Origin of the sequence: Dactylosporangium sp. CS-047395 (assembly GCF_050942185.1) — a bacterium.
Classification (GTDB): Bacteria; Actinomycetota; Actinomycetes; order Mycobacteriales; family Micromonosporaceae; genus Dactylosporangium.
This window is the reverse complement of record NZ_CP192015.1, coordinates 1,708,459-1,766,129: the sequence shown is the minus strand read 5'-3', so window position 1 is coordinate 1,766,129 and position 57,671 is coordinate 1,708,459. Positions and strand designations below refer to the sequence as shown.

Sequence of the window (57,671 nt, the reverse complement as noted above, 5' to 3'; positions counted from 1 at the left end):
GACTCGCGGCGGGTCGGCAGGGTCGACGGGAAGACCTCGAGCGACTCGAGGATCTCCACCTCGGCGGCCGCGTTGTGCCGGGCCCGCTCCAGCAGCACGGGCAGCGAGCCGATGTTGTGCGTGCCGAAGACGACGTCCACCCAGGGCGCCTTCTTCACGATGTCGCCGCGGTCCTTCTGGGCCAGGCAGCCGCCGACGGCGATCTGCATGCCGGGGTGGGCGAGCTTGGTGGGGCGCAGGTGACCGAGGTTGCCGTAGAGCCGGTTGTCCGCGTTCTCCCGCACCGCGCACGTGTTGAACACGACGACGTCGGGATCGCCGTCGCCGGCGGCCGGCACGTAGCCGGCGTCCTCCAGCAGGCCGGAGATGCGCTCGGAGTCGTGCGCGTTCATCTGGCAGCCGTAGGTGATCACGCGGAAGGTACGGGTCTCAGTCATGGCATCGGAAATACTAACCCCCGACGTGCTCACCGGCCGTATCCACGAGGCCCGGCAGCTCCACGTCGGCCGCCTCGCCGGGCGGGAAGAGCGGGGTCACGGCGGCGTACCCGTCCAGCAGCCACCCGTCGTCGCTGCCCGGCTCGGCGACCTCGCCCACCTGCTCGAGGGACATCCGCACGAAGCCCTCGCCCTGCTCCCGCAGCGTCATCTGCACCATGCCGAACTCGGCCAGGTGGGCCCGGCGGATGCCGCGCAGCGCGCCGGCCTCCACGTCGGGCACGTTGACGTTCAGCGCGAACAAGCCGGTGAGCAGCGGCAACAGGTCGGCGGCGACCTCGGCCGCGGTGTCCCAGTTGGCCTCCAGCGCGTCCGGGGCGACGTCGAGCGAGACGGCCATCGCCGGGCAGCCGTTGGCCACCGCGGTGAGGGCCGCCCCGACGGTGCCGGAGTGCAGCACGGCGGCGCCGGTGTTGGGGCCCCGGTTCACGCCGGACAGCACGAGGTCGGGCGGCGGCCCGAAGGCACCGCGCGTGGCGAGCAGGACGATGAACGCGGGCGTGGCCGAAACCGCGAAAGCGGCGACGGTACCGTCGATGCCTCGCTCTTGCATTTGAATGCCCTCGCCGTCCTCGACCGCGAGCAGGGCGGCACTGGAGCCGGAGGACTCCTCGACCGGCGCGGCCACCACCACCTCGTGCCCGGCGCGGGCGGCCCACGCGGCGAGGGCGTGCAGACCGGGGCTGTCGATCCCGTCGTCGTTGGTCACGAGGATGCGCATGCCACACAGCATCGCCGGGTTGTTCGTTGTGATCAAACCTAGGGTCGTCCGGGAAACCTGTAAGGAACTGGTCAGGGACACGTGACGCAAAACGGGCGTCGTTATCGGCCCGTGACCCATGTGTCGCGGATCAAGGGCCTTTGCCCCGCTAACGTCATTCGCACCAGACAGCGCGACGAGCGTCGCTACCAGTGGGGCGGGACATGACGGCAGAGCCTTTGATCGTGCTCAGTGGCGTGAACAAGTGGTTCGGCGACCTGCACGTGTTGAAGGACGTCAACCTGTCGATCGGGCGCGGCGAGGTCGTCGTGGTCATCGGGCCCTCGGGTTCGGGCAAGTCGACGCTGTGCCGGGCGATCAACCGGCTGGAGCCGATCAACAACGGCGAGATCGTCTTCGACGGCACGAGCCTGCCGGCGGAGGGCAAGCCACTGGCCCGGCTGCGCAGCGAGGTCGGCATGGTCTTCCAGTCGTTCAACCTCTTCGCCCACAAGACGATCCTCGAGAACGTCATGCTCGGGCCGGTCAAGGTGCGCAAGGAGAAGACCGCGGTCGTGCGCGAGCGGGCGATGGGCCTGCTGCAGCGCGTCGGCATCGAGGCCCAGGCGAACAAGTACCCGGCCCAGCTCTCCGGCGGCCAGCAGCAGCGCGCGGCGATCGCCCGGGCCCTGGCCATGCAGCCCAAGGCGATGCTGTTCGACGAGCCGACGAGCGCGCTGGACCCCGAGATGGTCGGCGAGGTGCTCGACGTGATGACCACGCTGGCCCGCGACGGCATGACGATGGTCGTCGTCACCCATGAGATGGGTTTCGCCCGGCACGCGGCGAACCGGGTCGTGTTCATGGCCGATGGTCAGCTGGTCGAAGAGGCCACGCCGACCGAGTTCTTCGCCAACCCGCGCAGCGACCGCGCCAAGGACTTCCTGTCGAAGATCCTCACCCACTGACGTATTCGCACACCTCGGTACCACCGATGCGGCGCACCACCCCCGGTCGCGCCATGGCCGCCCGGCTCGCCCGGACGGCCGTTGAGGTTATGGAAGGAGCACACAAGAACATGCGAATCACGCGCATCGCGGCCTTCGCCGCCGTCGCCACGCTTTCGCTCGGCCTTGCCGCCTGCGGCAAGGAGGGCACGCCCACCCCGGAGACCCCGGCGGGCCAGTCCGGCGCCCCGCAGGCCCAGAGCGACGCCTGCACCTCGTCGGGCGCCTCGTTCACGCCGGCCACCGGCGTCGACATCGCGGGCAGCCCGACCTTCGCCCGGATCAAGTCGGCCGGCAAGGTCGTCATCGGCATCAAGTTCGACCAGCCGAACCTGGGCTACAAGGACGCCGCCGGCAAGCGCTGCGGCTTCGACATCGAGATCGCCCAGCTGATCGCCTCCAAGCTCGGCGTCGACCCGTCGAAGATCGAGTACAAGGAGGTCGCGTCCGCGAACCGCGAGACGTCGATCAAGGGTGGCGAGGTCGACTACTACGTCGGCACCTACTCGATCACCGACAAGCGCAAGGCCGACGTCTCCTTCGCCGGCCCGTACTTCATCGCCGCGCAGGACCTGCTGGTGCGCAAGGACGACACGTCCATCACCGGCTCGGACTCGCTCAAGGGCAAGACGGTCTGCTCCGCCACCGGCTCCACGCCGATCCAGCGGGTGCGCGACCAGAAGCTCACCGACAAGATCGTCGAGTTCAAGACGTACTCCGAGTGCGTGTCGCAGCTGATCGACAAGAAGGTCGACGCGGTCACCACCGACGACGCGATCCTCAAGGGCTACGCGGCGCAGAACCCGAGCATGCTCAAGGTCGTCGGCAAGCCGTTCACCGACCCGGCGACCGGCAAGCCGTACCCCGAGAAGTACGGCATCGGCCTCGCCCACGACGACAAGGCGCTGCGCGACTTCGTGAACGCCTCGCTGGAGGCGGCGGAGAAGGACGGCACCTGGCAGAAGATCTACGACGGCACGCTGGGCAAGTCCGGCTCGACCGCCACGATCCCGCCGCTCGAGAAGTACTGATCCTGACACCGGGACGCCGCCCCTGCCACGGGGCGGCGTCCCGCCCTCATTTCCCCCCGATGGGCAGCGGATGAACGAGTTTCTACACGTCCTCACCGACAACTGGGACGTCATCGGGTCCCACTTCCTGACCACGATCGAGCTGTTCCTGATCGCCGCGGTCGGTTCACTGGTCCTGGGCACCCTGCTGGCCGCGATGCGCGTCTCGCCGGTGCCCACCCTGCGCGGCTTCGGCACGGGCTACGTGCTGCTGCTGCGCAACTGCCCGCTGACGCTGGTCTTCGCGCTGCTGATCTTCGCGGTGCCGAAGCTCGACGTGACGCTGGACTACTTCCCCAGCGCCTGCATCGCGCTCATCGCCTACACGAGCGCCTTCGTCTGCGAGGCCCTGCGCTCCGGCATCAACACGGTGCCGGTGGGGCAGGCCGAGGCCGCCCGCGCCCTGGGCATGACGTTCGGCCAGGTGCTCTCGCTCGTCGTGCTGCCCCAGGCGTTCCGCACCGTGGTGCCGCCGATGATCAGCGTGCTCAACGCCATGCTGAAGAACACCACGATCGCGGCCGGCTTCTCGGTCGCCGAGGCCGGCGGCATCCTGTACTACCTGGCCGAGCGCGGCGAGAACCAGATCTACACGCTGCTGTGGGTCGCGATCGGCTTCCTGATCCTGGTGATCCCGCTGGTCGCCCTCCAGCGCACCCTCGAGCGCCGGTGGGGAATGGCCCGATGAGCAACGTCCTGTACGACCTGCCCGGCCCGAAGGCCAAGCTGCGCAACCGCGTCCTCAGCGTCGTCGGCGCCCTCGCGATCATCGGCCTGCTGACGTTCATCGTGCTGCGCTTCAACGAGACCGGCCAGTTCGACTCGCTCAAGTGGCAGCAGTTCGAGTACGCGTCGATCCAGCAGCAGCTGATCGACGGGTACATCACCACGCTGCAGGCGGCCGGGGCGGCGGCGGTGTTCGCGCTCGTGTGGGGCGCGCTGCTGGCCGCCGGACGGCTCAGCGACCACTGGTACTTCCGGGCCCCGGCCACCCTGATGGTCGAGCTGTTCCGGGCGATTCCGCTGCTGGTGCTCATCTTCTTCGCGTACTACGGCCCGATCCAGCTGGGCTACAAGGTCGGCCCGTTCTGGCCGCTGGTGATCGGCCTCACGCTGTACAACGGGGCCGTGCTCGCGGAGATCTTCCGGGCCGGCGTCCTGGCCGTGGCCAAGGGTCAGTCCGAGGCGGCGTACGCGCTGGGCATGCGCAAGACCCAGGTGATGATGTCGATCCTGCTGCCGCAGGCGGTCCGGGCCATGCTGCCGGCCATCGTCAGCCAGCTCGTGGTGCTGCTCAAGGACACCGCGCTGGGCTTCATCATCCAGCTGCCGGAGCTGCTGTACGCGGCCAAGCAGATCGGCGGCCGCCTGCCCTTCGGCCTGCCGTACGTCCAGGCGTACCTCGTCACCGCGGTCATCTACATCGGCACCTGCGGCCTGCTGTCGGCGTTCGCGTTCTATCTGCAGAAGCGGCTCATCGGCGGCAAGCGGCAGAAGACGACCGCGCGACCGGTACCGCTGACGCTGGACACCGGGGCCGCAGGACCGCATTAGGAGCGGATTGGCAAGGTTGCGCCCGATGCGTACGCTGCGCGAGTGGCGGACACTGGCTTCCGGTTGGGCATCGACTTCGGCACCTCGAACACGGTCGCGGTCCTGCGCTGGCCGGACGGGCGCACCAAGCCGCTCCTCTTCGACGGCTCGCCCCTGCTGCCGTCGGCGGTCTACGTCAACGCCGACGGCAGCATCCTGACCGGACGCGACGCCGTGCACTCCGCGCGGCTGCAGCCACACCGCTTCGAGCCCTACCCGAAGCGCCGCGTCGAGGAGGGCACCGTCTGGCTCGGCGAGCGTGAGGTGCCCGTCGCCGAGCTCGTCACCAGCGTCCTGCGCCGGGTCGCGGCCGAGGCCGAGCGGGTCGCCGGGGCCAAGCCGTCGGCCGTGATGATGACCCACCCCGCCACCTGGCCGCCGCAGCGCCGCCAGACGCTCACCCAGGCCGCCCTCGCCGCCGGGCTGGCCGCGCCGCTGCTGTCCTCCGAGCCGGTCGCCGCGGCCTCGTACTTCGTCGGCACCGTCGGCACCCACGTCCCCGTCGGCGGCATCGCGGTGGTCTACGACTTCGGCGCCGGCACGTTCGACGCCAGCGTGGTGCGCCGCAACCAGGGCGGCGGCTTCGACGTGCTGGCCAGCGAGGGCCTGCCGGACGCGGGCGGCCTCGACGTCGACGCGGCCGTGGTGGCCTACCTCGGGCGCAACTTCGCCGGCCGCGAGGGCGACCAGTGGCGGCGGCTCACCAACCCGGAGACCGAGGCCGACCGGCGCGCCGCGTGGCAGCTGTGGGAGGACGCCCGGCTGGCCAAGGAGATGCTCAGCCGCGCCGCGACCACGTACGTCCACGTGCCCCTCTTCGACGAGAGCGTCCCGATCGGCCGCGAGCAGCTCGAGGAGCTCGCCCGCCCGATCCTCAACCGCACGGTCACCGCCACCCAGATCGCGGTCAGCGCGGCCGCCCTCGGCGACCGGCCCGTGTCCGCGCTCTTCCTGGTCGGCGGGTCCAGCCGGATCCCGCTCGCGGCGACGCTGCTGCACCGCGCGTTCGGCCTGGCCCCGACCGCGATCGAGCAGCCCGAGCTGGTCGTCGCCGAGGGGGCGCTGCACCTGGCCCCGCCGACGGGGCGCGCCCCGGTCTCGGGCGCCGGGGGCGGTATCTCCTCCCCGATCTCGGGCGCCCCCACGTCGGGCGGCCGGGCCCCTGAACTCAGCGGTGACGTGGCGGCCGCGCCGGTGTCGGCCCAGCCGGTGTCGCCCGGGTTCAGCATGCCGTCGAACACCCCGCACATGCCGCCCGTCATGCAGACGAGCGCGATGCCCGTGGTGACCCCGCCGGTGCAACCGCCGCCGCGGCCGGTTTCGACGCCGCCCGTGCAGCCGCCGCGGCCGGTTTCGACGCCGCCGGCCGTGTATCACCAGCCGCCGGTGCCGCAGCAGCCCGTCACCGCGATCCCGGCGAGCCCGGCGCCGGCGTGGCAGGGGGGCTATCAGGCGGTACAACCGCCGAAAAAGCGCAGGGGAGGACAACTCGCGGCCGTCGGAGGCGGTGCGCTCGTCGTCCTGCTGCTCATCGGCGGGATCGTCTGGGCGGTCAACCGCGGCTCCGACCCGGTGGGCCCGGTCGGCCCGTCCAGCAGCGCGAACGCCGCGGCGGCGTCCCCGGCCTGCGGGCACAAGATCGCCTACCTCGGCATGTCCAGCGGCGACAACTCCGACGACGGCGTCATGATGCGCAACAGCGTCCGGCTGGCCATCGACGACTTCAACGCCGCGCACGCCGGCTGCAAGGTCGAGTTCAAGGAGTTCGACACCACCGGCACCGACGACGGCGCCAAGACCAAGGCCCAGCTGGCGGTGGACGACCCCGAGGTGATCGGCGTGGTCGGCCCGGTCTACGACAACGAGATCCTCGCCGCCGGCCCGATCCTCGAGGCCAACAAGCTGGCGATGATCACGCCGTTCGCGCCGGACGAGAAGCTCGCGCAGCGGGGCTGGGCCACGTTCCACCGCCTGATCGGCACCGACGGCGACCAGGTCCGCGCGGCTGCCGTCTTCATCAAGAACACGCTCAAGGCCAAGAAGACGGCGATCGTGTACGACGACTCCGACTTCGGCACGCTCGGCCGCACCGAGCTCACCACGGCCCTGGGCAGCGCGACGGGCGTGTCGGTGGCGATCCGCCAGACCGACACCGACTTCACCTCGGCGGTCAAGTCGATCACCGACTCGGGCGCCGACGCGGTCTACTTCGCCGGCCTCTCCGCCGACGGGATCAACTTCGTGAAGGCCCTGCGCGCGGCCAAGCCGGACCTGCCGATCGTGGGCTCGGACAAGCTGTTCACGCAGAGCTTCGTCACCAAGACCGAGGGCAAGGCGGAGGGCGTGACCATCACCTGCCCGTGCGTGCCGTCGAAGGACGCGGGGGCCGACTTCGCCTCGAAGTACCAGGGCACGTTCGGCCAGCAGGCCAGCTACTACGGGCCCGAGGCGTACGACGCGACCGGCGTCTTCCTGGCCGGCTTCCTGGCCGGCAAGGGCACCCGCGAGGACATGCTGACCTGGATGGCCACGTACAAGGGCAAGGGCGTGGCCACGAACCGCGAGATCAAGTTCGACGCGCGCGGCAACCTCGACACGGCGGACAAGGTCGTGTGGGCGTACAAGGTCAAGGGCCAGTACGTAGTTACCGACTCCGTGATCGCCCCGGCCTGACCGCCGGATGTCTGGGCTCCCCCACTGTCCTTCAGGACATCACACGGTAGACACCGGTGCCAGAAAGACCGTCCGCTGATTCAGCGCGCAATCTCGGTGACTCGGGACTCGCGCACGACGGTCACGCGGATCTGACCGGGGTAGGTCAGCTCCTCCTCGATCTGCTTGGCCACGTCCCGCGCCAGCACGGCGGCGCCGATGTCGTCGACGTCGTCGGGGCGCACCATGACCCGGATCTCGCGGCCGGCCTGCATCGCGAAGACCTTCTCCACGCCCGACTTGCCGGCCGCGATCTCCTCGATCCGCTCGAGCCGCTTGACGTACGCCTCCAGGCTCTCCCGCCGCGCGCCCGGCCGCCCGCCGGAGCAGGCGTCCGAGGCCTGGGTGAGCACGGCCTCGATGGTCTGCGGCAGCACCTCGTTGTGGTGCGCCTCGATCGCGTGGACGACCTCGTCGTGCTCGCCGTACTTGCGCGCCACGTCCGCCCCGATCAGCGCGTGGCTGCCCTCGACCTCGTGGGTGAGCGCCTTGCCGATGTCGTGCAGGAACGCCGCCCGCTTGATGATCGACGGGTCCAGCCGCAGCTCGGAGGCCATGATCCCGGCGATGTGGGCGGTCTCGACGAGGTGCTTGAGCACGTTCTGGCCGTACGAGGTGCGGTAGCGCAGCCGCCCCAGCAGCGTCATGAGCTCGGGGTGCAGGTCGGTGATGCCCACCTCGACCAGCGCGTCCTCGGCCGCGCGGTGGCAGAGCCGCTCCACCTCGTGCTTGGCCTGCTCGAAGACCTCTTCGATGCGGTGCGGGTGGATCCGCCCGTCGAGCACCAGCTTCTCGAGCGTGAGGCGGCCGATCTCGCGGCGTACCGGATCGAAGCACGACAGCAGCACGGCCTCCGGCGTGTCGTCGATGATCAGGTTCACCCCGGTCGTCGACTCGAACGCGCGGATGTTGCGCCCCTCGCGGCCGATGATCCGGCCCTTCATCTCGTCGCTGGGCAGGTGCAGGACGCTGACCACGCTCTCGGCCGTCTGCTCGCTGGCCACCCGCTGGATCGCGTCGACCACGATGTGCCGCGCGCGCTGCTCGGCCGTGTTCCGGGCGTCGTTCTCGATGTCCCGCACGAGCAGCGCCGCCTCGCGCTTGGCCTGCGCCTCGATCGTCTCGACGACCTCGACCCGCGCGGCGTCGGCGGTCAGCCCGGCGATCCGCTCCAGTTCCTGGCGGTGCCGCTCCTCGCCCTCGGCGAGCTCGGTGTCGCGCCGCGCGATCGAGCCCTCACGTTCCAAAAGATCCGCTTCGGTACCGCTGATGCGCCGGTCCCGCTCCGCCAGCCGCTCGGCCTCCTCGGCCAGCAGCCGCTCCCGCTCGTCGAGCCGGCGCTGCCGGCGCTCGGCGTCCTGCGACTGCTCCTTCGCGACCGCGGTGAGCTGGTTGACCTCGCGCTCTCCCGCCCGCCGCGCGGCCGCCCGGGCCTGCTCGGCGTCGGTCTCGGCCTGCCGGTGCGCGCGTTCGAGCAGCGAGTCGGCCTCGGCCCTGGCCGCGTCGAGGATCCGGCGGGCCTCCGAGCGAGCCGCGCTGGCCTCGGCCTTCGCGGCCGCCGCTTCGGTACGCGCGGCAGCCGCCGCCGCCCGCGCCTCATCCACGGCGGCGGTGGCGTCCTCGGCCGCGGTGCGCAGCGAGGCGAGCGAGTTCTCCTGCCGGTCCTTCTCGGCCAGGAACGCGGGATCATCGGTGGTCTGCGCCGTCACGGGGGCAGTGCCACCCAGCCGGCGCACCACCTTCAGCGCCACGATCAGGACGGCCACGACGACGACCACGAGCACCGCCAGCGCCACCGTCAGCGCGATCTGCACCCCGGTCACGCCGCCACCTGCCCGTGCCGGCCCGAGCCCGCCGTCCTGCTCACACCCACCGCCCCGTCACCTTGGGCGGTCCCGCCCCCGGTTGCCACCCTACTTGGGTCGGCGGCCCGGGTTCCGGGGCTTCCGTCGCCCTCGTCGGCGTTCATACCCGGGGCCGTGAGGCCGTCAGGGTTTGCGGGGTCGCAGAGGATGACACGGGCGCGCTCCGTCACGACGTCACCTCGCTCCGCTCGGCGCCGCGCACACGCGACGGCGGGTATGGGGGGAGGAGACGCCCGACCACTGCGCATCTAGGTACATCAATATCGAGGCCTAGAGGGCCCCGCTGCTGGGTCGCAACTAGCGCCGACACCTCCCGCAAGGCGTGGCGCTCATATCCGCTATAAAAGTCGCAAGTGATGCTGATCTGTGACGCGATCTATGTTGTGCGGTAAACCCGCGGTGGTTGGGCGGTCTCCATTTGGTAACGCCGAGGCTAGGTCGTGAAGGGCGCTTCGGTCAAGGACTGATGATCGGGCACCATACGGCACCTAAGTCCGTCAAGTACCCTCGCCAGCCGAAACACCCCACGGGCAACTTTTGCACGGATCTTTCCGGCATGTCGGTCGACAAGCGCCGAAAATCTCCACGCTGGGTAGCCATTGGGAAGCCGAACGCGTTTGCGACCACCTCGACGCCAGCGACCATCCAACCACAGCCCGTGTCGACGGCCAACCGCGCCATCGACATCCATCACCCTGCTCGCGTCGTCCGAATACACGCTGCAACGAAACCCCGACGGGCCCGCCAGGCCGCCAATCGACCCGTCAAGCCACTACCTACCCGCCCGCCAAGCCATCGGCTCGCAGGCCGATTGCGCACGCAGTCCAATCTCAGCCGCCCTCTGTCGCCGCCCGCCGCGGGTTGCTTCCTGCGCTACCCACCTCCGGCCGCTTCCTGGGCCACCCACCTCCGGCCGCTTCCTGCGCCACCCGCCTGGCCGCTTCCTGCGCCTCCCCACCGACGACGGCCGTCACAGACGTCCGACGTGTGGCGGCTCCCAAAGGTCGGGTCAATCCGGCGGCGTCGGGTTCGCGGGCGAGTTACTGAGCGTCAGGATCGGTAGCGGCATCGGCGAGCGCGTCGGCGTCGATGGAGTCGGCGAACTCGGCCGCGTCCGCACGCTCGGCGAGTGCCTCCTTGACGAGCCGGATCGCCAACCCGGGCGGGTACCCCTTGCGCCCCAGCATCCCGACCAACCGCCGAAACACCGCCTCGGGCGTGCCCCGGGTCTCGCTCCGCAGCCGCCGTACGACCAGCGCCTTCGCCGTCTCCTCCTCCATCTCCGGCGTCAGCTCCTCCAGCGCCTCCCCCATCTCGTCGGAGGACACTCCCTTACGCCGAAGCTCCCCGGCCAGCGCCCGCTTGGACAACCCCCGTCCCTGATGCCGGCTGCTGACCCAGGCCCGCGCGAACGCCGCGTCGTCGATGATCCCGACCTCGTCGTACCGATCGAGAATCTCCGCCGCGATCTCATCCTCGACCCCGCGCTTGCGCATGGCGGTGGCCAGCTCAGCCCGCGTCCGCGGCCGCACGGCCAACTGCCGCAGACAGATCTCCCGAGCCGCCTCCCGCGGGTCTACCGGCTTCGGCGGCGGAGCATCCCGCTTTCCGCCCCCAGACTCACGCCCACCACGCCCACCACGCCCACCACGCCGATCTCGTCGCCCTCGCGGCTCGGAGAATTTACCCTCCGCTTCGGACATTTCGGAAATGTCCGAAGCACCCGGCTCACCGGACAGGCGAGAAGCAGCATCATCACTCCACGGCAGGGCCCGCCCCGCCCGCTTCCGCACACCCCCGTCGGAGGGCGCCGCGGCAGCACCATCATCGCTCCACGGCAGAGCCCGCCCCGCCCGCTTCCGCACACCCCCGTCGGAGGGCGCCGCGGCAGCACCACCATCACTCCACGGCAACGACCGCCCCGCCCGCTTCCGGCCCCTCGCAACGGTCGCCGAGTCAGCCGAAGCGCGGGAATCAGCATCCGCCCAAGGCGAAGACTTCCGCCCTACCGAAGAGCGCCCATCCGCAGCCTCATAACCAGAATCGCCGGAACCCCCGGAGCCCGATGCCCCCCGGCGAGCAGCACCGCCACGACCCGAAGGCGCGGAGTCAGGCAACCGAGCCGGCGCCGACGAGGGATCAGCCCACGGATTCCCCGGCCCAGGCTCAAAAGCAGGACGAGCCGCAACCCCCGAAGCAGCCCCCTCAGCCCACGGATTCCCCGGCTCAAGGTCCCAGGCCGGCCGCTCCACCTCGTCAGAAGCCGAACCAAAAGCCGAAGCCGAAGCCGAAGCCGCCCAAGGATTCTCGCCCCCAGGATCGGCCCAGGGCGCCACCGCCGGCGAAGCAGCCTCAGACCGCCGCCGCCCAGCAGAAGACCCATCGCCCTCCGCCGCGAGCCAGGGATTCTCCTCGCCCCCGCCGGACATGAACTACCTCCACCAGTACCAAAAAAGCCCGCAAGAGACCCGGTGCCCACCCCGAGCGGCTTGGCCCGCTGAGGCCGGCACCGGGGGTCCCAAGCGACGCGCCGCGAGAAGCAGCGACGCGCGAACAAGCAGGAAGCGTCAGAAGTCGACCGGCGCCGTCTCCGGCCCGCCGGCCGCGTCGGTCGACTGGCCGACCCCGACGCCCAGCTTCTCCTTGATCTTCTTCTCGATCTCGGCGGCCACGTCGGGGTTGTCGCGCAGGAACTTGCGCGAGTTCTCCTTGCCCTGGCCGAGCTGGTCGCCGTCGTACGTGTACCAGGCGCCCGACTTGCGGATGATCGTCTGCTCGACACCGACGTCGATGAGGGAGCCCTCGCGGGAGATGCCCTTGCCGTACATGATGTCGAACTCGGCCTGCTTGAACGGCGAGGCCACCTTGTTCTTGACGACCTTGACGCGGGTGCGGTTGCCCACCACGTCGGTGCCGTCCTTGAGGCTCTCGATGCGCCGCACGTCGAGGCGGACCGAGGCGTAGAACTTCAGCGCGCGGCCACCGGTCGTGGTCTCCGGGCTGCCGAACATGACGCCGATCTTCTCGCGGAGCTGGTTGATGAAGATCGCCGTGGTGCCGGAGTTGTTGAGGGCACCGGTGATCTTCCGCAGCGCCTGGCTCATGAGGCGGGCCTGCAGGCCGACGTGGCTGTCGCCCATCTCGCCCTCGATCTCGGCCCGCGGCACCAGGGCGGCGACGGAGTCGATGACGATGATGTCGAGGGCGCCGGAGCGCACCAGCATGTCGACGATCTCGAGCGCCTGCTCACCGGTGTCCGGCTGGGAGACGAGCAGCGCGTCGGTGTCGACGCCGAGGGCCTTGGCGTAGTCGGGGTCGAGGGCGTGCTCGGCGTCGATGAACGCCGCGATGCCGCCCTGGGCCTGCGCGTTGGCGATGGCGTGCAGCGCGACGGTGGTCTTACCGCTGGACTCCGGGCCGTAGACCTCGATCACCCGGCCGCGGGGAAGGCCGCCGATGCCCAGCGCCACGTCGAGGGCGATGGAGCCGGTCGGGATCACGGCCATCGGCGCGATGACGCGCTCGCCCAGCCGCATCACGGAGCCCTTGCCGAACTGCTTGTCGATCTGCGAGAGGGCGAGTCCCAGCGCCTTCTCCCGGTCAGGTTGCACTGCCATGTCCGTCACCCCTGGGTTCGCGGTCTTCGTCGGCGTTCGCTTGGTCACGCTGACACGTTAAGCGCCGGGTATGACAAAAAATTCGAAGCGACGCCCAACGAGCGAGAACAGTACCCGTACATCTGTACGATCAGCACGCCGACACGCCGAAAAACCTCACCTCAAGCGGGCAGGAACACGCTCCGGATATGCCGCGACTACAGCGCGCCATACTTCGGCGGTGTCGAAGCGCCCGGCCAGGGCCTCCTCGATCGTCAAGCCGCCGAGCTGCGACAACACCTGGTCGTGAGCGATGCTGTGGGCATAAGCGGGCCCGAAGACCTCCTCGAGCCGCTGCCAGAAATCTGTCAAACGCACGAAAGCCAACCTAACGGAGTACACGGGCAAGCAAAGGGACCGCGGTCACTGCGGCGAGCAGCGCCAGCACGGGGTACCCGAAGAAATCAACGACCACCCCGGACAATGCGCCCGCCGAGGCGCCCGCGACCCCCATGACGACGTCGGAGAGCCCCTGGACGCCGGCCCGCTCCTCGACCGGCACCGATTCTGAGAGCAGCGTCGACCCGGCGACCATCGTGCCGTTCCAGCCGAGCCCGAGCAGCGCCAGCCCGATCGACAGCCGCCACGTGTCGTGCCCCGCCGTCCCGGCCAGCGCGCACGCCGCCAGCAGCACCACGATGCCCCCGGCGATCACCGGACGGCGCCCCAGACGGTCGGTGAGCAGGCCGACCACGGGTGCGAAGGCGTACATCCCGGTGATGTGGATGCTGATCACCAGCCCGACGACGCGCAGCAGGTCGCCGTGGTCGTGCACGTACTCCCCGATGTGCACCGGCGTCATCGACATCACGCCGACCATGACCACGTGCCCGACCGCGACGGCCGCGACCCCGGTGCGCGCACCCGGACTGGCCCGGATCGTGCGCGCGGCCTGCCGCCAGACGCCCTTCGCGCCCGGCCGCGCCCCGCCCGCGGTGAGCAGCGGGTCGGGTCGCAGCGCAATGAAGATCACGGTCGCGCCGACGACGAAGGCGAGCACGCTGAACAGGTACGGCCCGCCGTACTCCGGCACGCCCCACCGCCCCAGCAGCCGGTCGGTGTACGGGGCGAGGTTCGGCCCGGCGACCGCCCCGACCGTGGTGGCCCACACGACGATCGACAGGTGGCGGGCCCGCCGGTCGGGCGCGGCGAGGTCGACGGCGGCGTAGCGGGACTGCAGGTTCGCCGCGCTGGAGCCGCCGAAGAGCAGCGTGCCCAGGAACATCAGCGGCACCGATCCGAGCCGCGCGGCCAGCACGACCAGCAGCGCGCCGACCGCCCCGACGGTCAGGGCGAAGACCAGGCCCGGCCGCCGCCCGCCGGTGCGCATCAGGCGGGTCGCCGGGATCGCGATCACCGCGCCGCCCACGACCGCGCAGCTGCCGGCGATGCCCGCCGCCCACGGCCCGGCCAGGGAGGAGGCCAGCAGCGCCCCGACCGACACCCCGCTGGCCACGCCGAGGCCGCCGATGATCTGGGTGCCGACCAGCAGGCTCAGCGTGCGCCGCTGCAGCGCGGCGACGTCGAGCGCGGTCGGTTCCTCAGTGAGCAAGGACCGAGACTATCGCCTCCGCGGCCTGCTCGGCGTCCTCGCCGTCGGCCCGCACCAGCACCGTCGAGCCGGCCGTGGCATTGAGCGCCATCACCGCCAGCACGCTGCGGGCGTTCGCCTTCTTCTCCCCGAAAACCACCTCGACGGTACTGCGAAATCGCGCCGCCACCCGCACCAGCGCCCCGGCCGGCCGCGCGTGCAGGTCCTCCGGCAGCACGACGGAGCGCTCAGAGCTTGCGGACATCGCGGGCCTCCACGGCCGACTGGGTGACCGCGTCCAGCGTCGCCCCGGTCCCGGCCAGCACCGCCGCCGCCACGGCACCCTCCACGAACGGCGCGTCGACGAGCACGGCATCGTTGGCGACGCGGTCCTCGAGCACGGTACGCGCGGTGAGCACGGCGCTGCCCAGGTCCGTCAGCACGAGCACGCCCGCCCCGCGGTCGGCCCGGTCGATCGCCACCAGGATGCGGTCGTAGCTGGTGCCCAGCCCGCCGTCGTCGGTGCCCCCCGCCGCCTCGATCGGCACCTCCTCCCCCGCGACCTGCACGAGCATGTCCCGCAGGCCGTGGGCCAGCCGCTCGCTGTGCGACACCAACACGATCCCCACCAGTTGCGCCATACCAGGCATGCTATGTGCATGAAAAAGTTCATCAACGACCCGGCCGACGTCGTCCGGGAGGCGCTCGCCGGGCTCGCCGCCGCCCATCCCGAGCTGCGGGTGGACCTCGAGGAGCAGTACGTCGCGCGCGCGGACGCCCCCCGCCCGGGCAAGGTCGGCCTGCTCTCCGGCGGCGGCTCCGGGCACGAGCCGCTGCACGCCGGCTTCGTCGGCCCCGGCATGCTCGACGCCGCCTGCCCCGGCGAGATCTTCACCTCACCCGTGCCGGACCAGATCCTGGCCGCCACCAGGGCCGCGGACGCCGGCGCCGGGGTGGTCCACGTGGTGAAGAACTACACCGGCGACGTGATGAACTTCCAGATGGCCGCCGAGCTCGCCGACGAGGAGGGCCTGCGGGTCGAGACCGTGCTGGTCGACGACGACGTCGCGGTCGAGGACTCCACGTGGACCGCGGGACGCCGCGGCACCGGGGCCACCCTGCTGGTCGAGAAGATCGCCGGGGCACTCGCCGAGGAGGGCGCGGACCTCGCCGCCGTGGCCGCGATCGGCAGGACCGTCAACGAGCGGTCGGCCTCGTTCGCCGTCGCTCTTGCCGCCGGTACAACCCCTGCTTCTGGAAAGCCGGGATTCGACCTCGGGCCGGACGAGATCGAGGTCGGCGTCGGCATCCACGGCGAGCCGGGCCGCAGCCGCGAGCCGATGCGCCCCGCGCGGGAGCTGGCCGCCCTGATCGTCGACGCCGTGCTGAGCGCGAAACCGGTCGCCGGCGAGCCGTTGATCGTGCTGGTCAACGGCATGGGCGGCACACCCCAGATCGAGTTGTACGTCATGTTCGCCGAGATCTCCCGCCTGCTCGCCGAGGCCGGGGCGACCGTCGCGCGCTCCCTGGTCGGCAGCTACGTGACCAGCCTCGACATGGCCGGCCTGTCGCTCACCGTGTGCCGCGCCGACGACGAGCTGCTGCGGCTGTGGGACGCGCCCGTGCGCACGCCCGCGCTGCGCTGGGGGGTGTGACCGTGGACGAGGCGCTGGCCAGGGCCTGGATCGCCGCCGTGGCGGATTCCGTACGCGCGGAGGCGCAGCACCTGACGGATCTCGACACCGCCATCGGCGACGGCGACCACGGCGTCAACCTGCGCCGCGGCTTCGACGCGGTGACCGCCGCCCTGGACACCCTGCAGCCCGGCTCGGCCGGCGACGTGCTGGGCAAGACCGGCACCACGCTGCTGTCCAAGGTCGGCGGCGCGTCGGGCCCGCTCTACGGCACCGTCTTCCGCGCGCTGGGCAAGACCCTGCGCGAGGGCGGCACGTTCGCCGAGGGCCTGCAGGCGGCGCTGGACGGCGTGCGCCGGCTGGGCAAGGCGGAGGTCGGCGACAAGACCATGGTCGATGCCCTGGCCCCCGCGGTCGCGGCCTACGCCTCCGCCGAGAGCGCGCCGGAAGCGGCCCGAGCCGCTGCACAAGCAGCAAAAACAGGGGTGGCTTCGACGGTACCGTTGACCGCTCGCAAAGGCCGCGCGTCCTACCTGGGCGAACGCAGCGCCGGCCACCCCGACCCCGGCGCCACGTCAACCGCCCTCATCCTGGAGGCCCTCGCGCGCGTCACCGCCGAGGCTTCCTCATGACCTAGGGCTTCACAGCCCCAACGACCGGCCGATGATCTCCTTCATGATCTCGGTCGTGCCGCCGTAGATCGTCTGCACCCGGCTGTTGAGCCAGGCCTTGGCCACCGGGTACTCCATCATGAACCCGTACCCGCCGTGCAGCTGCACGCACCGGTCCGCCACCTTGTTCTGCAGCTCGGTCGTCCACCACTTGGCCTTGGCCGCGTCGGCGACGCTGAGCCGCCCCGCGTTCTGCTCCACGATGCAGTGGTTCAGGAACGTCCGCGCGATCGTCACCTCGGTGTCGAGCTCGGCGAGCAGGAACCGGTTGTGCTGGAACTTCCCGATGGGCCGGCCGAACGCCTCCCGGCTGCGGACGTACTCCAGCGTCATGGCGAGAACCGTCTCCGCCGCCGCGACCGCCGCCACCGCGATCCCGAGCCGCTCCCGCGGCAGGTTCGCCATCAGGTGGTAGAAGCCCGCATCCTCCTGCCCGATCAGGTGGTCGGCGGGAATCCGGCAGTCATCGAAGAACAGCTCCGCGGTGTCGTTCGCCTTGAGCCCGACCTTCTCCAGCCGCCGCCCGCGCGTGAACCCCGGCGTGCCGGTCTCCACCCCGAACAGGCTGATCCCGTGCGCGCCCTTGGCCCCGTCGGTCTTGGCCACGACGACGACCAGATCGGCCATCTCCCCGTTGGTGATGAACGTCTTCTGCCCGTTGAGCACCCACGAGTCCCCGTCACGCACCGCGGTGGTGCGGATGCCGGCCAGGTCGCTCCCCGCCCCCGGCTCACTCATCGCGATGGCGGTCACGATGTCCCCGGAACAGAACCCGGGCAGCCACCGCTTCTTCTGCTCCTCGGTGGTCAGCTCGGTGAGATAAGGAGCGACGACATCGTTGTGCAGCCCGAACCCCAGCCCGGAAGCCCCGGCCGCGATGATCTCCTCGACGAGCACCGCGTTGAACCGGAAGTCCCGCTGCCCGCCCCCGCCGTACTCCTCGTCGACGTCCATGCCCAGCAGCCCCGCCGCGCCGGCCTTCCGCCAGATCTCCCGATCGACGATCCCGGCCTTGTCCCACTCGTCGTTGTGCGGCACGGCCTCCCGCGCGAGAAACTCCCGGCACAGATCCCGGAACGCCTCGTGCTCAGCCTCGTACAGGTGCTGCTCCATGCGCGCCAGTGTGCGACGCGAGACCGTGTCTCGCCTAGAGCCCGAGCATCCCGTACAGATGGTCGGGCAGCGGCTGCGCGTCCTTGGGCTCGACCACGTTGAGGGCGGTCCCGAAGTCGGAGTACGTGGCCTCGACGGTGTTGCCAGGGATCTTCACCGTGACCCCGACCAGCCGCTCCTGCTCATCGACGCCGGCCTCGAACGGCACGGCCTTGGCGGCGTCCCCGAGCTGCATGACCTGCGCAACGTTGACCGGCCCCCACGCCACGACCCGCGTCATGTCGACGGTCCCGCTGTACTTCCGCCCGTCCCGCTTCACGTCGTGCGTGGCGGCAATGAGCGCCTGAACCCCGGTCGGGTCCTTGGTCGCACTCAGTCCCAACGCCCCGGGTTTGGTCACCTTGGCGGTGTCCACCTTGTACCAGGCCTGCCCGTCGAACCCCGGCAACGGCAACCCGGTGAGCCGCGTGTACGCCGTCCCGCGCACCTCCCGGGTGTCAATGGTGAGCGAGGCGCCGCTGGAACTGACGGCGACGGACGCATCGAGCAGATCCGCCAGCGGATCGATGCCGCCGGAGTACGTGCCTTCCTTGGCCGTCACCTTGAACCGGTAGCTGCTGAAACCCAGATGCCAAACCCCGGCCGCCAGCCCGGTCGGCGACGGCTTGACGCTGACGGTGGGCGCCGGCTCGGGCGCCTTGTGCGTGCATCCCGCCACGGCCGAAACCACGAGCACAGCCCCGACCAACGCGACGCGACTCCACCGCAGGGGACTCCACCGCCCGCGGCTCCACTGCCCGCGGCTCCACTGCCCGCGGCTCCACCGCACCTGCCGCTTGCGACCCGACTGCCGGACGGCGTCGCCAGGGCGGAGCATGCCGTGGTGCGGGCTGGTCCTCGTCACGCGGCGGAGCGTACCGGGCGGGGTTCGGGGCGGGCGTGGCGCGAAAGGGAAAGTTCAGTTGTTCAACAGGTTGTACACAGCGGCGTTGGCCGGAGCCACGTCCGCCGCCTTCGGGACCGTGACCTGGACCGGCTTGCCCTGGTCGCGGTAGTCGACGGCGAGGGTGCGCTCGGCCGTCGAGCCGTAGGCGGGAACCGTCACGCGCACCGAGGCCAGCCGTCCCTGGGCGTCCAGGGTCACCACGAACGGCACCGCCTTGGCCCGTTCGCCGAGGGTGGCCAGCCCGGCCTGGTCGGCGAGGCCGAGGTCGCCGCCGCGCGTGAGGTCGTACGTACCGATGATCTTGCCGCCGTCCTCCAGCCGGGCCTGGCCGACTCGGGCGGCGAAGTCCTGGCTGCTGGTCGGGTCGTTGGTCTCGAACAGGCCGATGATCTCGGTGTGGGTCACCTTGGTCCGGTCGAACCGGTACCACTTCTTCGCGCTCACCCCCGCCGCCGGGATGCTCGTGCGGAAGTACCGCTCGCCGCCCCCGAGCACGATCCCCTCCAGCGAGAATTTCACCCCCGACGCGACCGAGTCCAGCCGCGCCTGCCGCTTCCCGGCCGGGTCCACCACGCCGGTGACCGTGCCGTTGTCGATCTTCATCGTGTACCCGTACGCCACCGTTTGCAGCGACTTGGCCGCCGCCGCCAGTGCGTCCTTGCCGGCCTTGACCGCGGGGTCGGCCGACGCCGCCGCCGAGGTCGACCTGTCCTGGTCGGCCCCTCCCCCGCAGCCGGCCAGCACGAGCAGCACCAGCACTGTCACGACGACCTCGGCGACCGCCTTGCCCCGCCCGCCGAACCGCCACCACGGCCCCGAACCCCGCCGCCCGAACCGCCGCCCCCCGACACCCGCCGCCGACTCCCGCGCCATGCTTCGGCCACCATCGCCCGCCGCCGACTCCCGCGCGATGCCTCGGCCACCATCGCCCGCCGCCGACTCCCGCGCCATGCTTCGGCCACCATCGCCCGCCGCCGACTCCCGCGCGATGCCTCGGCCACCATCGCCCGCCGCCGACTCCGGCTCCCGGCCGACGAGCCCTCGGTCAGGAGCAGAACCCACCGTGGCGACAACAGGAGGCACGACGGCGGCAGGAACAGCAGCCATGGCGGCAGGCATGCGTGGCGCCGGCACCACGACCACCGCCTCGAGAGCCGAGGCCACCGACACACGCATCTGCATCCGGGCATCGATCGGAAGCGCCGGCGGAATGAGGTCGCACGAGTTGCGCACCGGCAGCCCGCACACAGCCCCGTCACGCACAGCCCCGTCACGCACAGCCCCGTCACGCACAGCCTCGCCACGCACAGCCCCGCCACGCACAGCCCCGCCACGCACAGCCCCGCCACGCACAGCCCCGTCACGCACACCCCCGTCACGCACAGCCACAACGGGCGTGGGCACAGCCGGCGTGGGCACAGCGGGCACGGGCGAAACGGGCGCGGGCGAAACGGGCGCGGCCAAGACAAGCCAGGCAGCCCGGACGCCCCAGTCCGGTGGCGAATACTCCGGCGCGGGTGCCGTGACCGAGAGCGAGCAAGCGCCACGCGCCGACAAGCCCGCCCCGGCCAAGTGGTCCGGCCGGCGCAGGAGCGGAACCGTCGGTAAGGCCAGCCCGGCCGACGGCGTGGAAGTCGTCGCGTGGGGGTGGTCGGGGCGCATGCTCTTCCTCCCTGAATGAGCGTCCGGGCAGACCGGCCGAATCCCTGCGGCGATGCCGCCTACTCCCCCTTCAACAGTCGACAGGCCGTTGTGGGTGCGTCGATTGGTCAAGTTCGTGCATGGCAAAGCGAGCACCGCCCGCCCCCGTTTTCCGCGGGCGGTGCCCCGAGCGATGCGCACGTTAGCGCCAGGGTCCGACATTTTTCGGTTGCCGCTGCTCACAGGTCGGCTGCTATTGTACTGCCACATAAAGGCTTTTGTGCTAGTACAAAGGAGCCCACCGTGGACACGTATCAGCAGACGGCTCGCAACACGCCGCGGCGGCTGGCCGAGCGGGCCTCCTACGACGTCGAACTGGTGCACGCGGTGCTCGACGAGGCCTACGTCTGCCACGTCAGCTACGTGTCCGACGGGGAGCCGCGGGTGCTGCCGACGCTGCATGCGCGGGTGGGCGACACGCTGTACCTGCATGGGTCCACCGGCAGCCGGCCCATGCTCGCCGCACGGGAGCACGGCCTGGCGGTCTGCGTCGCGGTGACGATCATCGACGGGCTGGTGCTGGCCCGCTCGCAGTTCCACCACAGCGCCAACTACCGGTCGGTGATCGTGCACGGCACCGCGCGCGTCGTCACCGACGAGGAGGAGCGCACGCGGGCCTTCGCCGCGCTCGTGGACAAGGTCGCGCCCGGGCGCGACGCCGACAGCCGCCGCCCGAACCGCCGGGAGCTCGCCCAGACGTCGCTGCTGGCGCTGCCCCTCGTCGAGGTTTCGGCCAAGGTGCGCAGCGGCGGGCCCAGCGACGATGCCGAGGACTTCGACCTGCCGCATTGGTCCGGTGTGGTACCGCTCCAGCTCACCCGGGGCCTGCCGGTGCCGGTGGCGGCACAGACAGTACAAATGCCGGCTTATCTGCAATCGGGGCGCGATGCCTGGCGGCGCCCGGTCGCGCTGCGCGGTCGCGACCTGGTGCTCGAGCCGCTGGATCACGCGCACGCGCCCGAGCTGTTCGGGGCGCTCGACGACGCCGCGGTGTGGGCCCATCTGACCAGCCCGCAGCCCCGGTCCGTGGACGACATGGCGGGCATCGTCGCGGCCGCGCTGGCCGATCCCGACCGGGTGCCGTTCGTGCAGCGCGAGGTCGCGACCGGGCGGATCGTCGGCAGCACCTCGTTCTACGCGGTCAGCCCGGTGCAGCGCTGCGTCGCGATCGGCTACACCATGATCGGCCGGCCCTGGTGGCGGACCGGCGTCAACACCGAAGCGAAGCTGCTGATGCTGGCCCACGCGTTCGACACGCTGGGTGCGCTGCGCGTCGAGTGGCACACCGACGTGCGCAACGAGCGGTCGCAGCGGGCGATCGAGCGGCTCGGCGCCCAGCGGGAGGGTGTCCTGCGCAACCATCGCCAACGGGCCGATGGAACCCAGCGCGATACCGTGCTGTACTCCATGATCGCCGACGAATGGCCCGCCGCACGGGACAGGCTGGCCGCGGCGCTGGAATCCGGAGGCGTCACGTGCTCGGCATCACCAACCCGCTGACCTACGTCCTCGGCACGCTCGCGATCGTGCTGTTGCCGGGGCCGAACTCGCTGTACGTGCTGTCGGTGGGCGCCCGCCGCGGGGTCCGCGACGGCTACCGCGCGGCGGCCGGGGTGTGGCTCGGGGACGCCGTGCTCATGGCGTTGTCGGCGGGCGGCGTCGCGTCGCTGCTGCACGCCTACGGGTGGCTGTTCGGGATCGTGAAGTACCTCGGCGCGGCGTACCTGGCGTTCGTCGGCATCCGGCTGGTGGTGAGCACGCTGCGGCGCCGGCGCGCGGACGCGGCCCCGCAGCAGCGGCAGGAGGAGGCCGCGCCGGCCGACCGGCCGTTCCGCCGCGCGCTGGTGATCAGCCTGCTCAACCCGAAGGCGATCCTGTTCTTCGTCTCGTTCTTCATCCAGTTCGTGGACCCGGCGTACCCGCACCCGGCCGTCAGCTTCCTGATCCTCGGCGCGGTGGTGGAGGTGCTCAGCGCGCTGTACCTGACCGCGCTGATCTTCGGCGGCCGCTTCCTGGCCGACCGGTTCCGGGCCCGGCGCACCCTCGCCAAGGGCCTGACCACGCTGGTCGGCGCGGCGTTCCTGGCGTTCAGCGTGAAGCTGGCGACGGCCAGCCTGTCCTGATCAGGCCGCATGGGGGTCCCCCGCCCAGCCGGACGGGGGACCCCTTCGCTGCCCGGCCAGGCAAGTACGGGTGTCCAGGGGTGCTGCAAACAGTAGGCCAAATGGGCCAAATCGGGCAAATCGCTACGCCCCCCAAAAAGTGTCGTACCCCCGGTGCAGGATTGGGGGCATGAAAGAGCTGGATGGTTTCGGAGCCGCAACCCGCGAGTGGTTCCGCGCGGCCTTCGCGGCACCGACGAAGGCGCAGGCGGGGGCGTGGCAGGCGATCAGCGCCGGCCGGCACGCGCTGGTCGTGGCGCCGACCGGCTCCGGCAAGACCCTGGCCGCGTTCCTGTGGTCCCTCGATCAGCTGGCCGCGCGCCCGGCGGAGGACCCGGCGAAGAGGTGCCGGGTGCTGTACGTCAGCCCGCTCAAGGCGCTGGCCGTGGACGTCGAGCGCAACCTGCGGGCCCCGCTGGCCGGCATCCGGCAGGCGGCCGCCCGGCTCGGCCAGGAGCCGCCGGACATCAAGGTGGCGATGCGCACCGGCGACACCCCGGCCGACGAGCGCCGGGCGTTCACCCGCACCCCGCCCGACATCCTGATCACCACCCCGGAGTCGCTGTTCCTGCTGCTGACCTCCCAGGCGCGGGAGTCGCTGCGCGGGGTCGAGACGGTGATCATCGACGAGGTGCACGCGGTGTGCGCCACCAAGCGCGGGGCGCACCTGGCGCTGTCCCTGGAGCGGCTCGACGCGCTGCTGGAGCGCCCGGCGCAGCGGATCGGGCTCTCGGCGACGGTGCGGCCGATCGACGAGACCGCGCGGTTCCTCGGCGGGGCGGCCGCGGTGGAGATCGTCCAGCCGCCCAGCGCCAAGACCATCGAGGTCGAGGTGCAGGTGCCGGTCGAGGACATGACGGCGCTGGGCGAGACGACCCCCGGCGAGGACGACGACGGCGCGCCCCGGCAGGCGTCCATCTGGCCCGCGGTCGAGGAGCGGGTGCTCGACCTGATCCAGGCGCACCGCTCGACGATCGTGTTCACCAACTCGCGGCGCGGCGCCGAGCGGCTCTGCGCGCGGATCAACGAGCTGGCCGGGGCCCGCGCCGGAGTCCCGCAGGACCAGCCGGCCCGCACCCCGGCCGAGATGATGGCCCAGGCCGGCATGGCCGGGGGTGCGCCGCCGATCGTGGCCCGCGCCCACCACGGCAGCGTCGCGCGCGAGGAGCGCAAGCACATCGAGGAGGCGCTCAAGTCCGGGCAGCTGCCGGCCGTGGTCGCCACCTCCAGCCTGGAGCTGGGCATCGACATGGGCGCGGTCGACCTGGTGGTGCAGATCGAGGCGCCGCCGAGCGTCGCGGCCGGGCTGCAGCGCGTCGGCCGGGCCGGGCACCAGGTCGGGGCCGTCTCGCGGGGCGTGGTGTTCCCCAAGCACCGCGGTGACCTGGTCTCCTGCGCCGTCGTGGCCGAGCGGATGGTCGAGGGCGGCATCGAGGAGCTGCGCTACCCCCGCAACCCGCTCGACGTGCTGGCCCAGCAGGTCGTGGCGATGGTGTCGATGGAGGCCTGGTCGGTCGACGACCTGGCCAAGCTGGTCCGCCGGGCCGCGGTCTACGCCGACCTGCCCGACTCGGCGCTCTATGCGGTGCTGGACATGCTGGCCGGGCGCTACCCGTCCACGGCCTTCGCCGAGCTGCGGCCCCGCGTGGTCTGGGACCGCACCGAGGGGATGCTCTCGGCCCGGCCCGGGGCCCAGCGCCTCGCCGTCACCAGCGGCGGCACGATCCCCGACCGGGGCATGTTCGGGGTGTTCCTGGCCGGTGCGGAGAAGGCGGCCCGGGTCGGCGAGCTCGACGAGGAGATGGTCTACGAGTCGCGGGTCGGCGACGTGTTCCTGCTCGGCTCGACCTCGTGGCGGATCGAGGACATCACCCCCGACCGGGTGCTGGTCACCCCCGCGCCCGGCGCCGCGGCCAAGATGCCGTTCTGGAAGGGCGACTCGCCGGGCCGGCCGGTCGAGCTGGGCCGGGCGATCGGGGCGCGGCTGCGCGGGTTCGTGAAGTCCGGCGACGAGGCGGCCCGGGCCCACCTGCGGGCCGGCGGGCTGGACGACTGGGCGGCTGACAACCTGCTGGCCTACCTGCGCGAGCAGCGCGAGGCGACCCGGCACCTGCCCGACGACCGCACCGTGCTGGTCGAGCGGTTCCGCGACGAGCTCGGCGACTGGCGGATGACCGTGCACTGCGTGCTCGGCGCGCGCGTGAACGCACCGTGGGCGCTGGCGATCGGGCGCCGGCTGCAGGAGCGGTACGGCGTCGACGCCCAGGTCATGCCCAGCGACGACGGGATCGTGGTCCGGCTGCCCGACGTGGCCGACGAGCCGCCCGGCGCCGACCTGGTCGCCTTCGACCCCGACGAGATCGCCGGGATCGTCGAGGAGACGGTCGGCACGTCGGCGATGTTCGCCGCCCGGTTCCGCGAGTGCGCGGCCCGGGCCCTGCTGCTGCCCCGCCGCGACCCCCGCCGGCGGCAGCCGCTGTGGCAGCAGCGGCAGCGCTCGGCCCAGCTGCTCGACGTGGCCCGCGACTACGCCGACTTCCCGATCACGCTCGAGGCCGCGCGGGAGTGCCTGCAGGACGTGTTCGACGTGGCCGGGCTGGTCGGCGTCATGCGCGACGTCGCCGGGCGCAAGCTGCGGCTGGTCGAGGTGGAGACCGAGCGGCCGTCGCCGTTCGCGCGGTCGCTGCTGTTCGGCTACGTCGGGGCGTTCCTCTACGAGGGCGACGCGCCGCTGGCCGAGCGCCGCGCCGCCGCCCTCGCGCTCGACCCGACCCTGCTCGCCGAGCTGCTCGGGCGGGTGGAGCTGCGGGAGCTGCTCGACCCGGCGGTCGTCGCCGAGACCGAGTCCTCGCTGCAGTGGCTGGGCGAGCAGCGCACCCCGCGCGACGCCGAGGACGTCGCGGAGATGCTGCGGGTCCTCGGCGACCTCGGCGACGAGGAGCTCGCGGCCCGCGGTGCCGACCCGGCCTGGGCCCGGGAGCTGGCCGAGCGGCGGCGGGCGATCGAGATCCGGGTGGCCGGCGAGGCGCGCTGGATCACCGTCGAGGACGCCGGGCGCTACCGCGACGCGCTGGGGGTGGCGCTGCCGGTCGGGCTGCCGACGGCGTACCTGGAGCCGGTCGCCGATCCGCTGGGCGACCTGGTGAGCCGTTATGCGCGCACCCACGCCCCGTTCACGGCCACGGCGTGCGCGGCGCGGTTCGGGCTCGGGGTGTTCGTGGTCGAGCAGGCGCTGCGCCGGCTGCCGTCGGCCGTCTCCGGCGAGTTCTCCCCCGACGGCGCGGGCACCGAGTGGTGCGACGCGGAGATCCTGCGGCTGCTGCGCCGCCGCTCGCTGGCCGCGCTGCGCCGCGAGATCGAGCCGGTGCCGCCCCGTCAGCTGGCCCGCTTCCTGCCGCAGTGGCACCACATCGGCGGCTCGCGCTCGCGCGGGGTCGAGGCGGTCGCCTCCGCGATCGAGCAGCTGCAGGGCATCGCGATTCCGGCCTCGGCACTGGAGCGGCTCATCCTGCCGGCCCGGGTCGGTGACTACAGCCAGGCATACCTCGACGAGCTCACCGCCTCCGGCGACCTGCTGTGGGCCGGCACCGGGTCGATCGGCGAGCACGACGGCTGGGTGTCGCTCGCCTTCGCCGACGCCGCCCCGCTGCTCCTGCCGCCGCCGACCGAGGTGGGCGGGCCGCTGCACGAGGCGGTCCTCGAGGCGCTCGCCGGCGGGCAGGCGCTGTTCTTCCGGGGGCTCGCCGAGACCATCCACGCGCCCGAGAACGAGCTCATCGGCGCGCTCTGGGACCTGGTCTGGGCCGGGCACCTGTCCAACGACACCATCGGCCCGCTGCGCGCGAAGCTCGGCGGCGGCGGGGCGCACCGGTCGCGGCCGTCGGCGCCGAAGTCGCGGTACCGGCGGGCCAGTGCACTGGCCATGGGCCGGGCCTCGCTCGCGGTGGCGCGGACCGGCCCGCCGACCGCGGCCGGCCGGTGGTACCGGCTGCCCGAGCGGGACCTCGACCCGACCCGGCGGGCCACCGCCAATGCCGAGCTGCTGCTGGACCGCCACGGCGTGGTGACCCGCGGGGCGGTGATGTCGGAGGACCTGCCGGGCGCGTTCGCCGGCGTCTACCCGGTGCTGGCGGCCATGGAGGAGCGCGGGGCGGCCCGCCGCGGGTACTTCGTCGAGGGCCTCGGCGCGGCCCAGTTCGCCCTTCCGGGGGCCGTCGACCGGCTGCGCGGCGGGTCCGAGCACCGCGACGCGCTGGTGCTGGCGGCCACCGATCCGGCGAACCCGTACGGCGCGGCGCTGCCCTGGCCGGAGCGGGTCGTGGACGCGGGCGACGGCGAGCGGGCCGGGCACCGTGCCGGGCGTAAGGCCGGCTCGCTCGTGGTGACCGTCGGCGGCGACCTGATCCTGTACGTCGAGCGCGGCGGGCGGACCCTGCTCTCCTACGCCGACGACCCGGAACTGCTGGCCCTGGCGGCCAAGGCGCTCGCCGACGCCGTGCACGGCGGTGCGCTGGGGGCGCTGTTGGTGGAGCGGGCCGACGGCGAGTCGATCCTGCAGTCGCCGCTGCGGGACGCCCTGGCCGGGGCCGGGTTCCGCAGCACACCGCGAGGGCTGCGGCTGCGCGGCTAGTGTCGTGAGTCGTTAATGCGTGTGCAGTAGCGGGCGATGGATTCGAGGATCTGGTCGGCGGTCTTGGTCCAGACATAGGGCTTTGGGTTGTTGTTCCAGGCCTCGATCCAGGCGCGGATGTCGGTGTTGAGGGCGCGGACGGTGCGGTGAGTGCCGCGTTGGAGTTTCTTGGTGGTCAGTTCCCCGAACCAGCGTTCGACGAGGTTGAGCCAGGATGCGCTGGTCGGGACGAAGTGCAGGACGAACCGCGGGTGGGCGGTCAGCCAGCGTTTGATGGTCGGGGTTTTGTGGGTGGAGGCGTTGTCCAGCACTACGTGCACGTCCAGGTCCGCCGGGACCTGCCGGTCGAGGGTCTGGAGGAACTTCTTGAACTCGATCGCGCGGTGCCGGGCATGGAGGGAGCCGATCACCTGGCCGGTGGCCAGGTCGAGGGCGGCGTAGAGGCTTGAGGTGCCGGCCCGGACGTAGTCGTGGGTGGCGCGGGCCGGGGTGCCGGGCAGCATCGGCAGGACCGGGGCGGTGCGGTCCAGTGCTTGGATCTGCGACTTCTCGTCCACGCACAACACCACGGCGCGTTCCGGCGGATCGAGGTACAGCCCGACGACATCACGGACCTTGTCGATGAACAGCGGGTCCTTCGACAGTTTCCACGCGTCCTGCCGGTGCGGCTGCAATCCGAACGCCCGCCAGATCCGTGAGATCGCGGTCTGCGACAGACCAACCTCAGCAGCCAACGAGCGGGTCGACCAGTGCGTGGCGTCCTTCGGTGTCGTCTCGAGGGTTGTGGTGATCACCCGCTCTACATCAGCGTCGGCGATCGTGCGGGGCCGGCCGGGCCGCGGCTCGTCCAGCAGGCCGTCGAGCCGATCACCGGCGAACCGGTTCCGCCACTTCGTCACCGTGCTACGCGAAACGCCGAGTTCCTCGGCGATCTGCCCGTTCGCGGCCCCGCCGGCAGCCGCGCAGGCAAGGACCACCCGCGACCGCAACGCCAGGGCCTGCGCACTCGAGGGACGACGCGACCACGCTAGCAACTGCTCTCGCTCGTCATCAGTAAGCACGATCGGTACTGCTGTCGGCAACGGCATAACACACCTGTACCCACTGACGACGATTTAACGACTCAGGACACTAGTAGGTGACCGTGACCCGAGAGATGGAGGTCACACCGAGGCGATCAGCGGCGCTCCCGCCGTTCACGGCGACCGCCGCGTAACCCGCCGAGTCGGCGAAGAGCACCAGTTCGCCCGGCGCCGCGTCGCCGAAGGTCGCGGCGTGCACGGCCGGTGTGCCGTCGACCTGGACCGCGGCCGGGAGGGCGGCCAGGGCGGAAGCCGGCGCGGCCAGCTGCACGTTGCCGAAGTGGTCCACCGTCAGCACGTCGGAGGCCAGCAGCCCCGGGCGTTGCTCGACGTACGGATCCGGCAGCGCGACCAGGTCGGTGATCTCCGGCCCCGCGTCGGACAGCGGCGCGCCCGCGAACAGCCGGGCCGCCACCGGAGCGAAGAGGTCGCGCCCGTGGAACGTCGACGAGACCGAGGCCGCGAACCACGAACGGTTGGTGAGGTGGACGGCCGCGGTCATCCCGCCCAGAGCGGCCGCCGCCGGCAGCAGCAGGCCGTTGTCCGGGCCGACCAGGAAACTGCCGTCCGCCGCCAGCAGCGCGACCGGGCGCCGGGCGGTGCCCACCCCGGGATCCACGACCGCCAGGTGCACGCCGCGCGGCAGCGACGGCACCGTCTGAGCCAGCACCGCCGCGCCTCGGCGCACGTCGCCCGGGGGAACCAGGTGGGTGACGTCGATGACGCGCGCGGCCGGAGCCAGCCGGGCCAGGACGCCGTGGCAGGCCGCCACGAAGCCGTCGGACAGGCCGTAGTCCGTTGTGAAGGAGATCATCGCGATAGTGTCCGGTCCATGCGGCTTTGCGTGTTCACCGAGCCTCAGCTCGGCGCGTCATACGAGGACCAGCTTGCCATCGCCAGACGGGCCGAGGAGCTCGGGTTCGAGGCGTTCTTCCGGTCCGACCACTACCTGAGCACGTCCGGCGACGGACTGCCCGGCCCGACCGACTCCTGGGTGACCCTCGGCGCCCTCGCCCGCGAGACCTCCACGATCCGGCTCGGCACGCTCGTCACGTCCGCCACGTTCCGGCTGCCCGGCCCGCTCGCGATCGCCGTCGCCCAGGTCGACGCCATGAGCGGCGGCCGGGTCGAGCTCGGGCTGGGGACGGGGTGGCTGGAGCGGGAGCACACCGCGTACGGAATCCCGTTCCCGTCCACGCCCGAACGCTTCGACCGGCTCACCGAGCAGCTGGAGATCCTGCGCGGGCTCTGGACCACGCCCGCCGGGCAGACCTTCAGCTTCGAGGGGCGCCACTACGACGTGGTCGACTCGCCGGCGCTGCCGAAACCGGTCCAGCCCGCCGGGCCGCCGATCATCATCGGGGGCAAGGGGCCGAAGCGGACGCCGCGCATCGCCGCGCGCTACGCCGACGAGTTCAACGTGCCGTTCTCGTCGCTCGAGGACACGGACGCGCAGTACCGCCGGGTGGTCGAGGCGATCGAGCAGGAGGGCCGCGACGGCCGGGCCCCCATCGTGTTCTCATTCGCACAGACGATCGTGTGCGGCCGCGACGACGCCGAGGTGCGCCGCCGCGCGGAGGCGCTCGGCCTCGACCCGAAGGAGCCACAACCCGGTCAGCTGTACGGCACGCCGGACCGACTCGCCGAGCAGATCCGCGGCTTCGTGAAGGCCGGCGCCTCCCGCGCCTTCCTCCAACTGCTCGACCTGCGCGACCTCGACCACCTAGAGCTCATCGCCTCAGACCTAGCCCCGCAACTCGACTAGACAAGTAGGAGCCGGTGCGCTGTTGAGGGGGTGTGGGTGGAGCGAAGCTCCCCCACCGCTTTTCAGGACATCGGACGGTAAACCCCGCTGCAAGGGCGCCCATACAGCGAAAGACTTTCGGTGCTCAGGAACAGCGGGGTAGACCCCGCCGCCAAGGCGCCCATACAGCGAGAGACCTTTCGCTGCTCAAGAACCAAGGCCTAACAAGAACCAAGGGCGGCTGACAAGAACCAAGGGCTAAAGCGCCAAGATCCGGGCAGACGCCTGGAGTGCACCGGCTTCACAAGGCCCTGGCGCTCGTCGGCGTGCTGCTGCTGTTGGTGGCGGCACTGGCGGTACCGCTGCAGGAACCAAGACCGGTGAAAGTGCTGTGCGTCGAGGACGACGTGCAGGCCCGTGCGGTCGCCGGGCTCGCCAACTTCTCGGCCTGGCTCCGGCGCAACCACGCGACGGGGTTCATCGGCGAGATCGGCTGGCCCGGCGACAAGGACGCGGCGCAGTGGAGCAAGGTCGCCGAGGCCTGGTACGAGGCGGCCGACGCGGTCGGGCTCCCGGTGACTGCCTGGGCCGCGGGGACCTGGCCGGCGAACTACCCGATGGCGGTGTACCGCCCGGTCGCGCAGGGCCTCAAGGTCGACGTGGCCGGGCCGCAGGCACACATCGTGGAGCGGCACGGCAGCACGCCCGGGTATCTGCGCGGGGTGAACCTGGCCGCCGGCAGCTTCGCGGCGTCGGACAGCAACGGCGGCTTCGGCACCACCAACCCGGGCCGCTACGGGCAGGACTACACCTACGAGACGCCGTCGAGCTACACGTTCCTGGCCGGGCGCGGCGTGCGCCTCGTGCGGCTGGCGGTCAACTGGGAGCGGCTGCAGCCCCGGCCGTTCGGGCCGCTGGACCAGACCGAGCTCGCGCGGGTGCGCGACGCGCTGCGCCACGCCGACAACGCCGGCCTGGCCGTCATCATCGACCTGCACAACTACGGCGACTACGCGCTCGGGGGCGGCCAGGCGGGCCCGGTGAAGATGCTGCGGCTGGGCGAGTTCCAGCTGTCGACGACCGCCCTGGCCGACTTCTGGAAGCGGATGAGCGTGGCGACCGACGACCCGTCGGTGATCGGCCTGGGGCTGCTGAACGAGCCGACCCGGCTGGCCGCCGACGGACGCGCGGGCGCGCTGATCTGGCAGCAGGCGGCCCAGGAGGCGGTCGACGCCATCCGCGCGACGGGCGACAAGCGGGCGATCCTGGTCAGCGGCTACATCCCGATGGGGCCGCCCTCCTGGGGCGAGATGCACCCGGTCGCCTGGATCAAGGACCCCGCGCACCGGGTCGCCTACGAGTCGCACGCCTACTTCGACCACGACGGCAGCGGCCACTACTGGATGACCTACGAGGACGAGCTGCGCAGCGTCACCTGGCCGCCGCCGGCCCACTGCCAGGCGTTGACGCCGATGGGCCGCCAGGTGCTCAATGCCTAGATGCCTGTGACGGTACGGCGAGCAGCCCCCGACGATCTCGACCGCGCCCTGGCCGTGTGGCGGGCCGCCAACGAGGCGCGCGGCCACCAGCCCGCGCCCGCGCGTGTGGACCGGGTGACCGCCAAGCTGCGCGCAGCCGACGCGCTGGTGGTCGTAGCCACCGACGGCGCCGATATGGTCGCCATGGGACTGGCCGAGCCGGGCCGGGCGGACGACGGCGCGGGCGCGCCCATCGCGGGCTACGGCCACGTCTCCATGGTCTTCGTCGCGCCCGCGCGCTGGGGCGCCGGCCTGGGCGGGCTGGTCCTCGACGCGCTGCACGTCCCCGGCTGGCGGCGCACCACCCTGTGGACGCGGACGAGCAACGCGCGGGCGCGGCGGCTGTACGAGAAGGCCGGGTATCACCCGACCGGCCGCACATCGACGCTCGCCGGGGGTGACGGGATCATGCAGCTGGAGCGCATGGGCTAGCCTCTGAAACGGTATGAGGCGTTGGGCGTTGGTGCTGATCGGGCTCGGCGTGGGACTGTTCGCCGGGTCGCAGCTCTCCGCGTCCCGGGCGCACACGACCGCGCTGTGGACCGGCGTGGCCGCGACGGTCGTCGGGCTGGTCATGTTCGCCGCGAGCGGGCCGACGCCGCCCGAGGAGGCCGCCGACGGCGCGGAGCCCCGCCCCGGGCCGCCCGGGCTCGGCAGCCGCGTCGAGCAGATCCTGCGGCTGGCCGAGGAGCAGGCCGCCGCGCACCTGCGGGAGGCCGAGCACAGCGCCCGGAGGGTCCAGGCCCGGGTCGAGGCCGGGCTGTGGCTGGTGCTGCGCGAGGCCGACGACGGCGGCCGGTACGAGGTCGCCCGGCTCGAGTCGCGCGCGGACGCGGACGCCGTGGTGGCGGCGCTGGAGACCCGGGGGCACCTGCAGCGGTACTCCGTCGCGCCGGCGGGCTCGTAGCGTGCCCGAGGGCGACACCGTCTGGAACACCGCGCGGATCCTGGGCAAGGCGATCACCGGTCAGACCGTCACGCGCAGCGACTTCCGGGTCCCGCAGCTGGCCACCGCCGACCTGTCCGGCTGGACGATCGCCGAGTCCGCGTGCCGGGGCAAGCACCTGCTGCTGCGGCTCACCCGCGCGGACCGGGAGCCGCTCACCCTGCACTCGCACCTGCGCATGGACGGGGCGTGGCGCACGTACCGGCCGGGCGAGCGCTGGACGGGCCGCCCGGCCCACCTGATCCGCGTCGCGCTGCACACGCCCGTCGCCGTTGCCGTCGGGTACCACCTGCACGAGCTCTCGATCGTGCCGACCCGCGAGGAGGCGCGGCTCGTCGGGCACCTCGGCCCCGACCTGATGGGCGAGGACTGGGACACCGACGAGGCGGTGCGCCGGCTGCTGGCCAAGCCCGACCGCTGGGTCGCCGACGCGCTGCTCGACCAGCGCAACCTCGCGGGCATCGGCAACCTGTACAAGGCCGAGACCCTGTTCCTGCGCGGCATCTCGCCGTGGACGCCGGTGGCCGAGGTCGCGGACCCGGCCGCGCTGGTCGAGAAGGCGCACGCGCTGCTGAACTCCAACCGCGGCCGCTTCACCCAGACCACGACCGGCTCGCTGCGCCGGGGCGAGACCAACTGGGTGTTCGAGCGCTCCGGTCAGCCCTGCCGCCGGTGCCGCACCACCATCCGCCGGTGGACGGGCGGCGACCATGACCGCATCACGTACTGGTGCCCGCACTGCCAGGCCGGGAACGGCCCGCCCGAGCGCACGTGACCGCGCGGGCGCACGAGGACGAGATCGCCCTCGGCGTCGAGGTCGACAAGCCAGAAGCCCTGGTTGTCGTACGGCATGTGCACCCCCGGAACGCTAGGCCCCCCGCCGCCAAAAGCCCCGCGCCCTAAGCCAGATTTGAAGCTTGCTTATTGGCAACGTATCCATCGCGACCGTTCGACGGTTGTACTCCCCGTGACCGGGGCGCGGCGGCATGGCGGGCACGGGGTAGGGTGCTGGCCGGGGATGACGGGCCGGACGTCTCATGGGGAGGGGCGATGGATCACCGCCTGACCCGGCGCGGCCTGCTCGCCGGGTTGCTCGCGGCGGCGGCACTGGCCGCGTGCGACGACGCTCCGGGCGTCACGCCGGCTCCCACCGACTCCTTCGATCCGCCACAGGACCAGCCGCTGGCCACCTGGGAGCTCACCGGCGGGCTGACCGCCGCCGGCATGGCCGCCCTGCGCCCGCCCCGCCTGGTCGTCTACGGCGACGGCGACGCGATCGCCGATGCCACCTACCGCTCCCGCCTCGACCCGGACCAGCTGCGCACCCTGGCCAACAGCCTGGCGGACGACCTGCGCACCGGCGCCTCGCAGAAGAAGCCGACGCCGACCCCGACCATCGTCGATGCCCCCGTGACCAGGGTCTCGGTCTGGTCGCCGACCGGCCCGCTGGCCTTCACGGCCGAGGGGATGGACGAGCTCAAACCCGATCACGTGTACGCCGATGTGCTCTACGATGCCCGCGACCGCCTCGCGACCGTGCACAAGGCGGTGTCCTCGACGGCGCAGCCGTACCTCGCGACCCGGGTCCGCGTCGTGGCCGTGCCCGCCCTGATCGGCCAGGCCGGCACCGGCTCTCCCGTCGTGCCCGACCCGAGCCCGTCGGCGACCGTGGCCGCGTGGCCGGCGGACATCGCCCTGCCGTCCCCCGACGCCGAGGGCCTGCGCCGCGCCGACCTTGACGGCGACCCGGCCCGTGCGGCCGTGCGCATGCTGACGCGGGACCTGGACCAGCGGGGCGCCTGGCCGTCGTACCGGATGCCGGACGGCACCGTGGTCCGCGCGAGCTGGCGTTATTTGTTGCCGAACGAGTAGCGCTCCTGGGAACGAAATGTCGGGCGCTGGCGCGCCGCGACATTTCGGACTTATACCCCGACGGGCGACATGCCCGTTTCGGCATCTTCGCCAATACCCCGTCGGGCGATAAATCCGATATGTCGGGCTAGCGAAGCGCCCGACATATCGGGCAAAAGGCCCCAACGATCAGGCGGCCTGCGGGCAAGGTCCCGAAGATCAGGCGGTCTGCGGGCGCGGCGCGGCGGCCTGCGGATTGCGTAGATCGGCCAGCCCCTCCGCCACCCCGCGCAGGAACGCCGTGGCGTCGGTCAGGTTGCCCACCGCCGCGTTGTCCTCCGCCACGCACCCGGCCGCGGCCGTGACGAACTGCTCGTACGCCGTCACGCCCTGCTCCAGCTGCTGCGCCAGCATCTGGTGGGCCGGCCGCAGCGCGTCGCCCGATGGCCCGATCCGCATCGTGCGCTCCACCGAGGCGCAGCGCTGGGCCAGGTCGCGCAGCTGGCGCTCGGCCACCGTCGCGTCCAGGACCGCGCTCTCGGCGTGCGGGCCCAGCCGGCCGACGAGGCCGCTGAGCATCATCGCGGCGCGGTCCAGGCGGCGCCACGGCTCGGCCACGGTGAGGCCACGCAGCTTGAAGGACTCGCGCTGGCGGTCGAACTCGGCCACCGCCGTGCGGCCGGCGGGCAGGCGCTGCACGAGGTTCACCAGCTTCTCGCGGGCGGCGGCGCCGGCGAGGGCGGGATCGGGCTCAGGGGGTACCGGCAAAGCTTTGAAGGCTCGGAAATCGACCCACCGCCACCAGGTGACGGCGATGGAGCCGCCGGCCGCGGCCGCCCAGAACGCGTCGGGCAGGCCGAGGCCGGCGTAGGGCACGAGGACGGCGGTCGCCCCGGTGAGCAGGCCCGCGCGCACGGACCAGCCCCGAGCCGAGCGGTGCAGCTTGCGCAGCCGCTTGAGGTGCTTGTCCCGATCGCTGGCCATGACCGCCCCCCGATCCCGGTCAGCCGGCGCTGGCCGAGTCTCCCGTCTGCTTGTCCTTCATGCTCGCCCGGATCTCGTCGAGCCGGGAGATGCTGGCGTCCTTCGGCCCCGACGAGGCGACCGCGGGCGACTCGGGCGCGGCGCCGAGCTTCTCGCCGGCCATGCTCGCGCGGATCTGGTCGAGCCGGGAGCTGCCGGCCATGTCGAGGGTCGAGCGCTGCACCTCGAGCATGCGGCCCTCCACCGAGTTGGAGGCGAGCTCGGCGCGGCCCATCGCGTTGGCGTACCGGCGCTCGATCTTCTCCCGCACCTCGTCCAGCGACGGAGTGTTGCCGGGCGCGGCGAGGCCGCTCATCGACTCCAGCGACTTGGCGACGGTCTCCTGCATCTTGGCCTGCTCGAGCTGGCTGAGCAGCTTGGTGCGCTCGGCGAGCTTCTGCTGGAGCATCATCGCGTTGTTCTCGACCGCCTTGCGCGCCTGGGCGGCGGCGTTGAGCGACTGGTCGTGCAGGGTCTTGAGGTCCTCCATGCCCTGCTCGGCCGCGACGAGCTGGGTCGCGAAGACCTGCGCGGTCTGCTCGTACTGCTGCGCCTTGGCCTCGTCACCCTCGGCGCGCGACTTGTCGGCGAGGGTCAGCGCCTGGCGGGCCGAGCCCTGCAGCTTCTCGACCTCGGACATCTGCCGGGACAGGCGCATCTCGAGCTGCCGCTGGTTGCCGATCACGGCCGCGGCCTGCTGCACGAGCGCCTGGTGCTGACGCTGCGCGTCCTCGATCGCCTGCTGGATCTGCACCTTGGGATCGGCGTGCTCGTCGATCTTGGCACCGAACAGCGCCATAAGGTAGTTCCAGCCCTTAGCGAACGGATTCGCCATTTCGCGGTCCTCTCTCGGCCAGCACAGGGACGTGCGGCTTCTATCGTGTCAGGCCGACGCTAGAGCGTCACGCCCGGTTGGAGGCCAACCGGGCGAAAATCCCCGCCAAACCCGTACATTGCGGACACAAGTCAGGGGGATCTCAAGGGCTGAGGGCCCGGGACATCCCCGCCACCGAGCGCCGAGCGACTCAGCCGCTCAGCCTCGGCCAGGCCCGCGCGCAGGCCCTCGAGATCGTTGGTGAGCTCCGCCACCTTGGACGCGGTCAGCGGCGCGCCGCCGACCGTGGTCGCGTGCAGCGCGACCAGCTCCGCCATCCGCGCGACCAGGCCCTCCAGGCCCAGCACGGCGGACTGCATCCGGGCGAGCAGCATCTCGCGGGCCTCGCGCAGCCGCTGGCCGACGTCCAGCTGGTCCGCGACCGCGCGGCGGGCCCGCTCGCGCTCGTCGCGCAGCGGCCCGGGTGCGAGGCCGGAGAGGCTCCGCTGGATCTGGTTGTACTCCTGCCGCAGCCCCTGCGTGTTGATCCGCGACGCGGTCTGCTCGATCAGCGTCACCTGCCCGGCGAAGCGGGCCAGGTCGCCCAGCGCGCCGGCGGCCGAGTCGTCGACCTCGGAGACCTGGCCCTGCAGGATCGGGTCGCCGGTGCCGTCGGTCTGGCGGCGCAGCGTGCGCACCGCCGCCTCGGCCCGGCGCAGGAACCGCTCGGCGTCGCTCCCGCGCGGCGGCGTGGGCAGGTTCGGCGGCGGCGCGGCGTCGATCGCCCGGGAGGAGCCGCCGCCGCGATCGGTGAGCGCGCCGAGGCCGACCCGGATGCCGTACACCGCGCCGGCGACCGCGAGGCCGACCGGCACGCCGACGAGCAAGCCGGCCGGGGCGAGCGCGGCCGCGACCGCGCCGCCCATCCCGCCCAGCACGCCGGCCGCGACGAGGCCCCACGGCTCGGTCAGCTGCTCCTTGACGCCCACGACGGTAAGTGTGCCCCCTTCAATGCGGGAATCAGAAGTTGCTGAGCACGTTGACGAGCACGTTGTTGATCGTCGTGGGATCGCCGGCGTCGTACGCGGCCGCGCGCGAGGCCGAGGAGATCTTCTGCAGCACGCCGAGGTCGGCCTGGCCACCGTAGGCGATCGTGAACACGCGGACCGGGATCTCCTTGTCCGACGTGTCGACGTCGCGCACGAGCGCGTCGAGGTCGCTGTCCTTGGGGTACTCGTTCTTGCCGTCCGTGAGCACCACCACGGCGTTGATCCGGCTGGGGTCACTGAGCTCGGCCATCTTGCGCTGCGCGGCGCGCGTCGTGGCGTACAGGGCCGTGCCGCCCTCGGCGCTCAGCGAGTTGATCACCTGTTCGAGCTTCGCCTTGTTGCCCGCCAGCGCCGCCACCGGGACCTGTTCGGTGTACGGCGTGCTGGCCCCCGCGACCTCGGTTGAGAACGTCCACAGCCCGACCTCGTCGTCCGGGGCGAGCAGCGTCAGCGACTGCAGCGCGGCCTGCTTGGCCAGTTGCATGCGGGTCTGGCCGTTGCCCGCGTCGTTGTTCATCGACCCCGACACGTCGAGCACGAGCAGCACCTTGGCCCGCTTGCGCTGCGCGTCCCACGTCGTCAGCGCCTTCTCCAGCACCTGGGGTGAGGGCGGGTCGATCACGGTGTACTTGGCGTCCGGCAGCAGCCCGTTGTCCTTCGTGGCGCCCGCGCCGACCTTGCCCTCGTACGTGCGGAAGGCCAGCTCGGTGAAGCGCTTCTGCTGCGCGCCGTCGCGCACGTAGGCCAGGAAGTCGGCGGCGGCCGCCTTCTGCTCGTCGGAGGCGTTGCTCAGCACCACGTACGGGTGGTCGCTGACCAGCGTCCCCTCCTTGGGGTAGATCGCCACCAGCGGTACTCGCGGCTTGGTGCCCTTGCCGGCCAGCGCCGGGTCGCCGGTCGGGTTGCCGGTGTTGTAGTCGTAGACCGACTTCTCCTCGACCGCGACCGCGCTGACGTAGCTGAGCCCGCGCCCGCCCTGGTCGGCGGCGAGCTGGTTGGACAGGAACGTCAGCGTCGTGTCGCCGTAGTGCACGACGCTGGACTCGACCGACTTGACGTACTGCAGCACCTTCGGGTCGGCGAGGTCCTTGTCCACGAGGTCGGTCGAGCGCCCGGTGGCCGCGAAGTACGCGCCCACGGTCGCGTTCAGGCCCGACGTGGAGAAGTGCGGGTTGGTCTTGCCGAGCCGGAACTTCCCCCACTCCGGGTGACCCTTGGAGCCCCAGCCGTTCGGATCGTTGATCAGCCCGAAGACGTCGCCCCAGCCGATCGGCTTGTCCGGCCACCCGAGCGCTTCGGCCATCGGTTTGGGCATCGCCAGTACCAGCGGAGACTGCGCGATCATCGGAAGCTTGCCGTCCGGGACCAGGCCCCCCTTGTCCCCGCTGGCCAGGCGCTGCTTGAGCAGCGAGACCCACGACGACGCGGCCGGCGTCCAGACGGTCGGCTGCGGGCCGTCCTTCTTGGCGTCCCACCCGGCCGCGAGCGCGTCGAGGGCGGCGCCGGAGGCCTTGGTCTGCACCACCGGGTCGGCGCACTTGCCGTCGAAGCGCCGGTCGGACCTGATGTAGGCCTTGGCGAACTCCGTCATCAGCGCGGCCTTCTCGCTGGACGCGGTGACGTTGAGGGTGACGCAGCCCTCGCGGCGCGGGGTGTCGGCCTGCGTGTCGCCGTCGTCGCCGCCCCGGTTGGCCAGGACGAAGTAGACGCCGCAGATCGCGAGCACGCCGATCACCGCCGCGATGATGATCGGTAAGGGGTTCCGCCGCCGGTTGGGTGCCGGGTAGCTCACGGTTCGTTCGCCTCCGCGCTGGGTCCTGCGCCCCCGCACGGGCGCGGCACCAGTGTGTCAGGTGGCGTCGAACGACCTGGCCGGACGGTGCGCGAAACGTTTCGCGCTGAGCCCTTGCCACTGAATCCAATCCGCTCTAACGTGAGGAGAAACGTTTTGAGATGAAGGTGTACGGCGGTGACCTCCTACAAGGACATCCAGCGGCTGACCGGCCTGTCGCTGTCGACGATCTCGAAGTACTACAACGGCCGCACCGTGCTCGAGGAGAACCGCCGCGCGATCGAGGAGGCGGCCGAGCGCCTCGGCTTCCGGCCCAACGACGTCGCGCGGAACCTGCGCTCCGGCCGGTCACGCACGGTCGGCGTGCTGCTGCCCGCGCTGACCAACAACTTCCACCTGACGATCATCGGCGGCGTGGAGCGCGCGCTGCACGAGGCGGGCCTGAGCGTCCTGGTCGCGGCCAGCCCGTCGGCCGAGTCCGGCGCGGTCGACCTCCTGCTCGGCCGGATGGTGGACGGGATCATCACGGTGCCGCCGGCGCACGACGTCGCGGCGCTGGCCCGGGCGGCCGGGACGGTGCCGGTCGTCCAGGTCGACTGGCAGGCCGAGGGCCTCGTGAGCGACGGCGTCTTCCTGGACAACCGCGGCGCGGGCGCGACGGCGGCCCGGCTGCTGCTGGACCACGGCCATCGCCGCGTCGGCGTGCTGGCCGGCGACCCGTCCGTCTCCACGCTGCGCGACCGCGCGGCGGGGTTCCACGCGGAGCTGCTGACCAGCGGGATCGAGCGGGACGCCGCGCTCGCCCCGGCGGGCGGATACGCCGTCGCCGACGGCCACGCCGCGATGCGGGCCGTGCTGGCCGCCCGGCCGCGGCCGACCGCGATGTTCTGCGCGACGTACGAGCTCACCCTCGGCGCCCTCATCGCGCTCAACGAGTCGGGGGTGCGGCTCGGGCGCGACCTGTCCCTGATCGGCTTCGACTGCCGCGACCTCGCGCTGGCCACGCTCCCCCGGCTGACCTACATCGAGCAGCCGACGCCGGAGATCGCCACGCGCGCCGCCGAGCTGATCCTGGCCCGGCTGGATGCCGGGGGTCCGGACTCCGGGGGCGCAGCGCCCGCGCCCGTCCACGCCGCCGTGGACCCCGTCTTCGTGGCCGGCTCGTCGGTGCTGCGGGTGGACGAATGAGCTCCGGCAAGGCCCTCGCCGCGCTGGCTCTGGGCGCGTTCGGCATCGGGATCGCCGAGATGGCGGTGACGGGCCTGCTCGGGCGCATCGCCGACGGCTACGGTACGACCGCGGCGAGCCTCGGCACGGCCATCTCGCTCTACGCGCTCGGCGTGGCCGTCGGCGCCCCGCTGATCACCATCCTCGGCGCGCGGATGCCCCGCCGGCGCCTGCTGCTGATCACCGTCGCCCTGTTCATCGCCGGGAACGCCGCGGCCGCGCTGGCGCCCGGCGAGTCCACGTTCCGGCTGGCGCGCGTCGTCGCGGGGCTGCCGCACGGCGCGTACCTGGCCCTGGCCACGGCGACGGCGGCCGCCCTGGTCGAGCGGGACCGGCGCGGCCGCGCGATCGCCCGGGTCGGCCTGGGGCAGACGATCGCGAGCATCGCCGGCGTGCCCGTGGCGATCCTGATCGGGCAGGCGGTGAGCTGGCGGGTCGCGCTGGCCCTCGCCGTCGTGGTCTTCGCGGCGGCCTTCGTCGCGATCCTCCGCTACGTGCCGGCCCGCTCGGCCGCGGACGATCCCGGCGGCGCCATCGGGACAGTGCTGCGCGCGCCGGGACTCTGGGCCGGCTTCGTCGTCGCGGCGAGCGGGTTCGCCGGGGTGTACTGCATGCTGAGTTTCATCGCGCCGATCACCACCGACGCCGCGGGGCTGCCGGCCGCCCTCACGCCGCTGGTGCTCATGGTCTTCGGGGTAGGCATGACGGTGGGCGCCGTGCTCGGCGGGCGGCTCGCCGACTGGGACGTGGCGCGAACCGTGCCGCTGGCCGGTCTCGTCGGCTGCCTGGTGCTCGCCGGCTTCGGCAGCACCGTGACGGCGGCGTGGGCGCCGTTCGCCGGGGCGTTCGGGATGGGCCTCGTGCTCCAGCTGCTGCTGCCGTCGCTGCAGCTGCGCGTGATGGACGCCGCGCCGGGCGCTCCGGCGGTGGCGGCGGCGATGAACCAGGCGGCGGTCAACCTCGCCAACGTGATCGGGACGTCGGTGGGCGGGGCGGTGACCGCGGCCGGGCTGAGCTACACGGCGAACGGCTACGCGGGCGCGTGCATCGCCGCGATCGGCGTCGTGCTGGCCGTCATGCTCCGACCGGCGCGCCGCACTCCAGCCGCCGTTTCAGACGGCATCGCGGGCCGCGGTGCAGACGGCTTCACGGGTGGCGTAGCGGGTGGCTTTGCTCAGGCGACGAGCACGACGTCGCGGTCGCGCTCGACTGTGCCGCGCGTAGCGCGCAGCGTGGTCCGCAGCGGCCCGTCGTGATGCACCGCGACCGAGAGCTTCGCGTCGACCGGCAGCTTCGAGCGGGGCGCGCCCCGCACAAGAGCGCTCGCGGCCGGCACCGGCTCCGCGGCGGGCGCGGCGGCCTCACCGGAACCGGAGTCCGGCGTGGGCTCAGGCGCGCCGACCGGCACGAGCACCGGCGGCAGGTCTTCGGCCAGGGCCAGCGTGTCGCTCACGTCGCGCAGCACCTCGGACAGCGCCGCGCCCAAGGCCTCGCAGATCGCGGCCAGCAGCTCGCTGGACGCTTCCTTCTGCCCGCGCTCGATCTCCGACAGGTAGCCGAGGCTCACGTTCGCCGCGGTCGACACCTCGCGGAGGGTCCGATGCTGGGCCTGCCGTCGCGCTCGCAGCGCGTCACCGATCACCCGACGAAGCAGCACGGTGGCACCCCCTTCGACGCAGCTGGCAGGGCCGCGGAAAAACTGGTACTCGTCACGGTACCTGGTGAGAAGCCGATCGACACCCTGCCCCGCCGTTATGAGACGGCGAGGGTCTCGGCCAGCAACCCGAGGGCGGCCGCGACGGCACCGGTCCGGATGGCCGCCCGATCCCCCTCCAGGGTGAGTTCGCGCACCTCGACGCGGTCCGGTGTGCCCGGTCCGGGCGGCGGCCCGACGACGGCCACGTAGACCCGGCCGACCGGCTGACCAGCCTGCGGGTCCGGTCCGGCGACCCCGGTCGTGGCCGCCGCCCAGTCCGCGCCGCACCGCTCCCGGGCCCCGGCCGCCAGCGCCGCGGCCACCGCCGGGTCGACGGGACCGTGCGAGGACAGCAGCGGCGGCGGGACGCCGAGGAGCTTCGCTTTCAATTCTGTTGCGTACGCCACGATCCCGCCGCGAAACACCCGGCTCGCCCCCGGCACCTCGACGAAGGCCGCGGCGAGCAGCCCGCCGGTCAGTGACTCGGCCACGGCCAGGGTCTCGCCCCGCGCCTTGAGGGCCGCCAGAATCGCTTCCGCCCGATCGGTTCCCACCCGAGCCCTCCCTAGGGCAACTCACATCGCGCAAAACCCGGCATATACGAAAAATCCGATATGTCGCGGCGCGCCAGCGCCCGACATATCGGACTCACAACCGCCCCGGCAAAGCTCTTCAAGCGACCGGCTCATCCGCCTGCGGCGCCACAGCCGGCGCCGCACCGGGACCCGGCAGCACCCCGCCCCCGGCCGCCCGCGCGGCCAGCGACTCGCGCCGGATCCGGATCGCCCGCAGCACGTAGTCGGCCCCGGTCACCACGGTCACGACGACAGCGGCCGCCATCAGCCACGGCCCGATCTGCGCGAGACCGTGCGGGAGCGGCGTGAGGTACCACCCGATGGCCAGGATCTGCAGCGCCGTCTTCACCTTCCCGCCCCGGCTGGCCGGGATGACCCCGTGCCGGATGACCCAGAAGCGCAGCGCGGTCACGCCCCACTCGCGGATCAGGATGACCGCCGTCACCCACCAGGGCAGCTCGTCGTAGAACGACAGCAGCACGAGCGCCGCGCCGGTCAGCGCCTTGTCGGCGATCGGGTCGGCGACCTTGCCGAAGGCGGTGACGAGGTCGAGGGCCCGCGCGAGCCAGCCGTCGACGTAGTCGGTGGCCGAGGCCACGATGAAGGTCAGGCCCGCCGCGAGCTGCCAACCGTCGTTGCTCATCCCGCTGGCGACCGCGCACAGCACGAAGACGGGCACGAGCACGATGCGGACGACCGTGAGGACGTTCGCCGGGTTGACCAGCGGCGGGGACTTGACCTGGTTCACGGCGCCGCCGGGCTGATGAGCTCGATGGGGGCGGCGACCAGGTCGACGCCGATGCTCTCGGTGACCTTGGCGCGCACGAGGTCGCCGGGGCGCAGCGACGCCGGATCGAGGTTCCCGCCGCCCACGAGCGTCGTGGAGCCGTCGACCTCGGGCGCCTGGTGTGCACCGCGGCCCTCGACGTCCACGCCGTCCTGGTCGCGCTCGACGGTGTCGACGAGCACCTCCACGATCGAGCCGACCCGGTCGCCGGCCCGCTGCGCGCAGAGTTCCTCGGCGAGGGCGCTCATCCAGTCGTACCGCTTCTTGACCGTCCCGGCCGGCACCTTGTCGGGCAGGCCGGCGGCCTCGGTGCCGTCCTCGTCGCTGTAGTCGAACACGCCGATCGCGTCGAGCCGCGCCTCGGTGAGGAAGCGGGCGAGCTCGTCGACGTCCTCGCGGGTCTCGCCGGGGAAGCCGACGATCACGTTGCTGCGGGCGCCGGCGTCGGGGTCGAGCTTGCGGGCCGCCTTGAGCAGGTCCAGGAACCGCTCGGTGGAGCCGAAACGGCGCATCCGGCGCAGGACGGGCTCGCTGGAGTGCTGGAAGGACAGGTCGAAGTAGGGCGCGACGCCCGGCGTGGTCGCGATCGCCTCGATCAGCCCGGGCCGGGTCTCGGCCGGCTGCAGATAGGAGACGCGCACCCGCACGATGCCGGCGGTCGCGGCCAGCTGGGGCAGCAGCTTCTCCAGCAGGCGGGGGTCGCCGAGGTCCTTGCCGTAGGACGTCGAGTTCTCGCTGACCAGGACCAGCTCGCGCACGCCGTTCTGGCCCAGCCACTCGGCCTCGGCCAGAATCTCGTCCGGCGTGCGGGAGACGAACGCGCCGCGGAAGGCCGGGATGGCGCAGAACGCGCAGCGCCGGTCGCAGCCGCTGGCCAGCTTGAGCGGCGCGACCGGGCCCTTGTCCAGCCGGTGGCGCATGACCCCGCGCAGGTGGGCCGGCAGGTGCCCGGGCGTGACGACGGCCGCCTCGCGGCGGGCGACCGGGGTGAGCGGCAGGAGGGTGCGCCGGTCGCGCGGGGTGTGCGACGGGATGGTTTCCCCGGCCAGGATGGCGTCGAGCCGCGCGGCCATGTCTGGATAGTGGTCGAAGCCCAGCACCGCGTCGGCCTCGGGCAGCTCGCCGGCCAGCTGCTCGCCGTAGCGCTCGGCGAGGCAGCCGGTGGCGACGACCTTGGCCCCGGTGTCGGACGCGGCCAGCAGGGTGTCGATCGAGTCCTGCTTGGCCTTGGCGACGAAGCCGCAGGTGTTGACGAGCACGACGTCCGCGTCGGTGCCGTCGGTGGTCACCGACCACCCGCCGTCGGCCAGTCGCGCGGCGAGCTCCTCGGAGTCCACCTCGTTGCGGGCACAGCCCAGGGTGAGCAGGGCTACGCGGCGGTCAGCGTTGGTGGACATGCTGTCGAGCGTACCGACCGGGACTGACATTTTGCGGAGCGGATCCGTCCTCAGGGAGCCGGGAAGGTGTCCCGGAAGGTGAAGGCCTTCTCGCTCGGCCCGGCCGCGCGCAGCAGGTCGAGCCGCTCCCGCGCCTCGGTGAGGGTGGGCCGGTGCCCGTCCGGCACCCACCACATGACCAGGTGCGGCTCGCCGAGTGGCACGAACCACTCCCGCCGGCGTCGCAGCACGTCGAGGTGGCCACTACGGAAGGTGTACTCCCGAAGCGCCTCCAACGACCGCCAGACCGACATGTTCACCATCAGGTCGCCGCCGAACGGGCGCAGCGAGGTGGCGTCGGCGCCGCTGTCGTCCACGAGCCGCCACACGAAGCCCGGCCACGCGTCGGCGAGGGCATTGATCCGGTCGAGCTCGGCGTAGAAGTCGGCCATCCGCGGGTCGTCGCGCGGCCCCACCGGCACACCGACGTTGAGCTGAGCGAGTTGAGGCGTCATGGCGGCAGTCTAAGACAAACCTTCATTGTTTTTAGTACCCGTTGTGTCTCGATCCACCACCACGCAGCACCCGTCCGGCCCCGGATCGATCCGTACGCCGCGCTCGCCCAGCGCCCCCTGCAGCAGCGCGAGGTTCGCCCCGCACACCACCCCCGGGTGCGTCCGCGCGACGGCGTCGAACGGGCAGTTGCGCAGCCGCCAGACCGTCCCGTCGGCGAACGGCTCGTAGCCCATCCCGCGCAGCGTCGCCTCGATGTCGCTGCTCGCGAGCCGCTCCCCCGTCCGGCGCGCGGCCGCGTAGAGCGCCGGCTCCACCCCGGCCTCGGACACCGCCTCCGCGAAGACCTCGGCCAGCACGCGGTACCCCCGCGGCGGCAGGCTGACGGCGTGCTCGGTCGCGCTGCGGCGGTACACCTTGGCGGGCCGGCCGGCCCCGGGCCCGCTGCGCCCGCCGAGCCGCGCGAAGGCCACGTCGAGGAGCCCGGCCTCGACCAGCTTGTCCAGGTGATGCGCGGCGAGGTTGCGCCCGATCGCGAGCGCCTCGGCGACCTGGTCCCGGCTGACCGCCTCGCGCGCGGACGCGACGAACTCGTACACCGCCCGCCGCCGCGCGTCGCCCAGCGCCGCGACCGCCCCGATCCCCTCGTCCGCCACGCGCTCAACTATCCCAGCAGCTACCCCAGCAGCGCCGCGACCACCGTCAGCGTCGCCATGGACAGCCCGGTCGACGCCACGATCACGTCCCGGGCGAAGGTGCCGTCGACGCCGTACGCGCGCCCGTAGACGAACGTGTTCTGGGCGGTCGGCAGCGCCGAGCACAGCACCGCGGCCAGTAGCGCGGGCCCGGTCACCCCGAACACGAAGCGCGCCAGCACCAGGCACAGCAGGGGTTGCAGGAGCGATTTCAGCAGTACTGCCAGTGTCACCTCGACCGGCCGCCGCGCCTCGCCCTCGCCGTCGCGCCGCGGCACCAGCGAGAGCCCCAGCGCGACGAGCGCCGAGGGCACGGCGGCGTCCCCGAGCAGCGCCACGGCATCGCCCAGCAGCCGCGGCAGGTGTACGTGCACTGCCCCGAGCACCACGCCCGCCAGACAGGCGAGCATGACCGGGCTGCGCAGCGGCACCGTCAGCAGCCGTCGCCACCGCCCGGCCGCGTGGTCGCTCTGCGCGACGTCGAGCGTCCCGAGGATGATCGGCGTCAGGATGCTCGTCTGGATCAGCAGCACCACGGCGATGAAGCTCGCGTCGCCCAGCACCTGCACCATGACCGGAATGCCGAGATTGCCGGCGTTGACGTACCCGGACGCCATCGCCGCGATCGTCTGCTCGGCCAGCGACCGCCGGAACACCCACCGCGCGGCACAGAAGCCGACCGCCCCCACGGCGAGCGTGGCCAATGCGAATGCCGCCACCGCCTTCCCGGCGGTCCCCCCGATCGGCTGCCGGGTCAGGGTGTTGAGCAGCGCCGCGGGCATCGCCACGTAGAACACGAACCGCCCGAGCACATCGACGGCGGCCGCCCCGAGCACCCCGCTGCGCCCCGCCACGAACCCGACGGCCGTGAGCGCCCAGATAGGAACGAACGCGGCGAGCACGCCCAGACGCTAGTCGTCGTCCCCGTCGGCCTTGAGGCCCCCCAGCACCTCGCCCAGCGAGTCGGGCTTGATGAGCACGTCGCGGGCCTTGGAGCCCTCGGACGGGCCGACGATGCCGCGCGACTCCATGAGGTCCATGAGCCGGCCGGCCTTGGCGAAGCCGACCCGCAGCTTGCGCTGCAGCATGCTCGTCGAGCCGAACTGGCTGGTTACGACCAGTTCGATGGCCTGCACGAGCAGCTCGAGGTCGTCGCCGATCTCCTCGTCGATCTTCTTCTTGCCCTCGTCGCGCTTCTGGGTCACGCCCTCGCGGAACTCGGGCTCGCGCTGGTCCTTGCAGAACTTGACGACGTCGTTGATCTCGGTCTCGCTGACCCAGGCGCCCTGGATGCGGACCGGCTTCGAGGCGCCCATCGGCAGGAACAGGGCGTCGCCGCGGCCGATGAGCTTCTCGGCGCCGGGCTGGTCGAGGATGACCCGGGAGTCGGCGAGGCTGGACGTGGCGAAGGCCAGCCGGGACGGCACGTTGGCCTTGATCAGGCCGGTGACGACGTCGACACTGGGGCGCTGGGTGGCGAGCACCAGGTGGATGCCGGCCGCGCGGGCCAGCTGGGTGATCCGCACGACCGAGTCCTCGACGTCGCGCGGCGCGACCATCATCAGGTCGGCGAGCTCGTCGACGATCACCAGCAGGTAGGGGTAGGGCCGGATCTGCCGTTCGCTGCCCGGCGGCGCGGTGATCTGCCCGGCGCGCACCTTGCGGTTGTAGTCGTCGATGTGGCGGACCCCGGCGGCGGCGAGGTCGTCGTAGCGCATGTCCATCTCGCCGACGACCCAGTCCAGGGCGTCGGCCGCCTTCTTGGGGTTGGTCACGATCGGCGTGACCAGGTGCGGGATGCCCTCGTAACTGGTCAGCTCGACCCGCTTGGGGTCGACCAGCAGCAGCCGGACCTCCTCCGGGGTGGCCCGGGTCAGCAGGGACACGAGCAGGCTGTTGAGGCAGCTGGACTTGCCCGCGCCGGTCGCGCCGGCGATGAGGATGTGCGGCATCTTGGCCAGGTTGGCCACGACGTAGCCGCCCTCGATGTCCTTGCCCAGCGCCACCATCAGCGGGTGGTGGTCGGACGTGGCCACCCGCGAGCGCAGCACGTCGCCGAGGGCCACGTTCTCCCGGTCGGAGTTGGGGATCTCGACGCCGACCGCGCTCTTGCCGGGGATCGGGCTCTGGATGCGCACGTCGGCCGACTTCACCGCGTACGCGATGTTCTTGGACAGCGCCGTGATCCGCTCGACCTTCACGCCGTGGCCGATCTCGACCTCGTAGCGGGTCACCGTCGGGCCCCGGGTGAAGCCGGTGACCAGCGCGTCCACGCCGAACTGCTCGAAGACGCCCTGCAGCGCGTTGGTGACCTCGTCGTTGGCCCGGGTCCGCCCGCGCGGCGCGTCGCCGGTGCCCAGCAGGGTCGGCGGCGGCAGCTTGTAGTCGGCGTCGGTGAGCGCGAGCTGCTCGGCCCGGGTGGGCATCGGCGAGTGCTCCGGCGGCTCCTTCTCGGGCGCCGCCTTGGGCTCCTTCTTCTTGCGCCCGGCCGGCATCCGCTGCAGGACCACGGTGTCGTGGACGAGCTCCGGGTCGAGGTCGGGCGCGGCCGCGTCGAACTCGTCGGGGTCCAGGCCCAGCGGGTGCGGCAGCGGCTCGGGCTCGTCGCCCGCGCGGGCGGCCTGGCGGCGACGGGCCGGTGCGCGGCGCGCGGGGCGCTCCTCCGGCTCGTCGTAGAGCTCCTCGTATTCGTCCTCGTCGACCAGCGTCGGGTCCTCGACCCGCCCGAGGGCGAGATCGCGCAGCTGGCGCCACCGGTGCGGCAGCCGGCTGATCGGGGTCGACGTCACGACCAGAAGACCAAAAGCCGACAGCAACAGCAGCAGCGGTACCGCGACCCAGGACGTGACCGCCATCTCCAGCAGGCCGCCGCCGCCCCGCCCGAGCAGGCCCCCGGCCCGGTCCATCCGCGCGGGCAGCGTCGGGCCGCCCGCGGCCAGGTGCATCAGGCCGGTGCCGCCGATGAACAGCGCGCCCCAGCCGACCAGCCCGCGCCCGCGGTGCTCGTCGGGGTCGTCGTTCGAGCGCATGATCCTGATCCCGCCGATCAGGAGGAGCACGGGCAGTACCGCGGAGGCAGCCCCGATGAACGTGTGGCAGATGCTCGCCAGCCAACGCCCGACCGGTCCGGCCGCCTGGAACCACAGGGCCGCGGTGAGCAGGACGGCCGCCCCGATCATGGCCAGCCCGGCCCCGTCGCGGCGGTGCTCCGGATCGAGGTCGCGGGCGGTCGCCGCCTGCCGGCCGATGGCGCGGGCGCCCCAGCCGACGCTGTGCGCGAGGCCCATCCAGACCGCGATCATGCCCCGGCCGAACAGGCCCAGCGGCGTGGCGACCATGGCCCCGGTGCGGCGCCGGCGGACCGCGGTCGCGGCGCGCGTGGTGCCGCGCGCGGGCGTGGCCCGGGTGGGAGCGGCCCGGCCGCGGGTGGTCTTGGTCGGCGTGGCCGCCTTCGCGGGCGAGCGGGGGTTCGCTCGCTTCTGCGGGGTAGCACGCGTGTTCGAACCGCCGCGCGCGTTGGCCGTGCCTCCGCCGCGGCCGGCCTGGGAGGTGCGGCCCGCCATGTGTCACACCGTATCGGGCGGCTACGACATTGTTCTCTCGGCACGCCGGTGGCGCAGCTTCGCGAGCGCGACGGCGTAGGAGAAGACCACCACGACACCCACGAGGACCTGCGCGAGGTGGGTGTAGCGCTCGGGGTAGATCACGTTCTCGATGTACGAGTCGATGAAGCCGCGCTCCCCGACCGCCTGCCCGGCCCGGCGCCGCGCCCAGTGCTCGGCCACGGTGAGCGGGCAGGTCAGCGGGATCGTGACGACGGCGAGGCCCCACGCGGCGGCGGCCAGGTGCGGCCAGAAGGCCCTGGGCCACCGCCAGACGAGGAACCCGCCGACGACCACGTACGCGATGAACACGAAGTGCAGCGCCAGGAACGTCGTCGCCAGCGCCGCGTACACGTCAGACCTCGACCACCGTCGGCACGATCATCGGGCGGCGCCGGTAGGCCTCGTTGACCCACCGCCCGACGGTGCGCCGGACGATCTGCTGCAGCTGGTGCGGGTCGGTGATGCCGTCCGCCGCGGCCCTGTTGAGCGCGTCGGTGACCAGCGGCAGGACGGCGTTGAACACGGCCGGGTCGTCGGAGAAGCCCTTGGCCGAGACGGTCGGGCCGGCCACCACCTTGCCGGTGACGGAGTCGATCACGACCGTGGCCGCGATGAACCCGCCGTCGCCCAGGATGCGCCGCTCGGTCAGCAGCGACTCGCCGACGTCACCGATGGCCAGGCCGTCGACGTAGACGTACCGCGAGCGGATGTGGCCCACCAGGCGCGCCTCGCCGCCGACGAGATCGACCACGTCGCCGTCCTCGCACAGCACGACGCGCTCGTCGGGCACGCCGGCCTCCCGCGCCAGTTGCGCGTGGGCGCGCAGGTGCCGCCACTCGCCGTGCACCGGCATGAAGTTGCGCGGCTTGACCACGTTCAGCAGGTACAGCAGCTCGCCCGCGGGTGCGTGCCCGGAGACGTGCACCTTGGCCACGTCCTTGTGCACGACCGTCGCGCCCGCGCGGGAGAGCTGGTTGATCACCCGGTACACCGCGGTCTCGTTGCCCGGCACCAGCGACGACGCGAGCACGATGGTGTCGCCCTCGCCGATCACGATGTGCCGGTGGTCGCCGTTGGCCATCCGCCCGAGCGCGCTCATCGGCTCGCCCTGCGACCCGGTCGACATGAGCACGACCCGCTCGGCGGGCAGGCTCATCGCCTCGTCGATCGCGACCACCAGGCCGTGCGGGATGCGCAACAGGCCCAGGTCGCGCGCGATGCCCATGTTGCGCACCATCGAGCGGCCGATGAGCGCCACCTTGCGCCCGTGCGCGTGCGCGGCGTCGAAGACCTGCTGCACGCGGTGCACGTGGGAGGCGAACGACGCGACGATGATGCGCCCGGTCGCGCGGCCGAAGATCCGCTCCAGCACCGGCCCGATCTCGCGCTCGGGGGTGACGAAGCCGGGGATCTCGGCGTTGGTCGAGTCCGACAGCAGCAGGTCGACGCCGTCGGCCCCGAGCCGTGCGAACCCGGCCAGGTCGGTGATCCGCCCGTCGAGGGGCAGCTGGTCCATCTTGAAGTCGCCGGTGTGCAGCAGCGTGCCGGCGCTCGTGGTCACCGCGACCGCCAGGGCGTCCGGGATCGAGTGGTTGACCGCGAAGAACTCGCACGAGAACGGCCCGAGCCGCTCGGTCTGGCCCTCCCGCACGGTCAGCGAGTAGGGCTCGATGCGCCGCTCGGCCAGCTTGGCCTCGACCAGGGCGAGCGTGAACTTGGAGCCGACCAGCGGGATGTCCGGCTTGTGGGCCAGTAGGTACGGCACCGCGCCGATGTGGTCCTCGTGCCCGTGCGTGAGCACGATCGCCTGAACCTGGTCCAGACGGTCGAGGATCGAGGAGAAGTCGGGCAGGATGAGGTCCACGCCCGGCTGCTCCACATCGGGGAACAACACACCGCAGTCGATGACAAGCAGCTTGCCGTCGAACTCCAGCAGCGTCATGTTGCGGCCGATCGCGCCCAGCCCGCCCAGCGGGGTCACCCGCAGGGTGTCGGGCCCCGGAGGGGGCGGCGGATCGAGCTCGACGTGCGCCACCGTCATAGGGCCACTCCGAGTTCGTTGTGGTGCGCCATCTGGTCGGCGGTACCGATCGTGCGGCCCGCTTCCGCGCAATCCTCCCGCAGCCGCCCGAGTTCCGCCGCGTTCGCCCCCACCAGCGGCGGGCGAACCGGGCCGGCGGGCAGGCCCAGCAGCGTCAGGGCGGCCTTGGTCAGGATGACACCCTGGGTGCGGAAGAATCCGCAGAACGCCGGGAGCAGCTGCAGGTGCAGCTCGCGGGCCCGGGTCACGTCGCCCGCCTCGTACGCGGTGATCATCGCCTTGGTCTGCGGCCCGAAGACGTGGGTGGGCACGCCGACGACGCCGACCGCCCCCACGGAGACCAGCGGCAGGGTCAGCTTGTCCTCGCCCGAGTAGTACGCGAGGCCGGTACGCTTGATCACCCAGGCGGTCTCGCCGAGATCGCCCTTGGCGTCCTTCACGGCGACGATGCGCTCGTGCTCGGCGAGCCGGCACAGGGTCTCGGTCTCGATCGCCACGCCGGAGCGGCCCGGGATGTCGTACAGCATGACCGGCAGCCCCGACGCGTCGGCGACGGTCCGGAAGTGCTGGATCAGGCCGGCCTGGGGCGGCTTGTTGTAATACGGCGTGACGACGAGCAGCCCGTCGGCGCCGGCCTTCTCGGCGGCCCGGGTCAGCTCGACCGAGTGCGCGGTGTCGTTGGTGCCGACGCCGGCGATCACGGTCGCCCGGTCGCCGACCGCCTCCACGACCGCCCGGAGCACCCGTTCCTTCTCCGCGTCGGTGGTGGTCGCCGACTCGCCGGTGGTGCCGTTGACCACCAGGCCGTCGTGCTCCTGCTCGTCGACCAGGTAGGTGGCGAGCCGGGCGGCGCCGTCGGCGTCGAGCGATCCGTCAGGCCCGAACGGCGTGACCATCGCGCTGAGCAGCCGGCCGAACGGCCGGCCGGGGACGGAACCGGTGCGTGTCATACGCACAACCTAGCGGACGCCTGTGCCGAGCATTCTTCAAGATTCCCAGGTGTACTGCGGGGACGCCACCTCGGTCCCGTCCGAAAGTTCGGTGATGGCGAAATCGCCGAAGACACTCGGGGCGATCCGCTGCAATTCGCGCAGGCAGGCGACGGCCACCTCGCGGATCTCCACGTCCGCGCCCTCGCTGGCCCGCATGGTCACGAAGTGCCGCCAGGCGCGGTAGTTGCCGGTGACGACGATCCGCGTCTCGGCCGCGTTGGGCAGCACGGCGCGGGCGGCCTGGCGGGCCTGCTTGCGCCGCGAGGTCTTGTTCTCCACGTCCGAGAACTTGGCCTCGAGCCCCTCGAGCAGCTCGTTGTAGGCCCGCAGCGCCGCCTCGCTCGCCTCGACGAACGTCTTGTGCAGCGCCGGGTCCTCGGCGATCACGGCCGGCTCGACCATGACCTGCTCACGGCCGGGCACGTAACGCTGGGAGAGCTGCGAGTAGGAGAAGTGCCGGTGCCGGACCAGCTCGTGGGTGAACGAGCGCGACACGCCGGTCATGTAGAACGTCACGGTGCCGTGCTCGAGGACGCTCAGGTGGCCGACCTCGAGGATGTGCCGCAGGTATCCCGCGTTGGTCGCGGTGGCCGGGTTGGGCTTGCTCCACGACTGGTAGCAGGCGCGGCCGGCGAACTCCGCGAGCGCCTCGCCCCCGTCCGCATCCGTCTCCCACGCCACGTCGGCGGGAGGTTCGAAGTGCGTCCAGGCGATGGCTTTGACGGAGAGCATTCGCCGAGCTTACAAGGCTGTAGGTCAGACGAAGAAATAGGTGAACGGCGCCCAGGGCAGGTTTCGCAGGATGGAGAACGCGAGCCACGCGACCAGGAACCCGATCAGGGCGCCGTTGGAGATCCGCAGCATGGGCAGCTTGAACGGCAGGTTCAGCCGGTTCACGGTCCAGGCCACGTACAGGTAGGCCAGGAACGGCGCCGCGAACACCAGCGGGGCGTGGTGGTGGGCGGCGGCCGGGATGTCGCCGTGCAGCAGGTACCAGGCCGCGCGGGTGCCGCCGCAGCCCGGGCAGTCGAACCCGGTCAGCAGCTTGACCAGGCACGTCGGCGGGTCGCTGGCGCCGGCCGTGGTGGGCTTCATGAGCAGCGTGTACGCCACGCCACCCGAGATCAGTGCGCCCACACCAGCGGGACCGGCCCAGGCCGGCAGCCGCTCGATCAGCCGCTGGAAGCGCCCCTTCGGCGGCTGGTAGGCGTACTGGTACACCGGCGGCAGGTTCACGCTTTCCGGCGTGACAGGCGCGCCCAGGTGGGGCACGTCAGGGAGCACTCCTTCGAGTGACCCGGGCGCAGGGGCCGGCATGGGCGACGTCACGATCCCAAGCTACACCGCGCTCGAAAGGTCTCTCGAGCACCGTTGGATACCGTGCGATGTCCTGAAGAGCGGTGGGGGAGCTTCGCTCCACCCACACCCCCTCAAAACCGCACCTAATCCGACCAGCAGCAGAGGCAGCACGTCACTTTGCAACAGTGCCCAACTCCTTCGCCAGCGGTTCGGCGAAGTCGCCGCGCTGGGGCAGGTCCACCTCCTCGAGTCCCAGCCAGCCCGCGAACCGGTGCAATTCGGTCGCGAGCGCCTCGGCCACCTCCGGCGGGGACGGTGCGCCGCGGCCCTGCAGTGGCTCGACCCACGCGGCCGGGATCTGCAGGACGCCGGCCTTGCGGTCCGCCTTGAGGTCGACGCGGGCCACCAGGCGGTCGCCGAGCAGGAACGGCAGGACGTAGTAGCCGTACAGCCGCTGGGCCGGCGGCACGTAGATCTCGATGCGGTAGTTGAACCCGAACAGCCGCTCGACCCGGGCGCGCTCCCACATCAGCGGGTCGAACGGGCTCACCAGGGCGGCCGCCGTGATCCGGCGCGGGGTGCGGGCCTCGGCGTGCAGGTAGGCCCGGGGCGCCCAGCCCTCGACCTCGACCGGCAGCAGCTCGCCGGCCTCGACCAGCTCGGCGATGGCCTGGCGGGCGCCGGCCAGCGGGAGCCGGAAGTAGTCGCGCAGCTCCGGCTCGGCGGCCACGCCTAGCCCGCGGGCGGCGACCCGGACCAGCTCGCGGTAGGCGTCCTCGTCGCTCGGGGTGGGCGCGTCGACGACCTCGGGCGGCAGGATGCGGTCCGGCACGTCGTAGACCCGGGCGAAGGCGGAGTTGCGCCGGGCCACGCTCACCTCGCCGGTGTAGAACAGCCACTCGATCGCGGTCTTGGTGTCCGACCAGTTCCAGCCCCAGTGGTCCTTGCGCCGCGGCTGGACCAGGTCACCCTCCACCTCGGCCGCGCTGATCGGGCCCTTGGCGCGGATCTCCTCCAGCACCCAGCGGACCAGGTCGGGCTGCTCGCGGGCGATGCGGACCATCCGGCCCCACGCGGCCCCCGAGCGCATCCGCCATCGCAGGAAAGGCTGCAGCCGTACCGGTACGAGCGACGCCTCGTGCGCCCAGTATTCGAACAACTCGCGCGGCCGCCGGTAGGCGAGGCGGTCGAGCAGGGCCGGGTCGTAGGGGCCGAGGCGGCTGTAGGCGGGCAGGTAGTGGGCGCGCTGGACGATGTTGACCGAGTCGATCTGGAGCAGGCCGGTCCGCTCCAGCACCCGGCGCAGGTGCCGGCGCTCGGGCGTGCCCCCGGGCGCCCGGTCGGCGAAGCCCGACGCGGCGAGGGCGATCCGGCGGGCCTGGGTCTGGCTCAGCATCTCGGTCATCGTCAAGGAGGCTAACCCCCGGGTACGACTAAAAACGCCCGGCGACCGCGAGGGCCGCCGGGCGTCTACGAACCGGTGGTGTCAGGCGCCGACGAGCGGGCGCCGGGGCTGCTCCTGGGCGTGAAAGGCCTCGGTGACCTTCCGGTCGATCTCGACCAGGTCGGGGTCGGGGACGTCCTCGACGCTGGGGTCCGGCACCTCCCCCGGCTCGCCCTCGAGCGGCCGGCTCGCGCCGGTGTCGGCCGGTTCCCGGATCGGCAGGCCGAACAGCAGCCCGATCATCAGCAGGATGTACGCGTTGCTGCCGATCAGCCCGAGCCCGTCGAACTTGGCGTGGAAGGCCCACGGGGTGCGGCTGCACAGCAGGGCGAAGGAGAACCCGAAGGCGATCGCGAGGTTGCGCCGGCGCCGCGGGTCGATCGAGCGGTCGGTCGCGTAGTCGAACAGCACGATGATCGCCGGGACGGTCCACACCAGGTGGTGGATCCAGGTGATCGGGCTGACCATGCAGCCCACCAGGCCGGTCAGGGCCAGGCCGGCGACCTCGTCGCGGTGCCGGATGGCCCGGCGCGAGCGCCAGTACCAGACGGCGAGCGTGATCAGCACCAGCAGCAGCCACAGCGGCTTCATCGGGTCGGGGTTGAAGATCCGCCCGACGAGGCCGGTGAGCGCCTGGTTGGAGACGAAGGTGGGCGAGCCGACCCGGTCGGTGTTCCACACCGCGTCGGTCCAGAACACCCGGGAGGCGTCCGGCGCGAACGTCGCGGCGAGCCAGGTCGCGGCGGTGGCGGTCGCGGCCGAGACGGCGGCGGCGCGCCAGCGGCGGGTGATCAGCAGGTAGATGATGAAGACGCCGGGGGTGAGCTTGATCGCGGTGGCCAGGCCGATGCCGAGGCCGCCGAGCTTGTGCCCGTTGCGGATCAGCAGCATCACGTCGGCGACGATCAGGAACACCAGCAGGATGTTGACCTGCCCGAAGTTCACCGTCTCGCGGATCGGCTCGAAGGCGGCGGCGAGCGCCATGGCGATGCCCATCGCGTACCAGTACGACCAGCCCTGGCGCTTGATGATCGGCCCGAGCAGCCAGGTGAGGATCGCGAGCATGCACAGGATGTTCATCGTGACGCTGATGACGATCGCGACGTTCCAGCTGATCAGCGACATCGGCGTCATGAGCGCGGCGGCGAACGGCGGATAGGTGAAGCCGTAGGGCGTGCCGGGCGTCAGGTAGTCGTAGATGTCCCCGCCGCGGTTGACCCAGTAGTCCATCGCGCCGTAGTAGACCTTGAGGTCGAAGAAGCCGTTGTGCGCGGCCGCCACCAGCAGGAAGGCCCACACGACGGCCCAGACGGCCAGCACGACGAGCGTCTTGCGCATGCCGGGCCGCAGCTTGGGCCGGACGGTGCTCGTTTCGGCGACCCGTCCTCGCTCCGCCACCTGATCTGCCCTCCCGGTCATCGCTGTCTCCGCTGTGCCATCAACGTCCAGACTGTCATCAGAGCCTCGGGGTCGTGCCTCAGAGTTCCCTCACAGGGGACTCAACGGTCCCGCTGGTCGAACTGTGACGTGCGGGCGCTACCCCGCCGAGTTGTGCTTGACACAAAATCCGTAGGCTGCTGCATCATGACGCTCGGGTTCGTCCGTCCGGCGCGGCTCGACGACGTCGTCGAGATCGCGCGTATCCAACTCACGACGTGGCGCGTCGCCTATCGGCGACTGCTGCCCAAACACATCCTCGACCGGCTGGACGAGGATTGGATTACCCGCAGGTGGCGAGACGCAATCGCGGAGCCGCCGAGTGCGGCCCACCGGGTGCTGGTGGCGGTCGAACAGGTCGATTCGCCCGGCTCGCAACCAGAGTCAGCATACGTCGTGGGCTTTGCCGCGTCAGGTCCGGCAGACGACACCGCGCTGGCCCCGGACGAAGATCACACCGCCCTTGACAAGGCATTTGCCTCCGCCGCGGCCATCACGGACGTGCTGGTCGAGCCCCGGTGGGGCCGTCGCGGCCACGGCTCCCGATTGCTGGCGGCAAGCGTGGATTTGTGGCGTTCTGACGGATTCACGACAGCACTTGCATGGACGTTCAAGGACGACGGTGTTACACGTCGATTTCTGGAGAGCACCGGGTGG

General features: G+C 72.0%; 52 protein-coding genes (2 of these 52 only partly in view). 19 read left to right on the top strand and 33 right to left on the bottom strand.

The features are described 5' to 3' along the window. Both miaB and surE read right to left on the bottom strand, forming a co-directional pair. A protein-coding gene (gene miaB, locus ACQP00_RS08155; RefSeq protein ID WP_433216627.1) for a tRNA (N6-isopentenyl adenosine(37)-C2)-methylthiotransferase MiaB crosses the window boundary here: on the bottom strand, positions 1-437 show its 5' end (the start). 1,024 nt of this gene lie to the left of the window's left edge; the window shows 437 of its 1,461 coding nt (coding positions 1-437); it begins with the start codon at positions 435-437; the stop codon falls past the left edge of the window. A gap of 13 nt (positions 438-450) precedes the next feature. Next, on the bottom strand, positions 451-1,218 hold the full coding sequence (gene surE / locus ACQP00_RS08150) for a 5'/3'-nucleotidase SurE (RefSeq protein WP_433216624.1): 768 nt from the start codon (positions 1,216-1,218) through the stop codon (positions 451-453). A gap of 203 nt (positions 1,219-1,421) precedes the next feature. Here surE and ACQP00_RS08145 point away from each other — a divergent pair, with 203 nt between their 5' ends. The 5 genes from ACQP00_RS08145 (at position 1,422) to ACQP00_RS08125 (ending at position 7,540) form a co-directional block, all read left to right on the top strand. Then, on the top strand, positions 1,422-2,165 hold the full coding sequence (locus ACQP00_RS08145; RefSeq protein WP_433216621.1) for an amino acid ABC transporter ATP-binding protein: 744 nt from the start codon (positions 1,422-1,424) through the stop codon (positions 2,163-2,165). Between the two features lie 110 nt (positions 2,166-2,275). Then, positions 2,276-3,235, top strand: a complete 960-nt coding sequence (locus tag ACQP00_RS08140; RefSeq protein WP_433216618.1) for a transporter substrate-binding domain-containing protein — start codon at positions 2,276-2,278, stop codon at positions 3,233-3,235. Between the two features lie 70 nt (positions 3,236-3,305). Then, positions 3,306-3,962, top strand: coding sequence for an amino acid ABC transporter permease (locus tag ACQP00_RS08135; protein WP_433216615.1), 657 nt, complete (start codon positions 3,306-3,308; stop codon positions 3,960-3,962). After that, a complete protein-coding gene (locus ACQP00_RS08130) occupies positions 3,959-4,828 on the top strand; it encodes an amino acid ABC transporter permease (protein ID WP_433216612.1) in 870 nt (289 codons plus the stop codon). Before ACQP00_RS08135 ends, ACQP00_RS08130 begins: the two co-directional genes overlap by 4 nt. A gap of 42 nt (positions 4,829-4,870) precedes the next feature. Next, entirely contained in the window at positions 4,871-7,540 is a 2,670-nt protein-coding gene (locus tag ACQP00_RS08125) for an ABC transporter substrate-binding protein (protein WP_433216608.1), read from the top strand. 80 nt (positions 7,541-7,620) lie between these two features. Here ACQP00_RS08125 and rny read toward each other — a convergent pair whose 3' ends face one another. The 7 genes from rny to dhaM form a co-directional block, all read right to left on the bottom strand. Further along, positions 7,621-9,330 carry a ribonuclease Y gene (gene rny / locus ACQP00_RS08120; RefSeq protein ID WP_433223766.1) on the bottom strand — a complete coding sequence of 570 codons (1,710 nt, stop codon included), beginning with the start codon at positions 9,328-9,330 and terminating at the stop codon, positions 7,621-7,623. Positions 9,331-10,484: 1,154 nt separating this feature from the next. Further along, positions 10,485-11,147: a regulatory protein RecX gene (locus ACQP00_RS08115; RefSeq protein WP_433216605.1), complete on the bottom strand. Its 663-nt coding sequence runs from the start codon at positions 11,145-11,147 to the stop codon at positions 10,485-10,487. A gap of 864 nt (positions 11,148-12,011) precedes the next feature. Next, positions 12,012-13,061, bottom strand: coding sequence for a recombinase RecA (recA, locus tag ACQP00_RS08110; protein WP_433057508.1), 1,050 nt, complete (start codon positions 13,059-13,061; stop codon positions 12,012-12,014). Positions 13,062-13,217: 156 nt separating this feature from the next. Further along, positions 13,218-13,418, bottom strand: a complete 201-nt coding sequence (locus tag ACQP00_RS08105) for a DUF3046 domain-containing protein (protein WP_433216603.1) — start codon at positions 13,416-13,418, stop codon at positions 13,218-13,220. Positions 13,419-13,428: 10 nt separating this feature from the next. Further along, positions 13,429-14,652, bottom strand: a complete 1,224-nt coding sequence (locus ACQP00_RS08100) for an MFS transporter (protein WP_433216600.1) — start codon at positions 14,650-14,652, stop codon at positions 13,429-13,431. Next, positions 14,642-14,896 (bottom strand): HPr family phosphocarrier protein, encoded by a 255-nt coding sequence (locus ACQP00_RS08095; protein WP_433216597.1) that lies wholly within the window; start codon positions 14,894-14,896, stop codon positions 14,642-14,644. The genes ACQP00_RS08100 and ACQP00_RS08095 overlap by 11 nt, the downstream gene beginning before the upstream one ends. Further along, a complete protein-coding gene (dhaM, locus tag ACQP00_RS08090; protein WP_433216593.1) occupies positions 14,880-15,272 on the bottom strand; it encodes a dihydroxyacetone kinase phosphoryl donor subunit DhaM in 393 nt (130 codons plus the stop codon). The genes ACQP00_RS08095 and dhaM overlap by 17 nt, the downstream gene beginning before the upstream one ends. Positions 15,273-15,290: 18 nt before the next feature. On the opposite strand from dhaM, the gene dhaK reads away from it, so the two are divergent. Further along, on the top strand, positions 15,291-16,286 hold the full coding sequence (dhaK, locus tag ACQP00_RS08085) for a dihydroxyacetone kinase subunit DhaK (protein ID WP_433216590.1): 996 nt from the start codon (positions 15,291-15,293) through the stop codon (positions 16,284-16,286). Further along, a complete protein-coding gene (dhaL, locus tag ACQP00_RS08080) occupies positions 16,283-16,897 on the top strand; it encodes a dihydroxyacetone kinase subunit DhaL (protein WP_433216587.1) in 615 nt (204 codons plus the stop codon). The genes dhaK and dhaL overlap by 4 nt, the downstream gene beginning before the upstream one ends. Before the next feature lie 9 nt (positions 16,898-16,906). Here the strand turns inward: dhaL and ACQP00_RS08075 are convergent, their stop codons facing one another. From ACQP00_RS08075 to ACQP00_RS08065, 3 genes are read right to left on the bottom strand one after another with little or no spacing between them, the layout of a single operon-like run. Further along, the gene (locus tag ACQP00_RS08075; RefSeq protein ID WP_433216584.1) at positions 16,907-18,049 is read right to left on the bottom strand and encodes an acyl-CoA dehydrogenase family protein; all 1,143 of its coding nucleotides are present in this window, start codon (positions 18,047-18,049) and stop codon (positions 16,907-16,909) included. A 34-nt stretch (positions 18,050-18,083) separates the two neighbouring features. Then, complete coding sequence (locus ACQP00_RS08070; RefSeq protein WP_433216581.1) at positions 18,084-18,953, bottom strand: hypothetical protein; 870 nt, start codon at positions 18,951-18,953, stop codon at positions 18,084-18,086. A gap of 54 nt (positions 18,954-19,007) precedes the next feature. Continuing rightward, positions 19,008-19,868: a hypothetical protein gene (locus tag ACQP00_RS08065; protein ID WP_433216578.1), complete on the bottom strand. Its 861-nt coding sequence runs from the start codon at positions 19,866-19,868 to the stop codon at positions 19,008-19,010. A gap of 1,071 nt (positions 19,869-20,939) precedes the next feature. Here ACQP00_RS08065 and ACQP00_RS08060 point away from each other — a divergent pair. The 3 genes from ACQP00_RS08060 to ACQP00_RS08050 all read left to right on the top strand — a co-directional run bounded on the left by ACQP00_RS08060 (position 20,940) and on the right by ACQP00_RS08050 (position 27,488). Next, the gene (locus ACQP00_RS08060; protein ID WP_433216575.1) at positions 20,940-22,196 is read left to right on the top strand and encodes a bifunctional pyridoxamine 5'-phosphate oxidase family protein/GNAT family N-acetyltransferase; all 1,257 of its coding nucleotides are present in this window, start codon (positions 20,940-20,942) and stop codon (positions 22,194-22,196) included. Continuing rightward, positions 22,118-22,819, top strand: coding sequence for a leucine efflux protein LeuE (gene leuE / locus ACQP00_RS08055; RefSeq protein ID WP_433216572.1), 702 nt, complete (start codon positions 22,118-22,120; stop codon positions 22,817-22,819). The genes ACQP00_RS08060 and leuE overlap by 79 nt, the downstream gene beginning before the upstream one ends. A gap of 169 nt (positions 22,820-22,988) precedes the next feature. After that, positions 22,989-27,488: an ATP-dependent helicase gene (locus ACQP00_RS08050; RefSeq protein WP_433216569.1), complete on the top strand. Its 4,500-nt coding sequence runs from the start codon at positions 22,989-22,991 to the stop codon at positions 27,486-27,488. Here the strand turns inward: ACQP00_RS08050 and ACQP00_RS08045 are convergent. Then, positions 27,485-28,576 carry an IS630 family transposase gene (locus ACQP00_RS08045; protein WP_433207943.1) on the bottom strand — a complete coding sequence of 364 codons (1,092 nt, stop codon included), beginning with the start codon at positions 28,574-28,576 and terminating at the stop codon, positions 27,485-27,487. The two genes, ACQP00_RS08050 and ACQP00_RS08045, sit on opposite strands and share 4 nt — an antisense overlap. A 43-nt stretch (positions 28,577-28,619) precedes the next feature. Further along, positions 28,620-29,384, bottom strand: a complete 765-nt coding sequence (locus ACQP00_RS08040) for an SAM hydrolase/SAM-dependent halogenase family protein (RefSeq protein ID WP_433216566.1) — start codon at positions 29,382-29,384, stop codon at positions 28,620-28,622. An 18-nt stretch (positions 29,385-29,402) separates the two neighbouring features. Here ACQP00_RS08040 and ACQP00_RS08035 point away from each other — a divergent pair, with 18 nt between their 5' ends. The 6 genes from ACQP00_RS08035 to ACQP00_RS08010 all read left to right on the top strand — a co-directional run bounded on the left by ACQP00_RS08035 (position 29,403) and on the right by ACQP00_RS08010 (position 34,670). After that, positions 29,403-30,335 (top strand): LLM class F420-dependent oxidoreductase, encoded by a 933-nt coding sequence (locus ACQP00_RS08035; RefSeq protein ID WP_433216563.1) that lies wholly within the window; start codon positions 29,403-29,405, stop codon positions 30,333-30,335. A gap of 269 nt (positions 30,336-30,604) precedes the next feature. Then, positions 30,605-31,813, top strand: coding sequence for a glycoside hydrolase family 5 protein (locus ACQP00_RS08030; protein WP_433216560.1), 1,209 nt, complete (start codon positions 30,605-30,607; stop codon positions 31,811-31,813). Beyond that, entirely contained in the window at positions 31,814-32,284 is a 471-nt protein-coding gene (locus ACQP00_RS08025) for an N-acetyltransferase family protein (protein ID WP_433216557.1), read from the top strand. Between the two features lie 13 nt (positions 32,285-32,297). Then, positions 32,298-32,759: a hypothetical protein gene (locus ACQP00_RS08020; protein ID WP_433216554.1), complete on the top strand. Its 462-nt coding sequence runs from the start codon at positions 32,298-32,300 to the stop codon at positions 32,757-32,759. A gap of 1 nt (position 32,760) precedes the next feature. Then, a complete protein-coding gene (locus ACQP00_RS08015) occupies positions 32,761-33,573 on the top strand; it encodes a DNA-formamidopyrimidine glycosylase family protein (protein WP_433216551.1) in 813 nt (270 codons plus the stop codon). Positions 33,574-33,848: 275 nt separating this feature from the next. Next, positions 33,849-34,670: a hypothetical protein gene (locus ACQP00_RS08010; RefSeq protein WP_433216548.1), complete on the top strand. Its 822-nt coding sequence runs from the start codon at positions 33,849-33,851 to the stop codon at positions 34,668-34,670. Positions 34,671-34,868: 198 nt separating this feature from the next. Here the strand turns inward: ACQP00_RS08010 and pspM are convergent, their stop codons facing one another. The 4 genes from pspM to ACQP00_RS07990 form a co-directional block, all read right to left on the bottom strand. After that, a complete protein-coding gene (gene pspM / locus ACQP00_RS08005; RefSeq protein WP_433216545.1) occupies positions 34,869-35,633 on the bottom strand; it encodes a phage shock envelope stress response protein PspM in 765 nt (254 codons plus the stop codon). 19 nt (positions 35,634-35,652) lie between these two features. Next, entirely contained in the window at positions 35,653-36,507 is an 855-nt protein-coding gene (locus tag ACQP00_RS08000; protein WP_433216542.1) for a PspA/IM30 family protein, read from the bottom strand. Positions 36,508-36,638: 131 nt separating this feature from the next. After that, positions 36,639-37,475 (bottom strand): hypothetical protein, encoded by an 837-nt coding sequence (locus ACQP00_RS07995; RefSeq protein WP_433216539.1) that lies wholly within the window; start codon positions 37,473-37,475, stop codon positions 36,639-36,641. Between the two features lie 31 nt (positions 37,476-37,506). After that, complete coding sequence (locus tag ACQP00_RS07990; protein WP_433216536.1) at positions 37,507-39,270, bottom strand: substrate-binding domain-containing protein; 1,764 nt, start codon at positions 39,268-39,270, stop codon at positions 37,507-37,509. Positions 39,271-39,504: 234 nt separating this feature from the next. On the opposite strand from ACQP00_RS07990, the gene ACQP00_RS07985 reads away from it, so the two are divergent. Further along, positions 39,505-40,515, top strand: a complete 1,011-nt coding sequence (locus ACQP00_RS07985) for a LacI family DNA-binding transcriptional regulator (RefSeq protein WP_433216533.1) — start codon at positions 39,505-39,507, stop codon at positions 40,513-40,515. Then, positions 40,512-41,810 (top strand): MFS transporter, encoded by a 1,299-nt coding sequence (locus ACQP00_RS07980; RefSeq protein ID WP_433216530.1) that lies wholly within the window; start codon positions 40,512-40,514, stop codon positions 41,808-41,810. Before ACQP00_RS07985 ends, ACQP00_RS07980 begins: the two co-directional genes overlap by 4 nt. Here ACQP00_RS07980 and ACQP00_RS07975 read toward each other — a convergent pair. From ACQP00_RS07975 to ACQP00_RS07905, 15 genes are all read right to left on the bottom strand, one after another. Beyond that, positions 41,729-42,211 carry a helix-turn-helix domain-containing protein gene (locus ACQP00_RS07975; RefSeq protein WP_433216527.1) on the bottom strand — a complete coding sequence of 161 codons (483 nt, stop codon included), beginning with the start codon at positions 42,209-42,211 and terminating at the stop codon, positions 41,729-41,731. The two genes, ACQP00_RS07980 and ACQP00_RS07975, sit on opposite strands and share 82 nt — an antisense overlap. Before the next feature lie 95 nt (positions 42,212-42,306). Further along, entirely contained in the window at positions 42,307-42,804 is a 498-nt protein-coding gene (locus ACQP00_RS07970) for a CinA family protein (RefSeq protein ID WP_433216524.1), read from the bottom strand. A gap of 118 nt (positions 42,805-42,922) precedes the next feature. After that, positions 42,923-43,573, bottom strand: coding sequence for a CDP-diacylglycerol--glycerol-3-phosphate 3-phosphatidyltransferase (gene pgsA / locus ACQP00_RS07965; protein WP_433216522.1), 651 nt, complete (start codon positions 43,571-43,573; stop codon positions 42,923-42,925). After that, entirely contained in the window at positions 43,570-45,009 is a 1,440-nt protein-coding gene (gene rimO, locus ACQP00_RS07960; protein WP_433216519.1) for a 30S ribosomal protein S12 methylthiotransferase RimO, read from the bottom strand. Before rimO ends, pgsA begins: the two co-directional genes overlap by 4 nt. A gap of 50 nt (positions 45,010-45,059) precedes the next feature. Further along, the gene (locus ACQP00_RS07955) at positions 45,060-45,503 is read right to left on the bottom strand and encodes a DUF3291 domain-containing protein (RefSeq protein WP_433216516.1); all 444 of its coding nucleotides are present in this window, start codon (positions 45,501-45,503) and stop codon (positions 45,060-45,062) included. Positions 45,504-45,512: 9 nt separating this feature from the next. Further along, complete coding sequence (locus ACQP00_RS07950; protein ID WP_433216513.1) at positions 45,513-46,157, bottom strand: helix-turn-helix transcriptional regulator; 645 nt, start codon at positions 46,155-46,157, stop codon at positions 45,513-45,515. Between the two features lie 20 nt (positions 46,158-46,177). Continuing rightward, positions 46,178-47,098 (bottom strand): AEC family transporter, encoded by a 921-nt coding sequence (locus tag ACQP00_RS07945; protein WP_433216510.1) that lies wholly within the window; start codon positions 47,096-47,098, stop codon positions 46,178-46,180. A gap of 9 nt (positions 47,099-47,107) precedes the next feature. Beyond that, entirely contained in the window at positions 47,108-49,759 is a 2,652-nt protein-coding gene (locus tag ACQP00_RS07940; RefSeq protein ID WP_433216507.1) for a DNA translocase FtsK 4TM domain-containing protein, read from the bottom strand. 21 nt (positions 49,760-49,780) lie between these two features. Continuing rightward, positions 49,781-50,152: a DUF2784 domain-containing protein gene (locus ACQP00_RS07935; protein WP_433216504.1), complete on the bottom strand. Its 372-nt coding sequence runs from the start codon at positions 50,150-50,152 to the stop codon at positions 49,781-49,783. A 1-nt stretch (position 50,153) separates the two neighbouring features. Continuing rightward, on the bottom strand, positions 50,154-51,842 hold the full coding sequence (locus ACQP00_RS07930; protein WP_433216501.1) for a ribonuclease J: 1,689 nt from the start codon (positions 51,840-51,842) through the stop codon (positions 50,154-50,156). Next, the gene (gene dapA / locus ACQP00_RS07925) at positions 51,839-52,792 is read right to left on the bottom strand and encodes a 4-hydroxy-tetrahydrodipicolinate synthase (RefSeq protein ID WP_433216498.1); all 954 of its coding nucleotides are present in this window, start codon (positions 52,790-52,792) and stop codon (positions 51,839-51,841) included. Before dapA ends, ACQP00_RS07930 begins: the two co-directional genes overlap by 4 nt. 36 nt (positions 52,793-52,828) lie before the next feature. Further along, the gene (gene thyX, locus ACQP00_RS07920) at positions 52,829-53,566 is read right to left on the bottom strand and encodes an FAD-dependent thymidylate synthase (protein WP_433216495.1); all 738 of its coding nucleotides are present in this window, start codon (positions 53,564-53,566) and stop codon (positions 52,829-52,831) included. A gap of 24 nt (positions 53,567-53,590) precedes the next feature. Next, entirely contained in the window at positions 53,591-54,106 is a 516-nt protein-coding gene (locus ACQP00_RS07915) for a DUF2752 domain-containing protein (RefSeq protein ID WP_433216492.1), read from the bottom strand. A 199-nt stretch (positions 54,107-54,305) separates the two neighbouring features. Continuing rightward, positions 54,306-55,544: a winged helix-turn-helix domain-containing protein gene (locus ACQP00_RS07910; RefSeq protein ID WP_433216489.1), complete on the bottom strand. Its 1,239-nt coding sequence runs from the start codon at positions 55,542-55,544 to the stop codon at positions 54,306-54,308. 75 nt (positions 55,545-55,619) lie between these two features. Beyond that, positions 55,620-56,915 (bottom strand): glycosyltransferase 87 family protein, encoded by a 1,296-nt coding sequence (locus ACQP00_RS07905; protein ID WP_433223764.1) that lies wholly within the window; start codon positions 56,913-56,915, stop codon positions 55,620-55,622. Positions 56,916-57,161: 246 nt separating this feature from the next. On the opposite strand from ACQP00_RS07905, the gene ACQP00_RS07900 reads away from it, so the two are divergent. After that, a protein-coding gene (locus ACQP00_RS07900; protein WP_433216486.1) for an N-acetyltransferase family protein crosses the window boundary here: on the top strand, positions 57,162-57,671 show its 5' portion. 102 nt of this gene lie beyond the right edge of the window; only the first 510 of its 612 coding nucleotides appear in the window; it begins with the start codon at positions 57,162-57,164; its stop codon lies beyond the right edge, outside the window.

Coding starts and splice junctions, on each gene's coding strand:
- ACQP00_RS08040 (WP_433216566.1), bottom strand. CDS start 29,384: ATGATCTCCTTCACAACGGACTACGGCCTGTCCGACGGCTTCGTGGCG.
- ACQP00_RS08010 (WP_433216548.1), top strand. CDS start 33,849: ATGGATCACCGCCTGACCCGGCGCGGCCTGCTCGCCGGGTTGCTCGCG.
- ACQP00_RS08025 (WP_433216557.1), top strand. CDS start 31,814: ATGCCTGTGACGGTACGGCGAGCAGCCCCCGACGATCTCGACCGCGCC.
- ACQP00_RS08065 (WP_433216578.1), bottom strand. CDS start 19,868: ATGGCGCGGGAGTCGGCGGCGGGTGTCGGGGGGCGGCGGTTCGGGCGG.
- rimO (WP_433216519.1), bottom strand. CDS start 45,009: ATGTCCACCAACGCTGACCGCCGCGTAGCCCTGCTCACCCTGGGCTGT.
- ACQP00_RS07980 (WP_433216530.1), top strand. CDS start 40,512: ATGAGCTCCGGCAAGGCCCTCGCCGCGCTGGCTCTGGGCGCGTTCGGC.
- ACQP00_RS08130 (WP_433216612.1), top strand. CDS start 3,959: ATGAGCAACGTCCTGTACGACCTGCCCGGCCCGAAGGCCAAGCTGCGC.
- ACQP00_RS08035 (WP_433216563.1), top strand. CDS start 29,403: ATGCGGCTTTGCGTGTTCACCGAGCCTCAGCTCGGCGCGTCATACGAG.
- ACQP00_RS08000 (WP_433216542.1), bottom strand. CDS start 36,507: ATGGCGAATCCGTTCGCTAAGGGCTGGAACTACCTTATGGCGCTGTTC.
- recA (WP_433057508.1), bottom strand. CDS start 13,061: ATGGCAGTGCAACCTGACCGGGAGAAGGCGCTGGGACTCGCCCTCTCG.
- dhaK (WP_433216590.1), top strand. CDS start 15,291: ATGAAAAAGTTCATCAACGACCCGGCCGACGTCGTCCGGGAGGCGCTC.
- dapA (WP_433216498.1), bottom strand. CDS start 52,792: ATGACACGCACCGGTTCCGTCCCCGGCCGGCCGTTCGGCCGGCTGCTC.
- ACQP00_RS08075 (WP_433216584.1), bottom strand. CDS start 18,049: ATGGAGCAGCACCTGTACGAGGCTGAGCACGAGGCGTTCCGGGATCTG.
- ACQP00_RS08045 (WP_433207943.1), bottom strand. CDS start 28,576: ATGCCGTTGCCGACAGCAGTACCGATCGTGCTTACTGATGACGAGCGA.
- surE (WP_433216624.1), bottom strand. CDS start 1,218: ATGCGCATCCTCGTGACCAACGACGACGGGATCGACAGCCCCGGTCTG.
- dhaM (WP_433216593.1), bottom strand. CDS start 15,272: ATGGCGCAACTGGTGGGGATCGTGTTGGTGTCGCACAGCGAGCGGCTG.
- ACQP00_RS08135 (WP_433216615.1), top strand. CDS start 3,306: ATGAACGAGTTTCTACACGTCCTCACCGACAACTGGGACGTCATCGGG.
- ACQP00_RS08115 (WP_433216605.1), bottom strand. CDS start 11,147: ATGTCCGAAGCGGAGGGTAAATTCTCCGAGCCGCGAGGGCGACGAGAT.
- leuE (WP_433216572.1), top strand. CDS start 22,118: ATGGCCCGCCGCACGGGACAGGCTGGCCGCGGCGCTGGAATCCGGAGG.
- pspM (WP_433216545.1), bottom strand. CDS start 35,633: ATGGCCAGCGATCGGGACAAGCACCTCAAGCGGCTGCGCAAGCTGCAC.
- ACQP00_RS08020 (WP_433216554.1), top strand. CDS start 32,298: ATGAGGCGTTGGGCGTTGGTGCTGATCGGGCTCGGCGTGGGACTGTTC.
- ACQP00_RS07930 (WP_433216501.1), bottom strand. CDS start 51,842: ATGACGGTGGCGCACGTCGAGCTCGATCCGCCGCCCCCTCCGGGGCCC.
- ACQP00_RS07955 (WP_433216516.1), bottom strand. CDS start 45,503: ATGACGCCTCAACTCGCTCAGCTCAACGTCGGTGTGCCGGTGGGGCCG.
- ACQP00_RS08095 (WP_433216597.1), bottom strand. CDS start 14,896: ATGTCCGCAAGCTCTGAGCGCTCCGTCGTGCTGCCGGAGGACCTGCAC.
- ACQP00_RS07940 (WP_433216507.1), bottom strand. CDS start 49,759: ATGGCGGGCCGCACCTCCCAGGCCGGCCGCGGCGGAGGCACGGCCAAC.
- ACQP00_RS08050 (WP_433216569.1), top strand. CDS start 22,989: ATGAAAGAGCTGGATGGTTTCGGAGCCGCAACCCGCGAGTGGTTCCGC.
- ACQP00_RS07905 (WP_433223764.1), bottom strand. CDS start 56,915: ATGCGCAAGACGCTCGTCGTGCTGGCCGTCTGGGCCGTCGTGTGGGCC.
- ACQP00_RS08140 (WP_433216618.1), top strand. CDS start 2,276: ATGCGAATCACGCGCATCGCGGCCTTCGCCGCCGTCGCCACGCTTTCG.
- ACQP00_RS08145 (WP_433216621.1), top strand. CDS start 1,422: ATGACGGCAGAGCCTTTGATCGTGCTCAGTGGCGTGAACAAGTGGTTC.
- thyX (WP_433216495.1), bottom strand. CDS start 53,566: ATGCTCTCCGTCAAAGCCATCGCCTGGACGCACTTCGAACCTCCCGCC.